The sequence below is a fragment of the Paraburkholderia sp. BGA-UO-ETr-F12 genome, assembly GCF_059567945.1.
On record NZ_JCAQOZ010000012.1, the window covers coordinates 230,687 to 287,020 of the forward strand.

Sequence of the window (56,334 nt, forward strand, 5' to 3'; positions counted from 1 at the left end):
ACATCGTGTGGGGGATTCTGGTGATCCTCCTGACGGTATATGTCGTTTATCGCGTGGTGGCGTATGTGCGCACCGGCGTGACGCTCGACGAAGTGGGGCACGTGCTGGTGCTGGGGCTCATCACGCTGCTGCGGGTGGCGCTGCTGATCGCGCTCTCGTCGGTGATCTGGGTGCCGCTCGGCGTGCTGATCGGGCTGCGTCCGGCGCTCGCCGAGAAGATCCAGCCGCTTGCGCAGTTTCTGGCCGCGTTCCCGGCGAACCTGCTGTTCCCGGTCTTCGTGATCGTGATCGTGCGTTTTCACCTGAATCCTGACATCTGGCTGTCGCCGCTGATCGTGCTCGGCACCCAGTGGTATATCCTCTTTAACGTGATTGCGGGGGCCAGCTCCTACCCGAACGATTATCGCGAGGCGGCCACCAACTTCGGTATTCGCGGCTGGCAGTGGTGGCGCAAGGTGATGCTGCCCGGTATCTTCCCGTACTACGTGACGGGGGCGATTACCGCATCCGGTGGCGCGTGGAACGCGAGTATCGTCTCCGAGTTCGTTCAGTGGGGCGACACCAAACTCGCCGCGCACGGTCTGGGTGCGTACATCGCGCAGAACACCGCGTTGGGCGACTTCCCGAAAATCATTCTCGGTATTGCCGTGATGTCCCTCTTTGTGACCTTGTTTAACCGCCTGCTGTGGCGTCCAATGTACGCCTATGCCGAGTCCAAGCTTCGGCTCGATTGACAGTAAATTTAAGGCAAACCGCGATGCAAAATCCTAAAGCTGCCGTAACCGCCGCGCCGGTCCAGATGCCGCCGAAGCCTCCGCGCCTGGGTGAGGAAATTCTGTGCGTCAAGGACGTGTGCCGCGGGTTCAACAAGACCCAAGGCGAGCTGCTTGTCCTCGACGATGTGAACCTGTCGCTGCGCGAAGGTGAGATCGTCGGCATGCTGGGCCGTTCGGGCTCGGGCAAGTCGACCCTGCTGCGTATCATTGCCGGCCTGATCGAACCGACCGACGGCGAAGTGACGTACCTCGGCAAACCGCTCGAAGGTCCGGCCAAGGGTGTCGCGATGGTGTTCCAGACCTTCGCGCTGTTCCCGTGGTTGACCGTGCTGCAGAACGTGGAAGCGGGCCTCGAAGCGCAAGGCGTGGGCGCGCGCGAGCGGCGCGAGCGCGCGCTGGCCGCGATCGACCTGATCGGTCTCGACGGTTTCGAAAACGCGTATCCGCGCGAATTGTCGGGCGGCATGCGCCAGCGCGTTGGTTTTGCGCGCGCGCTGGTGGTCGATCCGACGCTGCTGCTGATGGACGAGCCGTTTTCCGCCCTCGACGTGCTAACCGCCGAAACCTTGCGTACCGACCTGCTCGATCTGTGGACGCAAGGCCGTATGCCGATCAAATCGGTGCTGATCGTCACGCACAACATCGAGGAAGCGGTGTTCATGTGCGACCGCATTCTGGTGCTGTCGTCGAACCCGGGCCGCGTGATCGCCGAGATCAAGGTGCCGTTCAAGCATCCGCGTAACCGGCTGGATCCGGCGTTCCGCCGTCTGGTCGACGACATCTACGCCAAGATGACCGCGCGCCAGACCGACGAAGCGACGAGGAAGGGGCTCGAACTCGGCAGCTGGCTGCCGCATGTGTCGACCAACCTGATGGCCGGTCTGATCGAAACGCTGGCGGCCGCGCCGTACCACGGCCGCGCCGACATGCCGGAAATCGCCCGCTCGCTGCATCTGGAGGTGGACGATCTGTTCCCGGTTGCCGAAGTGCTGCAACACCTGGGCTTCGCCGATGTGCGTGAAGGCGATATTTTCCTGACGCCGCCGGCGCGTGTGTTCGCGGAATTCGGCACGCAGGAACGCAAAATGATGTTCGCCGAACACCTGCTGCGCCACGTGCCGCTCGCCGCGCGGATCAAGAAGGTGTTGAACGAACGGCCGGGGCATCGCGCGCCGCGTGTGCGCTTCGAGCAGGAGCTGGAGGATTTTCTGTCGGACAGCGCCGCGGAAGAGACGCTCGACGCAGTGATCAACTGGGGCCGTTATGGCGAGATCTTCTCGTATAACGACCAGACGGAAATTTTCAGTCTGGAAGACGTGGAGTCTTAAATCCAGTCGGGTTGATTAAGACGCCCAAGACAAAAAAAAAGCGGCGGGGGAGACCCCGCCGCTTTTTTTATTGCAGATTGCCCCAGCGCTCGACGGCCGGTTCCGCCGATGCCCACTTCCAGCCCTTGTCCTGGCGGCACGCGCTGGCCGTATACCAGTCTTCGTGCGCGTTCGGGCCGTCGCCGTCCTGCACCGAGAACACGAACTCCTTGCACAGCGCGAGCGCCGAGCTGAACGCCCGCGTCACGCGCACCTGGCCATGTCCGTTCTCGATCGGCAGCGAGTGCTTGACTGCCCAAAGCCGCGTCTCGCCGACCGGCATCGCCCCCGCCAACGCGGCAATCATGTTCTGCTGATCGGTGTGCATGGTGCGCATGTAGCGATTGACGGCCTCATCCGTCGCGGCCTGCACGGCAATACCGACGCCGATGCCGACTGCCGGGTTGGCGGTCACGAGACCTGACGCCACACCGGCCGCGGCGCCGCTCGCCGCGCCAACCGACGAGCAGCCGCTCGTCAGCAGACTCGCGCCGACGCAGATGGCTCCCGCGAGCGCGAGCCGCAGCCGGTTGCCGGAAAGCGCCACCGTACGCGTGCGCGGAGCCAGGGCATCGCGCTTGGCGTGGCTGGAACGTCGTTCAGGTAGCGCGCGCCCATTGCGGGGAGATTGAAGCCACAGCGCCCTCATTGCAGCGCGCCCCAGCGTTCGGTGGCGGGTTCGGCCGACGCCCATTTCCAGTTGTCGCCGTCGCGGCAGATCGAGGCGACGTAGAACGCGCTGCTAGCCGGCACATTCTGGGTAGCGATCTGATCGACCGAGAAGACGATTTCCTTGCAGTCGAGCGCACCGGCGCTGATTATTCGGCTTACGGTGACGCGACCGTGTTCGTCGTCTTCGATCGGCATCGAATGCGTCACGCTCCAAGGCGCAATCGCGCCGACTTCGAGCGGTCCGGCGATTTTGGCGATACCGTCCTGCGTATTCTTGTGGACCACGCGCTCCGAGTACTGCACGCCGGCGCGCGCCGCGGCCACCGCGCCGAGACCGATGCCGGTAGCGACCGCCGCGTTGTTGGTGACTTTGGCCGCGAGCGCGGCGCCTGCAACACCTGCGCCGGCGGTGGCGCCTTCCGTATAGAGCGAACTGCACCCGCTCAACGCCGACGTAATCGCCACCGCTAATGCGACGAGCGCCGTTGCATTCGGACGTCCGCATTTAGCGGCTTTAGACGCCGTAGTTGTTTGTTTTGCCCCTTCGGCCCACACCATACTTTTTTGCATTTCCCTGTCTCTGCTCCTGCAAGTGCCTTCGCTCACGCATGGTTTATTTGCGTGCTTCACATTTGTGAACGGTGTGTGAGCGAAAGGCACGCCTTTCTCATCGTTGCACTATGCGCTGCCGCATTTTGCAGGATGCCATTTGTAATTGGCAGTGGGAAAGTGCAAGCAATTGCAAAAGATAGTGCGAGTCGAATCGGTTTCTGGTGGGCGGAAGCCGATTTTGATTGGTGGTGCGAAGGGATTAATTACGAGATGAGCGATACGCAAAAAATGGCCGTTTCAGCGAAGGTGGCCTGCGCAACGCGCGTAGCAGGTGACTGAAAAAGCCGGCGGTCGGTATGCAGAAAATACCTGCCCACGCGAACGAATCGCGTGAGCGCCTGGTACGGCTTAGGTTTCGCTTTCTTCTTCCGCGCCTTCGTCGCCGCCATATACGCTCAAGCGGTTGTACAGCGTTTTCAGGCTGACGCCGAGTGCTTTGGCCGCGCGCCGCTTGTCGCCACCGCAGTATTTGAGCGTGCCGAGAATGATCTGCTTTTGCGCATCGGCGAGCGGAGTGCCGATCCACACGCTCATCGCGTCGCCCTGGGTCACGGGTTTTTTCACGCGCGATGCGAGATGCGGATGCGGCAGTTCAACCGTTTTCTCCGCGAGAATGAACGCGCGATACACCGCGTTCTTCAACTCGCGCACGTTGCCCGGCCACGACCAGGTCCGCAGTGTTTCGATCGACCGTTTGCTGAAGCTCTTGCTCGCGTTTTCCTGCTGATTCAGCAAGGCGAGAAAGTGTTGGGCGAGCAGTTCGCGATCACCCTCGCGCTCGCGCAACGGTGGCGCGCGCAACGGAAAAACCGCAAGCCGGTACATCAGGTCTTCGCGCAGACCGTGTTCCTTCACGGCGATCGCGGGGTCGCGATTGGTCGCGGCGATCACGCGCACGTCGCCATGAATCAGCTCGTTGCCGCCCACCCTGAAGAAGGTGCCGGTCTCGAGCGCGCGCAAAAGTTTGACCTGGCGCACTGGCGCCATTTCAGTGATTTCGTCGAGGAACAGCGTGCCGCCGTTCGCATGTTCGAAGTAGCCGATGCGGCCTTGCACGGCACCCGTGAAGCTGCCTTTTTCGTGGCCGAACAATTCGGCTTCGATGAGTTCGTCGGGAATTGCGCCGCAGTTCACGGCGATAAACGGGGCATCCTTGCGGCTGCTGTGATCGTGAATCGTGCGGGCAATCAGTTCCTTGCCGGTGCCAGATTCGCCGATGATCAGCGCGGTCGCGTCGGTGCCGGCGACGCGTTCGATCTGCTCATACAAATCGAGCATCACCGGCGACGAGCCGTACAGTAGCCCGTACGATTTCAGTCCCGCGATGCCGTCCGCGACGCGCTGCTTCGTCTGTGCGGCGGAGACGGCGGGCGGGTCCAGGTCGATTGACGCCATAAACGGGGGAGTCCTGTGCAAATGGGGTTTGGTGTTGCGGCGCGCAGGCCTTCAAGTCCTCGGAGCAAGATGGACCAGTTCACTCACTATCTCACAAGAATTCGATTTAACCACTTTGAAGCTGCTTCCGGCAATCCATGTGACGGGTGGAGAAATAGTCCGCCGCGCGTCCGGTCGAAAGTGCCTGAACCGGTGTTGCTATCGAACAAGCGTGGCAAATTTACCGGGCACGGCGTTTGCGGCATGAATTCGGCATGCGTGCGCTTTTGGGCGGCTTGAGGCTGCGCTGGGCGCGCCGACGTCCGCTGCGATTCCTGCGGTTCCTTCGGTTCCTCGATCTGTCGCCACGCGCAGCAATGAGGACGGAAGTGGGACGCAGACGCCGGATTCAGACATAGGAGCAAATAATGAGTGACACCACGCAACAGCTCGCACTCGGCGGCCAGAAGATTGTCGAAGATCTGAGAGTGTTGCTGACGGATTCGGAAGAGATGCTGCGGCTTGCCGCAAATGTACCGGGCGAGGGCGTCGATGCGCTGCGCGAACGCCTGACGGCGCATGTCGAGACGCTGCAGGCGGCGCTCGGTGATGCGCAGCGGAACGCCCGGCACCGCTACCGTGCCGCAGCCGTCAGTGCCGAGCGATACGTGCGGCACAACCCATGGCGCTCGCTTGGCATGGCCGCGGGCGCGGGTTTTTTGCTTGGCGTCCTCGCCGCGCGCTGACGCGCCGCGTTCGATGCGGATCCCCTAGACGATAACCAGGAGTTCACGATGGGACGACCCAAAATTGGCATCTTCGGCGCGCTGATGGCCCTCGGCGGGTTGCTGGCTCTGCGCTACGTGCAGCGAAACCGTGCCACACAAATTCCGACGGCGCGTGATCTGAGCCGCTGGGAGGGCGAGGGCGGCGCGGTGACGACCGGCGGCGTGAGCGCGGCAAGCGCTGGCCCGTCCGCGCCAGACACGGCGCACGGCGCAAATGGCTCGCAGCATGCGAATGGCCAAGGCAGTGCATGGCCGTTTCCGCGTAGCGAAGGGCCACAGTGACACCCTTGCGTACGCGGTGATGCCGCAGCGGCCCGCTTCGCCGGGCGGCGTCGGGCGCACATTACAAACGTGTCCCGATAAAACCGTATAATAGGTAAATAGACAACAATGCCGCATCGCGACGGGCGATTCCCTCGTTGATTGTTGCGGTATTGAGTCAAGTCAGGGGTTCGGCGCTATCGCAGAAAGTTAGCGTGTGCTCACATTACGACGCACGCGCAGCATAAGGCGAGCGGCCGGCCGGCACTTCAGCATGCGTTTTGCATGTTTCCCCATTCACGCTTTCGGGCTTTCGAGACGCGATGCCACACGTACTGATTGTCGATGACGATGCCGGTACCCGCGAGGCGCTTGCCGCCATCATCGGGGAAGACGGTCTGACTACCGCCACGGCGGGCGATTTGCGCGAAGCGCGCATTCAACTGGTCCGGCAGATGCCGGATGTCGTTTTTACGGATCTGAAGCTGCCTGACGGCAGTGGAGTCGATCTGTTTGAAGATCTCGATCCGCGCTCCGGCGTGGAAGTGATTGTGATTACGGGTCACGCCACGGTGGAGTCGGCGGTCAATGCGCTGAAGATGGGCGCCACCGACTACCTGGTTAAGCCGATCAATATGCAGCGGGTGAAGGCGATTCTGTCGCGCCTGCCGCGAGCTGGCGACCTGAAGGCGGAAATCGGCACGTTGCGTGGCGAGTTGCGCCGCATGGGCCGGTTTGGGCTGATGCTCGGCAACTCGCCGGCCATGCAGGAGGTTTACGACCAGATTAGCCGGGTTGCGCCGACGGCCGCCTCGGTCATGCTGGTGGGCGAGTCGGGCACCGGCAAGGAAGTGGCCGCCCAGACGCTGCACCAGCTCAGTTTGCGCCGCAAGCATGCGTTTCTGGCGGTGAATTGCGGCGCGATTTCGCCGAACCTGATCGAGTCGGAAATGTTCGGCCACGAGCGTGGTTCGTTCACCGGCGCGGACCGTCAGCACAAAGGCTATTTCGAACGCGCGAACGGCGGCACGCTGTTCCTCGACGAAATCACCGAGATGCCGATCGAGTTGCAGGTGAAACTGCTGCGCGTGCTGGAAACCGGCATGTTCATGCGGGTCGGCACGACCAAAGAAATCGAAACGGACGTGCGCCTGATTGCGGCCACCAATCGCGATCCTGAGCAGGCGGTGCTGGAAGGCAAGTTGCGGCTCGACCTGTACCACCGCTTGAACGTGTTTCCGATCAGCTTGCCGCCGCTGCGCGACCGGGGCAAGGACGTGGAATTGCTGGGGCAGGCGTTTCTCGACGAACTCAACGAGCGTCACGGCACGAAGAAGCATTTCCCCGCCGCGGTGAAGGAAATGTTGATGTCGTATCCGTGGCCGGGCAATGTGCGCGAGTTGAAGAACTATGTGCAGCGCGCGCACATCATGTCGGGTACGGATTCCGACAGTACGGCGACGGTGCCGTTGCAGATCACGTTGTCGAAGCCTGCGGCTGGCACGGCGATTACGATTCCGTTTGGGACTTCGCTTGCGGAAGCGGATCGTCAGTTGATTCTGGCTACGCTCGAGCAATGTGGTGGGGTGAAGACGCGGGCTGCTGAGATTCTTGGGATTAGTTTGAAGACGCTGTACAACCGGCTGGTTGAGTATGGGAATGATGCGAGGGATGAGGGGGATGCGGCTGATGAGTCGCCGCGGGCGGATGTGGACGTCTGAAAGATCTAGGGTTGGGCCTGCTCGGCGGGTTGCTTTTGGCGTTGCCTTGTTGTGGTTTGTTGGCGGTGCGCCTTTGGTCTTTCCTTGCTGAGGTGGTTGTCTCTGTTCTGTTGTTGGTCTTTTGGCCTTTCCTTGCTGTGTTAGTGGTTTATTAGCGTTGCCCCTGTGCGGGGCGGCACCTACTTTTCTTTGCCGGCCGCAAAGAAAAGTAGGCAAAAGAAAGCGGCTCAAACCGCTAACTCTTAAGCGGGTCCCCCGCACAGCCACGGTAGTGGTACATCTGGAATCTGTGTCCTCGCACATTCGGCGCTGGTGACAAGGGCGTCATACCTCCCGCGGCGCTGCGCGCGCCGATACCCGGTTCATAAAACCGCCCGCCGGATTTTTGCTTTCGCGGTTTGGTCCTTTCCCCGACTCGTCGTTGTATCGCTGCCACCGGGCTGCGGTCTCACTCTCCCGTTTGTCCCCGTCCCAGACTCGCCGTTGCCTCGCTGCTGGAAGCACAACCGCGGGAGCAATCGCGATCGCGAAATCGATGCACCGACATTCATTTGAAATGGGATTGGCCAACCAGAGCGGGGGCGCCTCGCCGAGGCGAAGCCGACGGCTCCCGCTGCGCGGAGCAAACCCGCAGGTTTCCCTGGCAGACCCGTCCGCGACGCACGTAGTGCGGAGTGGGAGCTGATGAGCGCCTTGTCGCTGACGCGGAGTGCGCGGGAACACGGATTCCAGATGCACCACTACCCCCTCCAAGCCAGGGGACCCGCTTAAGAATTAGCGGTTTGAGCCGCTTTCTTTTGCCTACTTTTCTTTGCGGCAGGCAAAGAAAAGTAGGTGCCGCCCCGCACAGGGGCAACGCTAATAAACCACTAACACAGCAAGGAAAGGCCAAGAAGGCAAACGCACAGACACAGCAAGAAAAGACCAAGAAGCGGCCAACGGCCACAAGCAAACCAAGGCAAGCGGGCAAGCAAAACAAAAAGCGCCGCGAAGGCCCCCACCTGCCGGGCAGGCAACCCCTCCCGGCATAACCCTTGCTGCCACCACAACAACCACAAAGCCAAGGACAACGAACATGCCGGACTACGCCGCCGCGACCGCCCTCCCGAAACACGCCCACCGTCCCGAGCCGATCGAACCGCCATCACCATCGCCATCACCGTCACCAAATCCTGGCGAACCCGACACGATTCCAGGCCCTAGCCCGACTCCAGACCCGATCGAACCGGTTGCGCCGCCGATCGGCGACCCACCCCCGCAACCCACGCAAACGCCACAAGCCAATCGGCGCCCGCTGCCTCAACCCGCACCCGTGCAACTCTGACACGCTCAGTGCGCCGCACCATCGTCCGTCACAGCGATTTTATGTACTTGTTACAAAGTCGACGCATCTTTTACCGGCAATTTGCCGTCGCGACCCCTACACTGAATTGATGCCGTCTCGTTGACGGCGGGCTTCCCCCGGAGGCATCGATCATGAGACATCCAGCATTGCGTCGTTCCGCGCGCCACTCAAAACGCGATTCCCGGCCGGGCAGCAGCCAGAGTAGCTCGCCTGAGTCGCCAGACCCGGCCGCGCAGAACCGCATCGCGCCCAATGCGCCGCCAGACGGGGAGCACAACCAGGGTGGCGTGCGCCCGGAAGGGCTGGAGTATCAGCGCGATCTCGGCTCGGAACAGGACGCCTGACCCCGTCTGACAGGCGGTAAGAACGGTTTCGGTTTCGTCATACAAAGCAGAAAAAATTTCTTCGTAATACTTCGGTATTGCGCGTTTTTGCTCGTCCGATACATTTGTAACCATTTTTATTTCCAACATCTCAAAAAACGGCACGCGACTTGCATGCACCGTTAACGCACATATCCGTATGCAACGAAACAACTGACGAGGTGGAGCACCAATGAGCAGACTGATCGTGGTATCGAATCGTGTGGCGCCAATCCAGGAAGGCCGCCCCGCGGCAGGTGGCCTCGCGATCGGCGTGCTGGACGCGTTGAAGGAAACCGGCGGAGTCTGGTTCGGCTGGAGCGGCGAGACGGTGAGCGAGCCGTCATCCCCGGTGATCGAGAAGCAGGGCAATGTGACATACGCGACGGTGGGTCTCACCAAGCGCGACTATGACCAGTACTACCGCGGTTTTTCGAACGCGACGCTGTGGCCGACGTTCCACTATCGCAACGACCTGTCACGCTACGACCGGCAGGAATATGCGGGCTATCAGCGCGTCAACGCGACGCTCGCCAGGCAGCTCAAGGAGCTGCTCAAGCCCGACGACATCATCTGGGTGCACGACTATCATCTGCTCCCGTTCGCGCGCTGTCTGCGCGAGCTCGGCGTGAAGAATCCAATCGGTTTCTTCCTGCATATTCCGTTTCCAGTTCCGGAAGTACTCCGTACGATTCCGCCTCACGAGGAGTTGGTCAAAGCAATGTGCAGCTACGACGTGGTCGGTTTCCAGACTGAGGCGGATCGCCAGTCGTTCGTCGACTTTATCGAGCGCGGCCAGCACGGCACCTCGAGCGAAGACGGCATGGTGCACGCGTACAACCGCTTCCTTAAAGTGGCCGCATACCCGATCGGCATCTATCCGGATGCGATCGCCAAGGCCGCCGAACAGTTCACCGATCGCAAGCCGGTACGCAGCCTGCGTGACGGCATGCGCGGGCGCAAGCTGATCATGAGCGTCGACCGGCTCGATTATTCGAAGGGATTGGTAGAGCGCTTCCAGGCATTCGAACGGCTACTGCTGAATGCACCGGGTTGGCACGGACGCGTATCGCTGGTGCAGATCGCGCCGCCGACGCGCGCGGACGTGCAGACGTATCAGCGTATTCGTCAGACATTGGAAGGCGAAGCGGGCCGCATCAACGGTCGTTTCGCGCAACTCGACTGGACGCCGATCCAGTACCTGAACCGCAAGTACGAACGCAATCTGCTGATGGCGCTGTTCCGTCAATCGCAGGTCGGTTATGTGACGCCGCTGCGCGACGGCATGAACCTGGTCGCGAAGGAGTACGTTGCATCGCAGGATCCGGCCGATCCAGGCGTGCTGGTGTTGTCGCAATTTGCCGGCGCCGCCGAGCAATTGCCGGGTGCGCTGGTTGTCAATCCGTTCGATCTGTCGCAGATGGCCGAGGCGCTGGAGCGCGCACTGTCGATGCCGCTCGCCGAGCGCCAGGCGCGTCACGCGGACATGATGGCGCCGATGCGCGAGAACAATCTGTCGGTCTGGCGCGACACCTTCCTCGACGACCTGCGCAACATCGCGACCGCCTCTTCGGTGACGGCCAAAGCGGTAAAGCTCGCTGACGTGACGGCATCTTCAAGCTGATTCAATGGCGGCGCGGTTCCTACGGGAATCGCGCGTGCCGGTCACGTCGAAGCAGAGTCGAAGCACAAAAACAACAAGAGAAAGAGCAGGCGAAAGGACATGAAAAAGGGCGCGGATCGAGGCATGCGATTCGCGCCCTTGTTGCATCGGAGAGCCGGCTCGCGATGAGGTTCGTAGTAAGGTCGCAATGAGGGCCGCAATAAGGCTCGCCATGCACTGACGTCGCTCGAACCGGCGTGCCCCGTTTGCCCATTCAGGCTCGCTGCATCACGCGCAACGTGCTGACCACGGCGGCAACCGCTGAAAAGCACGCGGCCACATACAGCACGATGACCGGCCCGTTGTGCGGCGCGATGCCAAAGATCAGCGCGACCAGCGCGGCACCGAGCGTCTGTCCGGTCAGGCGCGCGGTGCCGAGCATGCCGCTCGCGCCGCCGCTGCGCTCACGCGGCGCGGCGGACAGCATGGTTCGATTGTTCGGCGACTGAAAGATCCCGAAGCCCGCACCGCACAGCGCCATGCGCCAGGCGATCTGCATCGGCTCCGGATGCGCGCCGAGGGTGGCGAGCAGCAGCAGGCCCACCGTCATCGCAGCGAGTCCGACGCCGCCTAGCCAGCCCGACGACACCTTGTCCGACAGTACGCCGGCAATCGGCGCCGCGATGATGATGACTGCCGGCCACGGCGTCATCAGCAAGCCGGTATCGACCTGTGAGAAGCCGAGCGTGTCCTGCAACAGAAACGGCAACGACACGAACGCCAGCATCTGAGCGCAGAACGAACAGACCGACGTGCCGATCGATAAGGCGAACACCGGAATCTTCAGTAAATCGATCGGCAGCAGGGGCGCGGGCTGAGTCAACTGACGGCGCACGAAGAAGTAGCCGATCACGAGCGCGCCGAGTGCTTCCGCGGCGACCCAGCCGACGGATTCGCCGTGACCGAGACCGTCGACGGCGAAAATCAGCAGGCCGAACACAAACGCGTTCATCAGCGCGCTCAGATAATCGTACGGCGACTCGTGGCCGGGGTTCATCGGCAGGGCTTTGAAGCCGCCGACAATCGCCGCGATCCCGATCGGCACGTTGATCGCGAACAGCCACGGCCACGAGGCGATGGCGAGCACCCCGGAGGCGATGGTCGGCCCGACCGCCGACGACACCGCCACGACCATTGCGTTGATTGCAACACCGCGCCCTAGCTGTGCGGGAGGATAAATCATCCGCACGAGCGCGGTGTTCACGCTCATCACGCCGGCCGCGCCGAAGCCCTGGACCACGCGGGCGAGCGCGAGCGTCGGCAGCGAAGTGGATAGCGCGCAACCGAACGACGCCACCGTGAACAGGATCAGCCCGGCCAGATAGATGCGCCGGTAGCCGATACGATCGCCGAGCGAGGCGAGCGGCAACAGTGAAATGGTGATGGCGAGCTGGTAGGCATTGACGACCCAGATCGAGCCCGCTGCGCTCGCATGCAGATTGCGTGCGATGGTCGGCAGCGCCACGTTGGCGATCGCGCTGTCGAGCACCGCTAGTGTGAGGGCGAGGGCGATGACGAGCATGGCCCAGTAACGCTGCGGAATCGGCAAGCCTTGTTCGGTGCTATCCGCGAGCGTTGGGCCGGCGGCGGGTGAGGTAGCTGACGCGGCATCGGCCGTCATCGAACTATCCTTGCGCGATGGTTGTGCGTGCATCGTTCTTCTGGATTTGGAGTAGGGCGATTCATCGGCGAGGCGTCCCGGCGACGAACCGCGCGCGCTGCGTGCGGCCCCGGAAAGACAAGACGGCGCGCTGCCACGATGCCGTTGCATTGCAGCAGCGCAGCGGCATCGCGTCTCGTGCGTTATTTGAGTTCGTACAGGCCGGTATGAGTGGTTGAGTCGAGCTCGTTCAGATGCGTCATGAAACGCGCGACCGCATTGGTGGTCTCCGCGTTGATCGGCAGGTGCGGCACCTTCAGCGCATGCAGGCGGAAGATGTAGCGATGCGTCCTGTCGCCGCGCGGCGGCGCGGCGCCGCCGTAGCCGACCGTGCCGTAGTCGTTGCGCACCTGCAGCGCGCCTTGTGGCAGCAGCGAACCGTCGGCCTTGCCGGCATTGCGCGGCAGCGAGCGGACATCGGCCGGAATATTGACGACGACCCAGTGCCAGAAGCCGCTGCCGGTCGGTGCGTCGGGATCGTGAACGGTCAGCGCGAAGCTTTGTGTGTCGGCCGGCGGTGCGTCCCACTGCAGCGCGGGCGAGATGTTCTCGCCGTCCACGCCGAAGGCCTTGTCGTGATACTCGTGGGCTTTCGGCATAAAGCCGTTGGTGGGGAAATCGTCGGACCAGAGACGGAAATCAGCCATGGTGTGCCTCCCTTGTTGAGTGGTTCTGGGATGGGCGGAGCGTGTTTTTTGCCGCCGGCCCGCTGCCCGATTTCTGCAAGTCCGGTACACAAAAAAGCCCCAAGCTAGCCAATCGAGTGTATCACCAGCGGCTTGGGGAATCGTTCGAACCGGGCAGGCTACAAGCAGCTTTCAGCCGCGTTCTTCGAAGTGCGGCGCGTCGCTTTTCAACCATGCGACAAGCCGCTGCAACACGCCTTCGATATCCCGATTGGCCCCGCGCAAAGCGCATTCCCACACCACCCCGACGCGCCAGCCGCTCGCAAGCAACGCTGCCTGAACCTTGTCGTCGTTGCTGCGATTGCGGCCGATCTTGTCGCGCCAGAACTCCGGCCGGGTTTGGGGCCATTTGAAGAGATGACAGTCGTGGCCGTGCCAGAAGCAGCCGTGTACCAGCACGACCGCACGGTAGCGCGGCAGTACGATGTCCGGACGGCCCGGCAGATCGCGCGCGTCCAGACGGAAGCGGAAACCCTGGCCGTGCAGCAGGCTGCGGATCAGAATTTCCGGTTTGGTATTGCGGCCGCGAATGCCGGACATCATCCGGCTGCGCGTTGCACTGTCGACGATATCGACCATCGCTAGGACCGGGATAACGGATCGGGCCGCTCAGGAATAGAGCGAAAGGGTTTGCTTCGAGCCATGGCGTGTTTGCGCGGCAAGCAGGTTTTGCACGTGCGGCAGCATGATGCGCGCCACTTCCCGCATCACCGGCATGACGACGCTGTTGCCGAACTGCCGGTAGGCCTGTGTGTCGCTGACGGGAATCCTGAAGGTATCGGGAAAACCCATTAGCCGCGCGCATTCACGCGGCGTGAGGCGCCGCGGCCGCAACTGTTCGCCCTGGTACACGAGAATTTCCGAACCGTCCTTGTGATAACGCGCGGAGAGCGTGCGCGTGACGCTGTCGGGATACGCCATGCCGAAGCCAAAGCCGTTGCCCGCCGCGCGATGCTTCGCCGCGTAGTTTTGCAGATAGGTCCAGAGCTTGGGTGTGAGCGTGTACTTCGGCTGCACGCGTTTGGCGGCGTGGTCGAAGAAGCGATCGTGGTCCCACGGCAGCACGGGTTCGCTGCCGTCGGTGCGATGCAGGATCGAGCCCAGGCGTGGACCGCTTTGCGGCAGGCGCAGATCGTCCCAGGAGAACGAGGTCTTGCCGCGAAAGCCAACGATGATGATGCGCTCCCGATGCTGCGGGGTGAAATGCTGGCCGTCGACCACGCGGTAGTGCACTTCGTAGCCGAGTTCGTCGCGCAGGGTCTGCAGGATCACGTCGAAGGTGCGCCCCTTGTCATGCGAGAGCAGATTCTTCACGTTCTCCAGCAGGAACGCGGCGGGGCGCTTGGCCGCGATGATCCGCGCGACGTCGAAGAACAGCGTGCCTTGCGTCGTGCACTCGAATCCGTGCGGACGGCCCAGCGCGTTCTTCTTGCTCACGCCGGCAATCGAGAACGGCTGGCACGGAAAGCCGCCGAGCAGGACATCGTGGCTCGGCACCTCTTCGGCGGGAAACGACACGATGTCGCCGATCAACGCGTGTTCGCCGTCGGCCGGATAGTTTTCGCGGTAGGTCTTGGTGGAGAAATCGTTCCACTCGCTCGTGAATACACAGTCGCCGCCGTGCGCCTCGAAACCCATGCGAATGCCGCCGATGCCGGCAAACAGATCGATAAAGCGGAACTGGGCGCCGCCCGCCACTGCGCCAGACTGCGTCCGGCCGCTGCTATGCAGCAGATCGCGCAGGGCCGGTTCGAGCATGGACGGGCACGGCGTTTCGCCCTTTTCCCAGCGCCGCACCGTCTTGATGTCCTTGCCTACGTGCGCTGCGATTTCGCGTTGAGTGAAGCGGGCGCGTGCCTGTTTGAGCAGGTCGAGCGGGGCGGCGACGGTCACGGAGGTCCTTGCTGGGAATTTTTGCGGACATTATGACCTAAGGTCGTCCCTTTTTCCTATTTTTGCTGACGAAGACCGGAAATCTTCCGCAACGCAACAACGCGTTTCGCCTAAACGTGACTGTCACAGTTGAACGTGTAGGCTTGTGGTGTGACGCGAATTCCCCGCGTTGCGACGTGTTCAGGCCGCGACAGGATTCGCGGCCTTTTTTTAACAGGGGAAAATGGGCTCGGCCGGCGCAGAAGGCCGGCCATCAAGGCTTGCAGCGGGTCAGATATGGGGGTAGGCCGTCACTGCGTGTACTGGCCGGAGCGGCATGGCCGTTGTCGGCGGCAACTCGTCCAACGCCGGCTGGGCGCTGGCCTCGAATTGATCGAGTTGCAGCAGCAGGCTGTCCACGCCGCACAGTTGCGCATGGGACAGCTGGCCGGTGTCGAGCAACTGGTGCAGACGCTTGCGCCAATAGGCGGCGGGCAGAATCGGGCCGCCCAGATCGCCGAGTAAAGACGGTCGCATGACACGCCCAATATGCGCGATGTCCTGATCGATCAGCGTCGCCTGAGTTGACCCCGTCAGCGTAATGAGTGTGCGTTCCATAGCCCCTCCATGGCACCTTTACGGCAAGCTGTGGCGGGACTTTAGGGGTTTTTGAAAATATTTTTGCGGCCGGCCCGGCCCGGCAAAACCGACCGACGGCGGCTACGGGCACACCCGTTGCTGTATCGGGATACTGGCGCAACGTCGTGCCGGCATTTCAGATACTGGAGCTGATTATGAACAAGGATCAAGTCAAGGGCGTCGGCGAGCAGATCAAGGGCAAGGTCAACGAAACCGTCGGCAAGGCCACCGATAACCCGGGCAAGGAGCTTAAGGGCGATCTTCAACAAGCCGCCGGCAAGGTGCAAAAGGCCTACGGTGACGCCAAGGAAGACAGTAAGGACAAGGCAAAGCACAACGCGCCGTAATTCGGCTCGTGGTGTTGCTTGACGGGAAAGGCGCTTCGGCGCCTTTCTTGTTTTCGCCTGGGAGTAACCCGGGTTTGCCTGCGTGAACGCCCCGCGCACCGTGCGGCGCCTTTAGACTTGGCGCATCCAACCCGGAGGAGACGCGCCAATGACACCCGAAAAAGTGCTTTCGATGTTCGAGCGGCAGTACCTGCAGGGCAAAGCGCCCGTCGACCTCGAAACCACCTGTGCAAGTTTTGCCACCTGGCTGGCGGCGATGTGGGAGCAACTTGGCGACGAGCAGAAAACCATGCTGCTGACCGTCGGCGCGGTGCTGTGGCGCGAGGGCTATAACCTGAGCGCCGGCACGGCGACCAAGGATTTGTGGTGAGTTGCTTTGAGTCGCGTTGAGTTGCAGTGACGCCTGGCGCCGTCTTGTGGCTCGACGGTGGGAGTGCGCGGTGAACGGTCGCGTCGCGATGTGCCGAGTCGGTCTTGTACGCGTTGTGCCGAGTCGGTTTATATTTGGCGATCGCGCGTTCGGGTCTTTCCTGGCGGCCTGCCGGCCGAGCGCGGATTCCCGATTCCGATTTTCAGCCGAAGCTCTCACACAAGGGTTACATCATCACCATGACCGATCTCTCCGCCTTCCCGATCACGAAGAAATGGCCTGCCGAGCATCCGGACCGGATTCAGCTCTATTCGCTGCCGACGCCTAACGGCGTGAAGGTTTCGATCATGCTCGAAGAGACCGGCCTGCCCTATGAGCCGCACCTCGTTCGCTTCGATACGAACGATCAGATGTCGGCCGAGTTTATGTCGCTGAATCCGAATAACAAGATTCCGGCGATTATCGATCCGAATGGCCCTGGCGGTAAGCCGCTGCCGCTGTTCGAATCCGGCGCGATTCTGATCTACCTCGCGGACAAAGCCGGCAAATTTGTTCCGCAAGATGCCGCTGGCCGCTATGAAGCGATCCAGTGGGTGATGTTCCAGATGGGCGGCATTGGCCCGATGTTCGGTCAGTTGGGTTTCTTCCATAAGTTCGCGGGCAAGGAGTACGAAGACAAACGCCCGCGTGACCGCTACGTCGCCGAGTCAAAACGTTTGCTCGGGGTGCTGGATCGGCAGCTCCAAGGACGTGACTGGATTCTGGGCGATCAGTATTCGATCGCCGATATCGCGACCTTTCCGTGGGTGCGCAATCTGATCGGCTTCTACGAAGCAGGGGATCTGGTCGGGATCGAAGAATTTTCGAACGTGAAGCGGGTGCTGGCGGCGTTCGTCGCGCGTGGGGCAGTGGCGCGGGGATTGGAGATTCCGAAGCGGCCGGCTTGATGGATTCGGGCGAGCGGGGGGCGTAAGCGGCGACGTCGCCCGCTTGGCGCATGCACATCGAGCAATAGACCGGACGCCGCCACGATCAGCAACCGAGTGCGGACGCCTTGGTTTTTCGGGTGTGCTTGCCTGACCATGCTTAACACCACGTCGCCCCCGATCGTCTTATGCTTGCCGGATAACGAATCGGGGATCCCATGACTTACCCATACGACTTGATCTCAGGCGGGTTGTGCCTGGCTATGGCCGTTGCATGTCTTGTTGCGCTGCTTGTCGCCTGACCCTGTCGCAAAACAGGTGGCTATGCTCATCGATACGCCCAGCAAATCTGGTTTGGATTGTGCAACTGTGGGCGATGATGGCAGCAAAAAGCCCCGCAGCGGGAGGCTTTCGGGGCTTTTGTGGGCAAACTTGGGAGACGCTGGGAAGCTACTTGGTCCCCCCGACAGGAATCACATGCTCAGTATGACAGTGATCTAAAGGATGTTCTTCCTATTTTGTACCCCCATGTGTACCCTCAAGGCTTTTGGGGGTATTTCTGGCGCTCCGGACTCGTCGTCGATGGCCAAGGGCGTCTCTCATCAGCGTATTGGGCAGGAGGACTCTTACCGCGCGACAAGGAGCATCGCGACGCGGCTTTGAGCGTGATTTGGCCGCGCCATCGCACATGAAAAAAAGGGGCCGTAGCCCCTTTTTCTCTTTGCTCCAAATTGTCAATCTTCGAACTGCTTTTTCGGTAACTCCGTAGAGCCGAGCATGCCGTCACGGTACATGGCGACTACCGTCTTAAAACCAAATGCGCTTCGACTGAGATCTACCGCAGGCAGGGCTTTGCTATCTGCGGGGTCAAGACTTATCTTGAATTCTGCGGGGTCGATTTCGTCGTGGCGACCGAAATTCGGCTGAGTTTTGCCCGACGATGCAGTATTTTCGTCAGCGGATCGGGGCATGTCGGAGCCAATATTGAACCCAAATTTCCAGTTCATATGTTTTTCTCCTTACAATAAGATTCTAGCGCAGCAACGGATGCCCTGATGGGAGAGCAGTCAAAATCCATGAACCAGCCGTTGCCACAAATCTTCCACCATTCTTTCCCATGCTTTGCTTGTAGCACATCCTGTACCGTCCGGCAATTCGCCAAATCCACAGGCCGACACGGGAAAAACGGGGCCAAATCTGAGGCGCAAGTAAATGGCTCTGGATTGCCGTAGTCGTCTTCCATCGCCTTCGACAGATCCATGTCGAAGCCATATCGCGCCCACGCATAGTAGCCAAGCCAACGCTCATCTGGCCAGAAGCGACCGCCGGCCGCAAGGAGTTGAATTCGCCTGATTTTTCGACGCATGCAGAAACGAGCTATCTTCGCCGTAAGGATTGCCCCCATGTTCGGTGGCGCAGCATCATTAAAAGCGACGTCCTTTATATAGATCGCGTACCCACCGTTGTCATTGACAATCCCGATGATGTTTTGCCCTGTAATCCATGTGGGGTGACTCACGAAAAAATAAAGCCCCGGCGGCGGTTTGTCCGCGCCTTGATAGCCCCAGTTTCTCATTAGCTGCGCGTCAACAGTGCTTCCGGTCGGCGCGCCCGCGAGGTCCAGCACGTCGCTGACAGTGGGGAAGATACCCGGGTTCCCCAGCATAGCAGCTTTGGCGTTTGGCGTTAGAGCCGGAGACGTATCGAAGTTGGTCTGTTCGAATTGTGACTTCGCGGCGTTGGACGGAATTACGACCGGCATAGCGTCTTTGGTTTTTGTTGAATGTCGGGGCGTAATAATAATCCAAAAGGCTCAGCCTCCAACACCGTAACGGCGAACATACTGTACGGAAGCCCACAAATTTTTGAGGAAGCGCCAACTAGCTCGCAATGCCGACTCGCTTTTGTAGCTGGACCGTTTTATATCCACCGCCTGGCCATCCTTAACACATCGCTATCCCCGTCCGTCTTATGCTTGCCGGATAACGAATCGGGGATCTCGTGAAACGTCACTATCACCTTCTTGCCGGCGGCCTGTTTATGGCTCTGGCGTTCGCATGCTTGGCGGTGCTGCTGGCCGGATGACGAGCTGCCCGCCACCAGGTTGCAGAGCAGTGCGGCGCGCATGCTGTCGACAGGAGTCACGTCGTGCTAGATCTCATCGATTGGGACTTCGTAGCGCGTGCCACAGGCCTTGCAAACGACCGGCTCGACAGTTCCCTGTGCATCGAGTGGTACAAGCGGCTGCTCCTCGCCGTTAAGGAAACAGACCGGGCAGGGGAGATGCCCGTGCGGCCCTAGCTGGGACCAACGGTCGACAAAGTGTTGGATCTCCATGGGCGGCGCGTCGATCGCCTCAAGGTGATCTAGCAAGACGTGGAAAAGTGGAGCGTTCTGCATGTCGTCTCCATAGGCGGTATGTTTCATGTTACCCGGACGTACACGAGAACGTCAGTTCCGCCTCTTGCGGCGTCCAACCGCGCACGCCGTGCGTCTGCATGTCGACCTGATGCATCTGCTTGCCCTGACTGCTGCAGTATTCATCCGCACGCTTCAGACTGGTCGCTTTGATCTCGCCCCATGGCGTCATGCCGCCGCGGACCTGCGTGGTGACGGTGTAGCGCCCATCACCGGCTGGCGTTACCTCGGAGATAGATGTGCATGCAGCGAGCACGGTCAGCGCTGCCAGAGCTAGTTTCGTTTTCATTGTTTCCGCGAATTGTGGATATAGTTTGAACCGCTATTAAAGCCGCTGCAACGCGAGCATAGGCCGTGCCGGTGTCGGCGGATCACCTCTAGGACAATTGCGTTAAGAGGGCGGCTGCCTTTAGCATTCGCGCATGAAAAATTACCGAAACGATACATTCTTTTCGCGCTTGATTGCACCTATGCTTGGCCAACTTCGGAGCATTGCCTTGGGCACCCGTGGAGAGCAGTCCGTCGACGATTTGAAGAATGAAGCTTGGATCGCGGCGCAAGATATTCGCAGCGAGATCGGCGATGCAGTCGAACCGGAAGACGAGCGCTTACAGATGGCCGTGCTATCGAAACTGAGGAAAGCCTTCGGTAAGTTCGTGAATCGAAAAATGCGGTTCGCTGTGCAACTCGATCATGAGCGAGTCGGCGACGACGGGGAGTTTCTGTTGAACAGTGTTGCAGCCAGCCTGACGGGCCCGGAAAACTATGAGCCAGAAATTGCACTCACGTTAAGAGAAGACCTTGCCGCTCTCGAGCTCGGTTTAGCCGAGCGATTTTCTGAGGCGGTGGCCTATTTGCGTACACTGAGCCATTTCGATCACGACAAACAAGTCATCGCGAACTACCTAGCGATTCCAACGAGTACACTCGAAACTAGGCTCCGGCGGGCGGAAACAGTTGCGGCAACACAGCCGTCGGTGTTTGATGGCGTCGAATCCGTGCCTCTTGCCTTTGTGCCTCTGCCGGGCAAAGTTAGGTTAATGCCGCGGCGAAGCAAGCGCGATCGTTGGTTCATATGCCTTAATCAACGATCATCACAGTTGCGCCTGCTTTCTGCGTTCCCGGCGCTATTTCGCGGGCGCGCCTAAGACTTAGGGCGCTACGCATCAACTATCGTGGGGCACGATGGACATTGCAAAAGGAAAGCGCGTAAGCGCCGCCGAGGCAGCAGAGATCCTCGGCGTGCCGCGTTACGCGATCAGTCGGCTTGACTGTGCCCGCGAGCTCATCAAGCGGTACAAGCTCGGGCACAAGACGCACGTGTATGACCTCGATTCGCTGTACGCATTCCTTGAGGTGTCGCTAGTGAAGCCAATCCCAAAACCCTCCGTGACATCGTCTGCGTCGGCTCGAGATCCCTTGCATGACTGGAGTCCGGAAAAGAAGCCATTCAGCCTCCGTGAATTCATTGATCCACCAGGCGCTTCAAACAAGAAACGGTAGGCTTTTACGTATCAGCACCAAGGGCAGACTGCAGACTCGTTGGCAGCGCGCCGATCGCTTCCAGCTGATCCAGTAACACGTCAAACAAGGCGGGATTTAGCATTGCTGCTCAGCAGGACAGGTTCGCGTATCCTAGCACTCGTCGGCGCGATAGATCGACCGCTAGATGCGAATCTTGGCGCGCGGTAGAGCATGGGTATGCCCGGAGGTGAAATGCCAGTCGCACACTTTTATAGTCGATCACTTTTTGGCGTTTTGGGCTTTGACGTTCCAAAACAATTGGTTCATTTGGGTGAATTCGTTGGTTCTCGTTCGCCAAACATACTCGACGCAAATGCTCGTTTTTATCTTGTTCATTGCGAGAACATTGCAACAAGACTAGCCGATGTATGCTATTTCCAGCTGAGCATCGAAGGGCTGCTGGCGGCCAAAGATCACAAATACAAGTTGTCCTTACTGGTGAGGACGAACTTGGTGGCATATTTGGGCGCGGTCAAATCCTATTTGGATGCGATTGCGACTTGCATTGACGCAATCTATGGCCTCGCTCTGAAGCGGATGAACCTCGATCTTTGTCGCGATCAACTGCACGTCAAATTGGGCGAAATAGATCCGGAAGCATCTGCAAACTACGCGGCGCACTCAGAATTTTATAACCGCGTAGGACTGTGGCGAAATGCAGCTTTGCACGAAGTGTCCCCGTTAGTGATGGAGTGCGGTCCTTCATGGGCTCGACCGGGTTCGCCCGCATACGGTCAATATGGCGATCATTCGGAGGTAAGGATGGTGAACATTCCCGGATTCAGCCCGGGAGATATGGCGAGCGCTCCTGCAACCGCTATCTGGGTTAAGCCAAACTCGTTCTTTGCGGCTTGGAATCAGTCAATTGATCAACTTCTGACATTGATATGCAATGACATCATGAAGCACTGTCCCGCAGCCTAATCTGGGCGCAACATAGCCGCCGCCCGCGGCGCAATACAGCCCCGAGCTAGATGCAGCGCCCGCGCCAGCTCAGAGTTCGAACAACGACTAAGGACGTCAATGAAGCTTTCGACTTATATCGCTCAGCTTGAATCGATACTCAATGCGTATGGAGATTTGGACGTGTTCATCTCAAACCACGCCAACGGGTTGAGCGGTCAGGGACTGGTCGATCTGTTGGAGCCACCTGTACCGCAACTCACCCCTCTCGTTTTGCGTCAAGGCGATGTAGAGCGGATGTATGTGAATGAGGGGGGAAAAAAGCCGTCTCCTGAGTTGGTGTCGATCCTCGTGCCTGCTGGCTCAGGCGTGAAGTTGCTTTAACTTCGCGGTAAGCGCGCAGCAAACCTACCTTGACGGGTGGCGCTAGTTGACTATCACAGGCGGACGCCGGCGATGCGGCAGCAATGCAGAGATGTCGCTGGCCTTGTGGGTCGGCAGCCGCGTGAGGATGTCCTTCAGATAGGCGTGCGGGTCGTGGCCGTTGAGTTGGGCCGAGCGTATCAGGCTCATGATGGCGGCAGCACGTTGGCCTGCCCGTAGCGAGCCGGCGAACGACCAGTTGGCCCTTCCGATGGCCCATGGGCGGATCTGGTTTTCGACCCAATTGTTGTCTATGGGCACGTGCCCGTCGTCGAGATAGCGCGTGAGCGCTTCCCAACCTTTGAGGCTGTAGTCCAGCGCTTTCGCAATCGCTGAACCTTCCGAAACCAGCTTACACTGCGCCACCATCCATTCATAAAGTGCGTCACACACCGTTTTGGCCCGACTCTGCCGGAGTTTGCGCCGCTCTTCGGCATCCAGCACTGCAGCGTCGCGCTCGATATCATAAAGCGCAGCGAAGTACGGCATGGCCCGTCCAGCGGCGTGGCTGCTGTGATTGGCATGCAGGTCGAAGAACTTGCGCCGTGCGTGCGCAGTACATCCGATTTCAGTGATGCCCTGCTGGAATCCAGCCTTGTATCCGCCGTAGTCGTCGCACACCAGCTTGCCCTGCCAGCCGGCAAGGAAGGTGCGGGCGTGTTCGCCTGCACGGCTGTCGGCGAAGTCGTAGACCACGGCGCGCAGCTCACTGAAGTGCGTTGGCGTATACACCCACAAGTACGCCCGGTGTGTCTTCCCTTTACCTGGACCAAGCATCTGTACCGGTGTCTCATCCGCATGCACCACACCCTGCTGCAGGATTTCCTGATGGAGGGCATCAACCAGTGGCTGCAACTGTGCGCCGCACATGCCGACCCAGGCACCCAATGTCGATCGCGGTATTGCCAGACCCGCCCGCGCAAAGATCTGTTCCTGACGATACAGGGGAAGGTGGTCAGCGCATTTGGCAACCAGCACTGAGGCCAGCAGCCCGTGGTCGGGATGGCCCTTGTCGATAACGTGTGCGGGCACTGGCGCCTGAATCAGCGTTTCGCAGTTCTTGCATACCCACTTGCCACGGATATGCCGCTCAACCGTGAACACGCCCGGCGTGTAGTCCAGCTTCTCGCTGATGTCCTCACCGATGCGCACGCGCTCGCAGCCACACTGGCATACGGAGCTATCCGGCTCGTGGTGGATCTCTGTGCGCGGCAGTTGCGCTGGCAGTGATGCGCGTTTCGGTTGCTGGAGTGACTGGCCGGCTGTGGCTTGTGGCTGAAGCTGCTCGAGCTCCAGTTCAATGGCGGCCAGATCCGCGTCGATCGCTTCTTCCAGTAGGCTCATCTGCTCGCTGCTGAACTGTTCGTTGCGCCGACCGTACTGCTGGCGCTTGAGGATGGAGATCTTGTGGCTCAGCTGCTCGATAAGCGTCTGTCGATAATGCAGCTCGCATTCGTCGTCCTCGACCTCCCGCGTCTTCTCAATCTCCCGCTCTCTGTCCTGCACCTGGGCAATCAGTTGCGCGGCGAGCGTGCGCAACTGTTCCGGGCTGAGGGCGTTGAGGTCGGCGGGCAGGTTGATGTAAACCAGTCTGCCAGAACCCCGGCACCATGGAAGCGCAACAGTTAACGTCCCTGTAGGCCTCATACGACGCGAATCACACCGTTCGGGCCGATGCGCTGCCACGGCAGACCCACCACCAGACCTCCGAGCTGCTCCTGCGTGAGTGCGTGTTGCTTTGGTTCGCTACCAGCGTGAGGCCAGACGAACTGTCTCTCGTCCAGTCGTCGCTCTGCCAGCCAGATCCCGATTCCGTCGTGAACAAGCACCTTCAGGCGATTGGCCCGCCGGTTGGCAAAGAGGTAAGCATGGTGCGGACGCGCCGCGCCAAACACCGTAATCAACCGCGCCAGTGCCGTATCGAAGCCCGCACGCATGTCCAGTGGTTCGACTGCCAGCCATGCTTCATCAATGCGGATTACGCGAGCCACTCTCGCAGCCAGGTGGCGCATTGTGCTGCCTCTGATGTCGGCCAGCTAACCGTTATCGACTGGTCCGCGCGGCGCACTTCGACGCGGATCTCAGCCGGGCGCACGTTCTTCGTTTCGAGCGGGAGCGGCACGAATGCCGGCGCCACTGCCGACTGCACAGTCACATCGCCACGCGAGACGAGAAAGCGTTCGTTCCCTTCGGCCCGTTTTACCCAACGCCGGAGCAGATTTGCGTTCAGCTTGTGGTGCAACGCGATGGCCGCGAGCGATACCCCAGGCCCCTGGCAGGCTGCCACCACCTGGGCTTTGAACTCGACGCTATAGCGCCGGCGTCGGCGGCGGCCAACTGGCGCTTCTTCTTCGCTAGTGTTCACGTGTCCACCTATTTAAGTGGATACGATGCTCCCAAGACCTTCCGTGCAACTCAAGATGGGATGGCTAGGCGCTTACGTCCGCTGAGCGCGCGCGAGCTTCGGGTGCGAAGCAGTCAGCTGATGCTCGAGAAGGAGAGTTTTCTTTGTTACAGATTTGCTACGGCAATGGTAACAATCTGTAGCCGCGAAGATGAAATAGCTCCGGCAAGCCCTGAACTGTTTCCCAAGGAACGGTGCTTTGAGTCAGCCAACGCCGAGCAAATGTTTTGCTGCTGCCACGCCAGCAGGCAGCTGAGGCAATCCTATGACAACGGTAACGAGATTTGCGGACGCCGCCAGGGCGGTTACGAGTCGTTCTCCTAGGGACGATGACGTCAAAAAGTCTTTGTACTTCGGGTCGACGGCAGTGTGTCCGACGGCGGCATCCACCGCGTCCAAAATAGGCAGGGCGCCCGTTATCTTGTATTCCTCGGTACTTGTGATCAGAATGCGGAGGTATCTGGAAATGTAGATTATCAACGAGGGGTCCAGGTCCGACTTAAATACCTCTGTCAGCATTGCTTGCAATTCAAGCCGTAACTCCTCAGCTTGGTCCTGCGGAATTGTTTTGGCCTGATCTCAATTTGCGAGCAGGTCAGCTGACATACTGAGATATGTCATGGAATGTGCGTCGATAGGTCCAATAAACGAATTCCACTGCCCATTCAAATTTTGCTGCATCAAACCAGAGTTTACCTGCGAATGCCAATGCTGCCAGCTCGCAGCACGACCGGGGTAGTGCCCTTGCAATAGAGCGATTATCTGGTGCGGCAATTCCATGACCTTGCCGAGCCTCGACATGAGCAGGGCCTCTTCTTCAACGCCTAATAACTGCTGCCATGCCCGACGGCATGGCTTGTCAACCGGGATATTCTTCCCAGCGACCAAGATGTTGAGCAACCAGGATGCGGGGTTGTCGTAGGTTAAATCCACGAGTGAGGAGCTGACACGAAGGCTAAGTTGATTGCGGCGGGCGTAAGCTTTGGCGTAGGTCGTTCGCTGAAGCCTCATGCGCGCTGGCGAAAGCGCTGGTGCATCAAGTGTATTACCAGAAGCCCGGGACGTACCCTTGACGCATCACGATGAAAGACGTCGGATCGGTCATGAAAACGCTGACGCTGCCAGCTTTCCACGCAACATGTCCCTTTCTGGGGCTTGACAATGGTTGCCCGAACATCTCGGTGAAGCGATCGCGGAAGAGCGAATCAGAGATTTTTACAGGGTACGAAGCGTTGAACAAAATGTGCGTGATCCGGCGCTTTTTGTCCGTCTCGTCAAAGTAGTAGACGATGTGGTTAAAGAGCGGATCTTGGTTCTTGAGGACGACGTAATCGTTTCCGTCTTCGATGGCAGTCTTGTCGACCGCGCCTCCTGGATATGCGTCGCTAAGTGAATCGATCGAATCTCCCACCTTAACTTTTCCGAGTCCAAGCGGATAGGGTGAACGATCCGTTAGGAGATGCGCTTGCTCGTAATCGCGCAGCTTTGCATTCGCATCGTCAGTCGCCTTTTGCGCGGCGCGTACCTCGCTTGCCGCTTTGTCCGCACTCCCGCGGATTGCACGGGCCGCGGCCTCCGATGCAGCTTGAACTTCCGAAGCTGCTTGGTCTGCCATAGCTTGCAATTGCTGCGCTACGCCGGCCTTCGCCTCTTGAGCCACCCGTTCGGGTAGCACCAATTTCTCGTAGACTCCGCCGGTGACGACGACCGTTGCCACGATCACACTGGACAAAATCCAAAGTGGACTGTCTTTTAATTCTTTCCACGAACTCATTGCGATTCCCCGGCGGATATCGGAGTTGCTTTTAGTTTTTCGCGCTTGCTTTGGCGTAACTACGCCAAAATTACGCCAAATATTTGTTAATCGCCCGTCCTGTAAGGCTTGGCAGCCGATTGTTGGTCCCCCCGACAGGAATCGAACCTGTATCTAGCGCTTAGGAGGCACTTGTTCTATCCATTGAACTACGGGGAGATGGATATTGGCAATGGGTGGGCTGAAGCCTTTCTTCTATTGGCTCCCGCCATACCTTTTGGGCGTGTCCGGCATTTCTGCTTCTTCCTAAACGAAGCGCCGCGACAGCTTGTGAGCCCTAGTACGCCAGCGAGCGCAAGAGTATAGCAAAAACACTCAAAACGAAAGGCGCTACCGAAGCTTCGGCGCAGCTTGGGGAAGTCGGGGTCGAGAACATCCAGGATGCAAAGCTTACGATCCAACCCTTCGACCGCGCGCATTTCCTGGCGCACAACGGCAGTTCTTCGAGGTCAAGCGGTTATCTGAGTACGTCGACCGAAATGTGCGACGGCACGGCATGCGGTTCGCACTCACACGCCGTGCCGCGTTCCCTATTTCCACTTCGAGCCAAGCGCTTCGAGTCCGGCTTTCCTGAGGTCGTCTGCCACCATCACCACGCGAAACTCGCAGTCGGCATTGAACGAAAGAAACCAGGGTTCCGCGAATTTCGGAATCTGCGACGGCTCCTCGAGGTTCACGATGAGGATTGCTCCGCGTGTTCCGTTCTCCGAGGTGAAGTAGGCGGCTTCCGGTTTCATCTCCGCGAGAATCCTCTCCATCAACTCTCCGATAGTGCCATCGCGCACAAACGTGTTAAACGGCTCGTGAGGTATTCGTATGTTGAGAAGCATGCGCATGGTCTCCTCCTTGATTGGGTCCGAATGGACTCTTCAAGAATAGGAGCTTTGCGAGCTGGCCGTGGCTGTTCAACAAACCGGCAAAGAGCAAGTGGAGGGACGCCGCGACCGTCAAGGTGGGCGAACTCGCGAGGAAATACCATGAGGCCGTGCGGAATCCGGACTCCAGGCATATCGCCTTGCTTGAATGTCGACCGCCCCTATCTAGTCCGCCCCGACGTCGTCAGGATGCCTGACCAGAAAATCGTCGTAGTTTCGGTTCCGGATCCAGGACGGCGCGCGTCCACGGCCGCTCCAGGTCGCGCCGGTGATCGGGTCCTGATACTTCATCTGCACCGGCTTGGTGTTGTACGTGCCTCGCCGGTCGACGCGTAACTGATTAGGCACCAGGTTGAAGAAGTTCATCACCTGGCGGACGTGGTCGATAGCCGCTTTCTGCTCCTGCTGCCACGCCACTAATAACCGCTCATCGAGTTGCGCGAGTTGCTGCTTCAAGATCTTTACCCTGCTGCTCATGTTCTCTTTCCGTAGTACATGACCAGGTTGTTGGATTGCGCTCCCGGTCTTGGCGGTTGGCTCCCGCACTGACTTCGCACGCACGTCCTCGTCCTGTTCCGTACGGCTCTCAAAGGACTCAGATCGTGCCTTGCACTTTCGCATATCAAGTGAGATATGAAATTCAATCGTAATAATAGTCAGTTGAATTTTAAATATCAACTGATATCCTTCCGGCCATGAATACGGCGACCAAATCCCCGCGACTGAGCCGCGAAGAAAGTCGATTGCAGACCCGGGCACATTTGCTGGCGGCGGCGAAGCGGCTGTTTGTCGAGAGAGGTTTCGGGGCCACCTCTCTCAGAGATATTGCGGCCGAGGCCGGTTATACGCAGGGTGCTTTCTATTCGAATTTCGCGAGCAAGGAAGAATTGTTCGTGGAGTTGATGCAAGAGCGTTCCAGGACGCAAGTGACCGACATTGCCCGCATACTGAGCGACCCGTCCTCGTCCGCGGACGACATACTGAATGCGTTGGAGCTCTGGGCGCAGACGCTCGATGCCGAGCCTGAGTGGTCTGTGCTGGGCGTTGAGTTCAAGCTTCAGGGGCGCCGCAACCCTGTTTTTGCAGCAGCCTCACAGGCGTTGCTCGACACCCACCGTGACGGCCTTGCTTATTGCATCGCGCAGATTTTTGCCAGGCTGGAAAGAGTGCCGCCAGAATCGCCGACTATCCTGGCTGCGTCCTTCATGGGACTCTCACAAGGCCTCGCATTACAGCGATCGATGCTGTCCGAGGTCCCCATTGGCCATATGATCATGGTCTTCCTGCGCAGCTTGCTCGCCGCGGCGCCGCCTGCGCGCTGATCCGCGAATGCTGTGGAGAACGAGGTGGGCAGAACGCCGCCGAGGCCGTGGAGATCACGGCCGGCGAGTGGGTGAAGAAGTTATAACAGCAGGGTTTTGGTTAGGCGTCGCGCAAGCCAAGCATGGCGAGCGCCGCTGTACGAGTTTCGTCGTTTTCATAAAGCAGAACTACCACGTCGTCCCGTTTCGCGTGGGTAAATGGCTCGCTTATGTGATCCGCCATTTTTTGTACGTTATCGATCGAGACGGTAAGCACGCTTTGGCTTCGACGGGCGCCTATATTGCCCAAAGCGAGCGTTTCAACCGAAGCGTGTAAATGGATGAAAATCCGCTTACCGTCCACGACGGAAACGACTTTCCCTTCGTGAATACCGCGTCCCCATTTGCTTTTAATCCTCATATTCCCTCGGGCCTTTTTCGTATTTTTTTAGAAAGGAGCGGTGAATGCCGCATCCCGGCAGCATCGCTTGCCAGGCAGCACAATCCACGGATTTAACCGCTCTGTCTCTATTATTTCAGCCACTCCCGGACGTACTTGACCATCCGTCTCAATCAAGCTAACCCTCGTTGAAGGCTTTGCCCTACCGGCGGGTAATCGCGTTAATGTTGGTTGGGCCAAGGATGCGGCTAAAAGAATCGGCGTATCGCGTTTCGTATGTTGCACATGTATTTGCTATGGCAGGGGAAGCGCGCCCCTTGTGACAAGCTTTGCGCCTGCCATTCCATTTACCCAAAACAAACGGCCCAGTGGGCATCACCCACTGGGCCGCGGAAACCATCCGGTGCACTGCCGTGCTGCCGTTGCCGCACTAAATCAGGCAGCGCACCCCGGTTCGGTTGAGCGCACTCAGAATTCCACCACCGCGAACTCCGCCTTGCTGACATCGCACAGCGGGCAGCGCCAGTCGTCCGGAATCGCGGCGAAGCGCGTGCCCGGGGCGATACCTTCTTCGGGAAGGCCTTCTTCTTCGTTATAGATCCAGCCGCAAATCAGGCAGACCCAGCTCTTATATTCAGTCACTTCAATTACTTCGCTCACGACGTACTCTTCTTTGGTTCAATGCAGTGATCCGCCCAGTCTGCCCCTTTTTTGGGCACGGCGGCGACCCGCAATATTACCGGAATTTGTCAAATGAGCCGCTTTTTACCCATGCGGCATCGCCGCAAAGCGCCTGAGACATGTCCGGGCCCGCGTGACGAACCTCGTCATACACAGCGTGTATGCTTCGATCCGCAGCTCATTTTTTGGACAGGCGCAGTGGGCGCACCGCATCCATTGCGACGATCGGCCTCAGGTAAGCGAAGCCGCAACCGGAGTCGCAATCGACGCCCGCATGGCCCGCGCATGACTTTCGTTTCCCAAAAAGGAGAAAAATGATGTTTAAAAACAAATGGTTGATCGGTGCCACACTGGCCGGCTTGCTGACCGTATCGGGCGCGGCGCAAGCTGCAAGCGTGTCGTTCGTGCAACCGGCGGACGGCGCGACCGTCAGCAATCCGGTGCATGTGGTGTTCGCTGTCGAAGGCATGAGCGTCGCGCCGGCCGGCACGATGACGGATGGCACCGGCCACCATCATTTGCTGATCGACGGCAAACCGCTTACCAAAGGCGAAGTGATCCCCGCAACCGATAAGTCGCTTCACTTCGGCAAAGGGCAGACCGAAACCGATGTGACGCTGCCGCCGGGCGACCATACGCTGACGCTGCAATTCGGCGACGGCATGCACCGCTCCTACGGTCCGGAGATGAGTAAGACCATCACGGTGCACGTGAAGTAAGCGTGTCGGGCCTGTGAACGGCTGGCCGGGCGTTCGCAGGTGCCGTCCGGTCGAGCTTCCCCGCTCAAGGTCCGGCGGGGATTCCTCCAGAACCCGTTTTTCAAGCCGGCCAATCAGCCTATCTCTTCCGGCATGCAGGCACCCGAGCGCGCGCCCGGTACAATGAGCAGTTCCGACTCATCGCTGTCTTCTCCAATTCTCCATGTCGCTTTACACCATTACCGGGGCCCAACTGGCGTTCGGTCACGTCGCGTTGCTCGATCACGCGGATTTCTCCCTCGAAGCGGGCGAGCGCGTTGGGCTGATCGGCCGTAACGGCGCGGGCAAGTCGTCGCTGCTGAAGATCGTCGCCGATCTGGCCAAGCCGGACGACGGCCTTGTGACGCGCCAGCAGGGTCTGACATCGGTCTATGTGCCACAAGAGCCGGAGTTCGATACCGACGACACCGTCTTCGAAGCGGTTGCCGCCGGTCTGACTCATGCCCGTGCGCTGCTGGACGAATACGATGTAGTCGCCAATCAGCTTGCCGACGAGCCGGAAGGCCCGGTGCACGACGAACTGATGTCGCGCATGAACACGCTGCAATCGGCGCTCGACCATTCGGATGCCTGGAACTGGAGCACGCGCGTGGCCACCACGCTGCAGCAGATCGGTCTGAATGGCGAGGCGCGGGTCGGTTCGCTGTCGGGCGGCATGCAAAAGCGCGTGGCGCTGGCGCGCGCGCTGGTCGTGCAGCCGGACGTGCTGCTGCTCGACGAGCCAACCAACCACCTCGATTTCGACGGCATCCGCTGGCTCGAGGAACTGCTGGTCTCGCTGCGCGCGGGGCTGCTCTTCATTACCCACGATCGCGCGTTTCTCGACCGTGTCGCTACGCGCATCGTCGAACTGGATCGCGGGCGGTTGCTGTCGTATCCGGGCAATTTCAGTGCTTACCAGACCCGGAAGGCGCAGCAGCTTGAAATCGAGCAGGTGGAAGCAGCCAAGTTCGACAAACTGCTCGCCCAGGAAGAAGTGTGGATTCGCAAGGGCGTGGAAGCGCGCCGCACGCGTAGCGTCGGCCGGATTGCACGGCTCGTGGAGATGCGCAATGAGCGCGCCGAACGCCGCAACGTGCAGGGCAACGTGAAGCTCGACGTGGGGCAGGGCGAGAAGTCCGGCAAGATCGTCGCCGAACTGACCGACGTCACCAAGCGCTACGGTTCGCGCACGGTGGTCGACAACTTCACGGCCACGGTCATGCGCGGCGACAAGATCGGTTTTGTCGGTCCGAACGGCGCGGGCAAGACCACGCTGCTCAAGATGATCCTCGGTGAGTTGCCGCCGGACGAAGGCACCGTGCGGATCGGCACCAATCTGCAGGTCGCATACTTCGACCAGATGCGCGCGCAACTCGATCTGGAGAAGAGTCTCGCCGATACGATCAGCCCCGGCAGCGAGTGGGTCGAGGTCAACGGCCAGAAGAAGCACGTGATGAGCTATCTCGGCGACTTCCTGTTCGCGCCGGAACGCGCGCGTTCGCCGGTCAAGTCGTTGTCGGGCGGCGAGCGCAATCGTCTGCTGCTGGCACGTCTGTTCGCGCGCCCGGCCAACGTGCTGGTGCTCGACGAACCGACCAACGACCTCGACATTCCCACGCTCGAACTGCTCGAAGAACTGCTCACCGAATACGACGGCACCGTGCTGCTGGTGAGCCACGATCGCGCGTTTCTGGATAACGTCGCGACTTCGGTGATCGCTTCGGAAGGCGGGGGTAAGTGGCGCGAGTACGTCGGCGGCTTTACCGACTGGCAGATTCAGCGAGACCGCTCGCAGCAGATGGCGCAGGACGCGCAGAAAGAAGCGGCCAAAGAAGCGGCAAAAGAAACGGCGGCCCCGAAAGATGCCGGCGCAGCAAGCCGCAATACGCAGCGCGCCGCCAAGCTGTCGTTCAAGGATCAACGCGAACTCGAATCATTGCCGGCGAAAATTGCCGCGCTCGAAGCCGAGCAGAAAACCATCGGCGCACAGCTCGAAGACGGGTCAATCTTCGCGAAAGATGCCAAGGAAGGTACGCGTTTAACCGAGCGCTATGCCGCGATCGACGAGGAGTTGCTGATCGCGCTGGAACGCTGGGACGAGCTGGAAAACAAACGCAAGTGATGCATGGGAGCGGCGTGATCTGCATGCCACTCCTTGTCCAAACGGCCACGCTCGCCGGTCGTGAATTGCCGCCTGGTTCGAAATCAGTAAAATACCCCGCGAACAGGCTTCCTTCGGCGTTCGCACCGGCAGGCCTTTGCCGCGCTATGGAGCCCGGCGTCGAGCCGCCGTCGAGCGCGCCTACAGGAAGCCAGGCGATAAAACAGCTTGCCCGCGCTGCGGGCACCCCACCTAACCCCGTTGTTTCGTTTCGCTTTTTTTGAAAACTCAACGCATTGTCCACGGACCTGTCCACAGGACCTGTGGACAACGATGAACCGACGCACCCGAGTCAACCATGTCTACGAAAAAGCCAAACGCCGCGTATAGCGAAGCGTCGATCAAGGTGTTGAAGGGCCTGGAGCCGGTCAAGCAACGGCCCGGGATGTACACCCGCACCGAAAATCCGCTGCACATCATTCAGGAAGTTATCGACAACGCATCGGACGAAGCCCTTGGCGGCTACGGTCGGCAAATCACGGTCACGCTGCACGCGGACCATTCGGTTTCGGTCGAAGACGACGGCCGCGGTATTCCCTTCGGCATCCATCCGGAAGAAGGCGTGCCGGTTGTCGAGATCGTTTTCACGCGCCTGCACGCGGGCGGCAAGTTCGATAAAGCCGCCGGCGGCGCCTACACGTTCTCGGGCGGCCTGCACGGCGTCGGCGTGTCGGTCACCAATGCGCTGTCCACGCGCCTCGACGTCACCGTGTGGCGCGACGGCAAGGTCGCCGAGTTGAGCTTTGCCAACGGCGACGTCGCGAAGCAGCTCGAAGTTCGGCCTGCCACAAAGGCCGACAAGAAATCCGGCACGCGCGTCACTGCGTGGGCCAACCCGAAATATTTCGATTCACCGAACCTGCCGCTCGGCGAACTGCAACGCCTGCTGCGTTCGAAAGCGGTGCTGTTGCCGGGCGTCGAAGTTACGCTCATCAACGAGAAAACCGGCGAGCAGCAAAGCTGGAAGTACGAAGACGGTTTGCGCGGTTACCTGCTCGAAGGCATGAACGGCAGCGATCTGCTGATTCCGCTATTCGAAGGCGAGCGCTACGTCGAAAATTCGCGCGCGAGCGAAGAGACGTTTGCCGAAGGCGAAGGCGCTTCATGGGTCGTCGCATGGAGCGAAGAAGGCACGCTTATGCGCGAGTCTTACGTCAATCTGATTCCGACACCCGCGGGCGGCACGCACGAATCCGGTTTGCGCGACGGTCTCTACCAGGCGGTGAAGAGCTTTGTCGAGTTGCACAACCTGCAGCCGAAGGGCGTGAAGCTGCTGGCTGAAGACGTGTTCGCGCGCGTGTCGTTCGTGTTGTCGGCGAAGGTGCTCGATCCGCAATTCCAGGGGCAAATCAAGGAGCGCCTGAATAGCCGCGATGCGGTGAAGCTGGTGTCGTCGTTCTCGCGTCCGGCTTTGGAGCTGTGGCTGAACCAGCATGTCGAGCACGGCAAGAAACTCGCGGACCTCGTCATCAAGCAGGCGCAGGCGCGCACGCGTGCCGGCCAGAAGGTCGAGAAGCGCAAGAGTTCGGGCGTGGCGGTGTTGCCGGGCAAGCTGACCGATTGCGAATCGACGGAAATCGGCCGCAACGAATTGTTCCTCGTCGAGGGTGACTCGGCGGGCGGCTCGGCGAAGATGGGCCGGGACAAGGAATACCAGGCGATCCTGCCGCTGCGCGGCAAGGTGCTGAATACGTGGGAAACCGAGCGCGACCGCCTGTTCGCCAACAACGAAGTGCATGACATTTCGGTGGCGATCGGCGTCGATCCGCATAGCCCGGACGACAAGGTCGATCTGTCGAATCTGCGCTACGGCAAGATCTGCATTCTGTCGGATGCCGACGTGGACGGTTCGCATATTCAGGTGCTGTTGCTCACGCTGTTCTTCAAGCATTTCCCGCAGTTGATCGAACGTGGCCATGTGTGCGTGGCGCGTCCGCCGCTGTTCCGGGTCGACGCGCCCGCGCGCGGCAAGAAGCCGGCGCAGAAGCTTTATGCGCTGGACGAAGGCGAACTCGAAGCAATCCTCGACAAGCTGCGCAAAGACGGTGTGCGTGAGACGCAATGGTCGATCAGCCGCTTCAAGGGCCTCGGCGAAATGAGTGCGGAGCAGTTGTGGGACACCACGATGAACCCCGACACGCGGCGTCTGACGCCGGTGGCGCTCGGCGAACTCGACTACGACGCCACGGTGGCGCGCATGACGATGCTGATGGGCAAGGGCGAAGCGGCGTCGCGGCGCAGCTGGCTGGAAGAAAAGGGTAACGAAGTGGAAGCGGACATCTGAGCTTCGTTAAGAGCGCTCATGGTCTGCACGAAACTTCACGCCAAATACGGATACGGAATCTAGATGGACGACGATAACACTCTCGACCTTTTCACCGAGCCGCCGCCGCCCGAGGGCGACATTCTGACGCTCGGCAATTACGCGGAACGCGCCTACCTCGACTATGCGGTGAGCGTGGTCAAAGGTCGTGCGCTGCCGGATGTGTGCGACGGCCAGAAGCCGGTGCAACGCCGCATCCTCTTCGCCATGAACGAGATGGGGCTTGGCGACAATGCCAAGCCGGTCAAGTCGGCCCGCGTGGTCGGCGACGTGCTCGGCAAGTATCACCCGCACGGCGACCAGTCGGCGTACGACGCGTTGGTGCGACTGGCGCAAGACTTCTCGATGCGCTATCCGCTGATCGACGGCCAGGGCAATTTCGGTTCGCGCGACGGCGATGGCGCAGCGGCGATGCGCTACACCGAAGCACGCCTCACGCCGATCGCGAAGCTGCTGCTCGACGAGATCGATCAGGGCACGGTCGATTTCATGCCGAACTACGACGGCTCGTCGCAAGAACCGAGGCTGTTGCCGGGGCGCTTGCCATTCGTATTGCTGAATGGCGCGTCCGGCATTGCCGTGGGTCTCGCCACGGAAATTCCGTCGCACAATTTGCGTGAGGTGGCGGCCGCCGCGGTGGCGATGATCCGCAATCCAAAGATCGCGCATGCTGAGTTGATGCAGCACATCGCCGGGCCGGACTTTCCGGGCGGCGGCCAGATCATTTCGAGCGACGCCGAGATCTCCGCCGCGTACGAAAGCGGCCGCGGCAGCCTGAAGGTGCGCGCGCGCTGGAAAATCGAAGAACTCGCGCGTGGTCAATGGCAACTCGTGATCACCGAACTGCCGCCGAACACCGCCGCGCAAAAGGTGCTCGAAGAAATCGAAGAGCAGACCAACCCCAAGATCAAGCTCGGCAAGAAGGCGCTCACGCCTGAACAGTTGCAGACCAAGCAGACCATGCTCGCACTACTCGACGCGGTGCGCGACGAGTCGGGCCGGGATGCGCCGGTGCGCCTCGTGTTCGAGCCGAAGTCGAGCCGCATCGATCAAACCGAATTCGTCAATTCGCTGCTCGCGCATACGAGCCTCGAATCGAACGCATCGCTCAATATGGTGATGGTGGGCGGCGATGGCCGGCCCCGCCAGAAAGGCTTGAGCGAAATCCTGCAAGAGTGGATCAGTTTCCGTTTCGCGACGGTCACGCGGCGCACGCGCCATCGTTTGCAAAAGGTCGACGACCGGATTCACATCCTCGAAGGCCGGATGATCGTCTTTTTGAATATCGACGAAGTCATCCGTATCATCCGCGAATCGGACGAGCCCAAGGTCGCCTTGATGGCCGCGTTCGGCTTGTCCGATCGTCAGGCCGAAGACATTCTCGAAATCCGTCTGCGTCAGTTGGCGCGGCTCGAGAAGATCAAGATCGAGAAGGAACTGTCCGAACTGCGCGACGAAAAGGCCAAGCTCGAAGAACTGCTGGGTAGTGAATCGGCAATGAAGCGCCTGCTCATCAAGGAAATCGAAGGCGACGCCAAGCAATACGGCGACGAACGCCGCACGCTGATCCAGCAGGAAAAGCGCGCCGTTTTCGAAGCACGCGTGGTCGACGAACCGGTGACGGTGGTGGTGTCGCAGAAGGGCTGGGTACGTGCACTGAAGGGCCACGGCCTGGATGTGGCCGGCTTCACGTTCAAGGCCGGCGACGGTCTCTACGCCGCGTTCCAGTGCCGTACGCCGGATACGCTGGTCGCGTGGGGCAGCAATGGCCGCGTCTATTCGGTGGCGGTTGCGATGCTGCCGGGCGGCCGGGGCGATGGCGTGCCGGTGACCTCGCTGATCGAACTCGAATCGGGCAGCCACCTGATGCACTACTACGCGGCGTCCGCGGATCAGGCATTGCTGCTCGCGTCGAGCAACGGCTTCGGCTTCGTCGCCAAGGTCGGCGACATGGTGAGCCGCGTGAAGGCCGGCAAGTCGTTCATGACGATCGACGCGGGCGCCGCGCCGCTCGCGCCGATGCCGATGTTGCCGGACGCGACACACATCGCGTGTCTGTCTTCAGGCGGACGCCTGCTGGTGTTCGGGCTCGACGAAATGAAGACGCTTTCGGGCGGCGGCCGCGGCGTCACGCTGATGGCGCTCGACGACAACGAAACGCTGCTGCAGGCGCTGTCTATCAACAAGGCGGGTGTGGTGTTGATCGGCACGCGCCGCGGCGGCCGTGTCGACGAAGAGAAGCTGAGCGGCGCTACGCTCACGCCGCATATCGGCAAGCGGGCGCGCAAGGGGCGTGCGCCTGAGAGCAAGATGAAGCTCGACGGTCTGCGTCCGGTGCTGGCTGCGTAACAAGCACTGGAAGTCGATAAGAGCGGGGTAGGGCGAGGCATCAACGCGGCGTACGCTTTAAGAGCGTACGCCGCGCGTAGCAAAAATCCGGGGTGCAGCGCCGTCGCGGTATCGGACGCGTTGCAATAAAAACTACAAAGAACGTTAAGACGTAGCCGGCGCAAGGAACTGCGCGCATGGTGCGCGGTCGAATGCGCTCAATAGCCGCTGCTAATATCACTCGTCATAAGCGGTGTGGCGTCGTCGGGAGAGGAAAACAACATGAACAAAGCAGTCGAACTCGCACTCTTTTTGCATCTGCTCGCCGTCGCGGTCTGGGTAGGCGGAATGGTGTTCGCTCATTTCTGTCTGCGCCCGGCCATTGCCGATCTTTCGCCGCAATTGCGCCTGCCGTTGTGGGAATCGGTGTTCGGCCGCTTCTTCAACTGGGTTGCCGCGGCGGTGCTGGTGATTCTCCTCACCGGCGGTTTCCTGCTGATGCAATTCGGCGGTGGTCATGCCACGTGGCCGCTGCACGCCATGGCCGGCCTCGGCATCGTGATGATGCTGATTTTCGGACACATCCGCTTCGCCGTGTTCCCGCGCATTCGCCGCGCAGTGCAGGCTCAGAAGTGGCCGGATGGCGCTCAGGCTGTCGGTACGATCCGGCGTCTGGTGCTGGTGAATATCGTGCTGGGCGTGGTGACGATCGGCGTGGCTGTGTTATCGCGCGGGTTCTGAAACCGGCGCCTGAATCCAGGGTGTGCTTGCCTAAGGCGTGGCGCCGTAGGCAAGCCATAGCCCGCACGCAATCGCCACTGTTCCGTACACCACGTACACCGGCACCTTGAGTTTCGCGAAGCACATGCCGGAAAACACCGCCGTCAACAGATACATGGGTTTGAACGGCACATGCCCCGCGATGCGCAGCACGGCTACCGCCAGAAACGCAGTAGTGACCGCGCGCAAGATCCGCATGCCGTGCTCGAAACGCGGATTGGCCTTCAACTGATGCAGGTGCCGCTGCGCGAGCACCACCAGGCAGCCCGACGGCACAAACAGCGCGAGCGTGGCAATCAGCGCGCCCAACCAGCCGTCCACCAGATAGCCGAAAAACGGCACCACGTTCAGCAGCGGCCCCGGCGATAACGGAGACAGCGAAAATGCCAGCGTAAAGTCGTTATCCGACACACCGATCGCCGGCGTGACAAACAGCGTCTTGAGTACCGGCAACGCCGAGAAACCGCCGCCGAATAGCGTCATACCCGCACCGGCCAGCCGCGGCCATAGCAGCGCCAGTTCATAGCGACGTGGCAGCGGCAGCGCGAATATCGCCAGCAGTACGCACAACGCGGCCAGCATCTGCCAATCGCCTCGTTCGATCGACAGCTCGATACGTGTGTTGCGAGCCGGGCTGACCAGCCAGCCGGAGCCGAAAGCCGCGCCGAGCATCACCACGTAGGCGGCGGGACTGCGTGCATAAAACAGGCCCACACACCCGAGCACCGCCGCGACCCATTCAAGCTTGCCGCGCACCAGCGCACGCGTCTGTTTGTACCAGGTGATCGCGATCAGCGTGGCCAGCACCACGCTGAAATGATTGAGCAGAGTTTGAGAGGCCGCGGCACGCACGAGCGGCGTGCGGTAGAAGATCGCGAACAGCGTCATCAGCATGAAAAAAGGCAGCACGCTGGCCACGCCCGCCACCCAGGCGCCGGCGCGGCCGCGCAGCGCATGCCCGAGTTGCACGGCGACATTGCAGCCTACTGGTCCCGGCACCATCCACGCGAGCGCGATCAGATCGGAAAAGGCCACGCGCGAGAGCCGTCCCTCGCGTTCCACGTAATGGTTTTCAAGTTGCGCCATCAGCGCGAGGCCGCCCCACGACAGCGCCGACAGGCCGCACACGACCCGGAACAGCGTCCATAGCGGTTCCCGTTCCCCTCGTCTGGCTGCATCCTGGTTCGTGATCGTCTGCATGGTGCCGCGGGCGCCGGCACGCGGGCGGCCCGCCCTCTGGGATCATTGTTGTGCGTGTTGGCGCGCCGGCAGCCGGTCTCGCGCCAGTACGCATTACAGCGTGAATGTAGCCGGTTTTGCGAGGCTGCGGTTGGATGAGACGGGGCGCCGTTCATACGCTGATGGACCGCATGCGGAAGGCCCGCGCATACACGTAAGTGCGACCAGCACCGCGCAGCCCGCGCACTCAGCTACTAGCGCTCGTGCTGGACAAGCTGTTGGTGCTGTCCGTCTCATGTGTGGGGCGCTGGCCTTTCATGCCGCAGACGCCGAAGCGTTCGAGCAGTGCCGGAATGGCGTCGACCGGCACCGGCCGCGAGAACAGGAAGCCCTGCGCCTCGATATGGCCTAGTGCGGCGAGCCACGCAATCTGCTCTTCGGTCTCGGTGCCTTCGACCACCACCGTGAGCCCGAGCGAACGCGCGAGATTGACGATCGCGGTGACCATCACGCAGACACTGCGGTCGCCAGGAATCGCCTGGACGAACGAACGGTCCACCTTCAGCGTGTCGACCGAGAAGCGGTTCAGGTAGGAGAGCGACGAATAGCCGGTGCCGAAGTCGTCGAGCGCGATGCGCACGCCGAGGCGCTTCAACGCGAAGATCTTTTCCGAGACGAGCTCGGGATATTCCATCATTGCGGTCTCGGTGATTTCGAGTTCGAGGCGGCGCGCGGAGATGCCGCTTTCCTCGATCGCATGCGAGACGGTTTCGTATAGATCGCCGCGCCAGAATTGCACCGCGGAGATGTTCACCGCGAGCGACAGCGTGTCGTAGCCCTGTTGCTGCCACACCGCCAGTTGGCGGCATGCGGTCTCGATCACGAAGTCGCCGATCGGCACGATCAGGCCGGTCGATTCGGCGACCGGAATGAATTCGTTGGCCGGAATCAGGCCGTGCTGCGGATGGTTCCAGCGCACCAGCGCTTCAAAACCGGTGATGCAGCGGCGCGTCAGATCGATCTTCGGCTGGTAGGCGAGAAACAGTTGACCTTCGGCGAGCGCGACGCGCAACTGCTGTTCCCATTTCATCAAATGGTCCGCGCGGTGCGACAGTTGCGGCGAATAGAACTGGTAGCAGTTTTTGCCTGCGTCCTTGGCGCTGTACATCGCGAGATCGGCCTTTTTCAGCAGGTCGATTTCGCTCTCGTTGGTGACCGAGTAGAGCGCGATGCCGATGCTCGCATGCAGAACGAACGAACTGCCGCGCACTTCGAAAGGCTTGGCGAAGGCTTCGGCCGCCGCTTCGGCGAGCGTGACCGCGCGCTTCTCGACGTCGTCGCCCTTGATCACGACGACGAACTCGTCGCCGCCGATGCGGCTCAACGATCCGCCATCGCCGACCGCGGTAGCGAGACGCGAGGCTGTCATTTGCAGCACGATGTCGCCGGCGTTGTGGCCGAGCGTGTCGTTGACGGTCTTGAAGTTGTCGAGATCGATGAAGAGAATCGCGAGGCGGCCGAGATTGGACGGCTGCGCCACGTCGTGCCGCAAGGTTTGCAACGTTGCATAGCGATTGCGCAAACCGGTCAGCAGGTCGTACTCGACCAGATGCGTCATCTCGCGTTCACGCCCGAGCAGCTTGCCGATCAGACCGGTGGCCACCGCGAAGAAGCTCAGCATCGCGAGCGAGATAAAGCCCGCCATCAGCAGATAGACGTTGCGCGTGTGATTGTAGTCGGCGAATTCTTCGGCTTGCGACAGGCCCACCAGCACGCCGAGCGGATAGCCGTCGATATGCCGGTACGAGACGATGCGCGTGACGTTGTCGATCGAGTCCACATAGGTGCCCGACACGTGTTCCGAGGTCGGATACGATCCGCTCGCCGAGAACGCGCCGTTGGCGCTGTCGGGGCTGCCCGTGCGGCGCGCCAATACCGTGCCGCTGTCGGAAATCACCGCGATCACGCCTTCACGGCCAATGGCCGCGTTGTTGTAGAAGTCGCTGGTGAAATAGCTTGGGTCTTCGGAGACCACCACGACGCCTGCGAACGAGCCGTCGGGATGATTCAGACGCCGCGTCATCTGCAAGGTCCAGTGGCCGGATATGCGGCCAAGCACCGGTTTGCTGATATAGAGCTGGTCGTCGTTTTCGTGTTCGTGGACCTTGAAGTGTTCGCGGTCCGACAGATCGATATGCTTGGGATTGAGTTCGGCCGTATTGGCGATCAGCGTGCCGTGCTCGTTGATCAGCGACACCTGCACCAGCGTATCGCTTTGCACCACGCCTTTTTCGACCGTGTTGGTCAGATCGAAACGATTCGGCGATTTCTCGAACTCGTATTTGACGAAGCGGGTGATCTGGTCGACCTGGTGAATCGCCTTGACCGTGTGCTGCTCCAGCGCCGCTGAGAGAATTGCGGCAGAGGCCATGGCTTCGCGATTCGTGGCTTCTCTCTCAACCGACAGGCGCGCGAAGATCACGGCCCAGAGCAGGATCAGCACCAGCACGCCGAGCGCGGGAATCGCAAGCAAGGCTCGGCGGCGCGACACGGCGGGGTCGCGCCGGGGTTTGGCTTCGCGCTGGTCGGAGAAGCGGAACTGGCTCATCGGGTAGCCCGTTCCCTGGTGCCGGCCAGTTGCAACTGCGCGAGCATTGACTGCGCTAATTTCATGGGTGGCTGCATGGTGACCAAGGTGCCGGAACTGCTGCGCAGGGGAAGGGAGCGTGGCGTCGTGCCTGACCGTCCGGAGGTCATCGGGTACGTTTCGATATTACTTAATGCCACTGGATTAAGGAAGCGTCCGCACATCGGGTATACGCGGGCGCGACAGGCCGTCCCGGCGGGCCGAATTCGCAGCCGGCACGGCCAGCCTTGGGACCGCGGTATGGCATTTGTTTTCGAGTATCTCATCGGGATCTGGAATTCAGGTGTGCCAGGTCTGGCGTTATGCGCGACGCATTAACTGCGTAAACGGTACGGCTTTTATGGCCAGGCGTGGCTGAAAATGGTGAGACACCGGCTGCAATCAGCGGCAGGCCAGTGCCCGCAAGCCTGCAACCGGTGCAGCGCCGTTCATGGCAAACGGAACGTGCCGTCGACGATCGTGACCGATCTCCCGCCGATCCACGTTTTGCCGGCTGCGTCGTCGTAATGCACCGAAATGTTGCCGGCGCGGCCTAGTGCTGTGCCCTGGCGGGCCGTGTAGTGCGAACCCGGGCGCCGTTGCTGGGCGCTCAGAAGGCCCGCGAGTGCCGCGTTAGCGCTACCCGTAACCGGATCTTCGCCGACGCCGAAGCTCCCGCCCGCCATCAGGCAGCGCACCTCGAAGGTGGCCGGGCCGTCGGCGTCGTGCGGCCCATAGACGGCGAGACCGTGGGTGTTCACCGTATGCACGATGTCGGCGAGCGCCGCGGCGTCGGGCTCGAGCGCGAGGCAGTCGCGCGCGGAATTGACCCGCACCACGAGCCATGGCGCGCCATTGTCGACCGCGCAGGGCGTTGCACTGAAATCGATCGCGTCGCTACGTAAAGCCGTAGTCAGTGCCGCGTAGCGGTCCTGCGCAAGCGGCGTGACGCGCGCGGGCGGTGCGGCGAAAGCCCATTCGCCTGGCGTCTGGCCGGTCGATCCCGTTCCCGATCCCGATTCAGTCAGCGCTTGCAGCTCGACGAGCCCCACGCCGCATTGCTGCACCAGCTTGCCGGCCTGTCTGGGCTGGTAACCGCTTTCGAGCAACGCATGCGCGGTGCCGAGTGTCGGATGACCGGCGAACGGCAGTTCGCCATGCGTCGTGAAGATACGCACGCGATAGTCGGCGGCCGGGTCGGTTGGTTTTAGCAGGAAGGTGGTTTCGGACAGATTGGTCCAGTGCGCGATTGCCTGCATCTGATTCGCATCGAGCCCATCGGCGTCGAACACGACCGCAAGCGGATTGCCTTTGAACGGCACCGACGTAAACACGTCGACCTGTTTAAAACGAGCGGTGTTGGCGGGCATCGGGCGCAATCCGGCGAATCCAGCAGATTGATAGGGTTCGGGGATTCTACCTGGTGACAAAGGAACGATCTACCTTGCGATAAATGCAAAACGCGCCGCAGGTGCTGGACACCTTGCGACGCGTTCAGTGCATTGACGGCCACTCGCGGGACGGCCCACTGGGCGAACCAGTGGCCGAACCTGTTGGCATGCGTTATTCGACTTCGGCGATCATCTCGATCTCGACGCAAGCGCCGAGCGGAATCTGTGCCACGCCGAATGCCGAACGTGCATGCTTGCCGCGCTCGCCGAACACATCCGCGATCAGCTCGGATGCGCCGTTGGTCACCAGATGCTGCTCAGTGAACTCAAGCGTGGAATTGACCAGACTCATCAGCTTGACGATGCGCGTGACGCGGTTCAGGTCGCCCACATGCGTGTGCAGCGTGGCGAGCAGGTCGATCGCGATCGAGCGTGCGGCGGCCTTGCCTTCTTCGGTGGTGAGCGTCGCGCCGAGCTTGCCGGCCCACACCTTGCCGTCCTTCTTGGCGATGTGACCGGACAGGTACACCGTGTTGCCGCTTTGCGCGCTCATCACATAGGCGGCGGCCGGAGCGCCCGCGCTCGGCAGTTCGATGCCCAGTTCCTTAAGCTTGTCGTACACATTCGTTTGAGCCATGGTGTGTTCCTGGTCGGTAGTGGAAGTCGGTTAACCCGGCGCGGCGGCCGGGGGTGTTCAGACCTTTGCGCGAATCAGTTCCGCGAGACGCGCCACGCCTTCGTCGATTTTCGCCGGCGGCACCGTGACGAACGACAGGCGCAGCGTATTGTGCTGGGCTTCGCTCGCGAAGAACGGACCGCCCGGCACGAACGCGACATTCTGCGCGACGGCTTCTTCGAGTAGCTTCATGCTGTCGATCTGCGCGGGCAGATTCACCCACACGAACATGCCGCCTTCCGGACGGTTCCAGCTTACGCCTTCAGGCATATAGCGTTCGAGCGCGGCGAGCATTGCCGCGCATTGATCGCGATACAGCTCGCGAATGGTCGGCACGTGCGTGTCGAGGAAGCCGTCCTTGACCACTTCGTACACGATGCGTTGCGTGAAACTCGGCGTGTGCAGATCGGTGGCTTGCTTGGCCTGCACGAGCTTGAAGATCAACTCTTCTGGCGCAATGATGTAGCCGACCCGCAGGCCCGGCGCGAGCACTTTCGAGAACGAACCGAGATGGACGATGTGGTCCGGCGCCATCGACAGCATGGTGGGCAGCGGTTCACCGGCGTAGTCGAGCGCGCCGTACGGATCGTCTTCGATCACCGGGAACGGTGCGGTCTTTGCAAACGCGGCCAGCGCACGGCGGCGTTCTACCGGCAGGCGGCGGCCCGTCGGATTCTGGAAGTTCGGTTGTGCGTACAACAGGCGCGCGCCCGCCGTCAGTTCGGGCGTCAGCGCCTCGGGAATCAGGCCTTGCTCGTCCGTCGGCACCTGCACGTAGCGGGGTTCGTACATCGAGAACGATTGCAGCGCGCCGAGGTAGGTCGGCGTTTCGACCAGTACGGGGCTGTTCGGGCACACCAGCACTTTACCGAGCAGATCGAGCGCCTGTTGCGAGCCGGTGGTGATCAGGACCTGCGACGGGCGAATCTGCGCGCCGTTCACCGAATAGCGTTGCGCGATCCATTCACGCAGCGGCAGATAGCCTTCGGTCGCGCTGTATTGCAAGGCCGCGGCGGGTGCGTCGCGCAGAATGCGATCGGATGCTTCGCGCATGCGTTCGGCCGGGAAGGTTGCCGGCGAGGGCAGGCCGCCCGCGAACGAAATGACTTCGGGCCGTTCCGTGACCTTCAGGATCTCGCGGATCGCCGAGCTCGTGAGCTTGCGTGCGCGTTCGGACAGTTGCCACGTGGGGGCTTTCAAGTCGCTTTGGTCCATGGTCTCCTCTGCTGGTATGTCTGGAACCGGTCAAAACTTCAATTATCGCGCGAGTCGACGACCTGCGCGCGCTGCTTATTTAAGGGTCCGTAGACCCTCGGGTGTTTCAAACTCGGCGATGAGCGCCGCTGCGCCTTCCGTGGGTTCGAGCGCGATCAGGTGCGCCGCGCCCAGCCAGCGCAATTGCGAGGCAATCGCGTCGGTTTGCGGATGGCTTGCTTTCAAAGCTTTCAGGGCGATGCCTGTTTCCGGCAGCACCGCCGACGGATGCCGCAGCGTGTCCCACTGGATCAGCGACGGCAGCACACCGTCGCCAGCACCCTCCCACGCGGGGAACGCGCCGTCGTCAGGCACCGACAGCCCCCAGCTGAAGTCGCCGCGCGTCATCGGCACGATCGGCGCAATGCGCTGCGGATACTGTACCTGCCATGCGGTGAGCCGCTTCGGGCGGTCGACTCGGGCCACCCAGTGCGACAGGTACGGCCCTTTTTCGAGCCGCGCCTGCGTGGCCGGGTCGTCGAGCGCGAACAGGCGGGCTCGGGGCGCGCCGGCGTCCGCGGGTTCCGCGGCCTGCGGGTCGATCGCGATCACTTCCAGATACACGCCGCCCCACAGGTTCAACAGGCGATTGTGGGTGCGCATCAACGGATGCGCACCGCCGCCGGACGGTGCGACGCCGAGCGTGTCGGCGACGTACTGCGTGCCCTCGTCGAGGGTACGGGCGGAAATCACGAGGTGATCGAGACGGAGCGGATGGGCAGTCATGGCGGATCAGGAAAACGGTTTCTGCGGTAAGCCGGAACGTGCGCCGGATGCGGCAGCAGCGGGGCCGGGGTCGTAAGCATAACCGTTTGCCGGGTCGGCGGGCCAGACGGATGGCGTTTGGGCTGGTCTTGCTCAAGGCCGCTCGGGTGCGCTGCATGACGCCCCGAGCCGCTTCATCATCCGTTGCTTGTCTTGAATTCAGCCTTGAATGTAGCGGTGGCGACCGGCACAGTAACGGTACAATCGACTCGATACCATTCGGTACAGTTGGAGTCAGCCATGTCCGTCCCCCTTACCCAGATTCCCACTCCGCACGACACGGCGTCGATGACGCTGGTCGAGCAGCTTGTCCAGTGGGCGAGCCGCCGCATCGAGGAACGGGTGTTCCGTCCCGGCATGCGCATGCCGTCGATTCGCAAGCTGGCGCAGGACAAAGGCGTGTCGCGCTTCACCGTGGTCGAGGCGTACGAGCGGCTGGTGGCGCAGGGCTATCTGGAGTCGCGGCGCGGTTCCGGTTTCTATGTGCGTGAACGCCTGGGCGGCGCGCCGACGGCGGAGATCCGCACAATTTCCGCAGCGGCCCCCGCGCCGGCCACGATCGACGTCGTCTGGCTGCTGCGCAATATGCTGCATACGGGCGCGCGCCCCGAGCGGAGTCCTGGCCTCGGCTATTTGCCGGGCCGCTGGCTCGACGGCGATCTGATTACCAACGCGCTGCGCACGCTCGGCAGGCAAAGCGGCGCGCAGATGCTCGGCATCGGTACGCCGCAGGGTTTTTTGCCGCTACGCCAACAGTTGCAGACGCGGCTGGAGGAACTGGAAATCGGCGCGTCGCCGGATCAGATCGTGATGGTTTCCGGCATTACCCAGGCCATCGACCTGATTTCGCGGATTTACGTGAAGCCGGGCGATGCGGTGATCGTCGGCGATCCCGCCTGGTTTCAGATGTTCGGGCGCTTCGCTTCGCAGGGCGCGCGGCTGGTCGGCATGCCGTACACGCCGGATGGGCCGGACCTCGACGCGCTCGAGTCGCTGATCGAGACCTGGCGGCCGAAAATGCTGGTGATCAATTCGGTGCTGCAGAATCCCACCGGCACCTCGCTTACGGCCGCGCAGGCGTTCCGCATTTTGCGTCTCGCCGAGGCGCACGACTTCATCGTCGTCGAAGACGATATTTACGGCGATCTGTGCCCGCCGAGCCATCCCGGCACGCGTCTCGCGAGCCTCGACCAGTTAAAGCGCGTGATCTATCTCGGCAGCTTTTCGAAGACGCTCGCGCCCAATCTGCGCGTGGGCTTTATCGCCAGTGCACCGGAGGTGGCGAGGGCCGTCAGCGACCAGAAAATGCTGGTTGGCATGACGAGCCCCGAGTTGAACGAGCGCGTGCTCTACAAGATTCTCACCGAGGGGCATTACCGCCGGCACGTCGAACGCTTGCGGGCGCGCCTTGACGGCGTGCGCGAAAAATCCGTGCGGATGCTCGAAAAGACCGGCATGAAACTGTTTCTGACGCCGTCGGCAGGGATGTTTTTGTGGGCCGACACCGGGGTCGATGCGGGTGCGCTCGCCGCCGCCGGCCACGAAGAGGGCTTTCTGCTGACGCCGGGGAGTCTGTTTTCTCCCCAGCAGTCCACAACTACGTGGATGCGCTTCAATATCGCCAACTGCGGCGATCCGGAACTGTCGACGTTCCTCTGCCGTTATCTGGACAGCGTCGCCCGGCGCGCCTCTTGAAACCGTGCCGGCGTGCCCCCATTTACGCGGGCATTGTTTGGCCCCCCTATTTTCGTATTCGTAACAGAGAGGAAGTCCGACCATGGCACAAGAAACCATGAGCTTTCAGGCAGAAGTTAAACAACTTCTGCACCTGATGATCCATTCGCTGTACAGCAACAAGGAAATCTTTCTGCGCGAGCTGATTTCGAACGCGTCCGACGCGGCCGACAAGCTGCGTTTCGAAGCGATCGAAAACAGCGCGCTGTACGAAAACGATCCGAATCTGCGGATTCGCGTGTCGTACGACAAGGCCGCGCGCACCATCACGCTCGACGACAACGGCATCGGCATGAGCCGCGACGAAGCGATCGCCAACCTCGGCACGATCGCCCGTTCGGGCACCAAGGAATTCTTCGGCAAGCTCTCCGGCGACCAGCAGAAAGACGCGGCGCTGATCGGCCAGTTCGGCGTGGGCTTTTACTCGGGCTTTATCGTCGCGGACAAGATCACGGTCGAAACGCGCCGCGCCGGCTTGCCGGCCTCGGAAGGCGTGCGCTGGGAAAGCGCCGGCGAGGGCGATTTCGCGGTGGAGCAGATCGAGCGCGCCGCGCGCGGCACGACTATCACGCTGCACCTGCGTGCGGATGAAGACGAGCTGCTGTCGTCGCACCGTCTGAAGTCGATCATCCAGAAGTATTCGGACCACGTCGCGCTGCCGATTTTGATGGCGAAGGAAGAGTGGGACGCCGAAAAGAGCGCGATGGTCACGAAGGACGAGGAAGAGACCGTCAATCAGGCGAGCGCGCTGTGGACCCGCTCGAAGAACGACATCACCGAAGAGCAGTACAAGCAGTTCTATCAGCACCTCTCGCACGATCATCAAGACCCGCTGACGTGGACGCATAACCGTGTCGAAGGCCGCAGCGAATACACGCAACTGCTGTACGTGCCGACGCGTGCGCCGTTCGATCTGTTCAACCGCGATCATCGCGCCGGGCTGAAGCTGTATGTGAAGCGCGTGTTCATCATGGACGACGCCGAGCAACTTTTGCCGGGCTATCTGCGTTTCGTGAAGGGCGTGGTCGATTCGGCCGATCTGCCGCTGAACGTGTCGCGCGAAATCTTGCAGGAAAGCCGCGACGTCAAGGCGATCCGCGAGGGCGTGACCAAGCGTTCGCTGTCGATGCTCGAAGAATTGGCCAATTCGGAAAACGAAACCGACAAGGAAAAGTACGCCGGCTTCTGGAAGGAGTTCGGTCAGGTGCTGAAGGAGGGCATCGGCGAAGACTTTGCCAATCGCGAGCGGATTGCGAAGCTGGTGCGTTTCGCGTCGACCCATACGGAATCGCCGGAGCAGAATGTCTCGCTCGCCGATTACGTCGCGCGAATGAAGCCCGAGCAGACCAAAATCTACTACGTCACCGCCGACACCTGGCAGGCCGCGACCCACAGCCCGCATCTCGAAGTGTTCCGCAAGAAGGGCGTGGAAGTGCTGCTGCTGACCGATCGCGTCGACGAATGGATGCTGTCGTTCCTGAACGAATTCGACGGCAAGCCGCTGCAAAGCGTCGCGCGCGGCGATCTCGATCTGGGCGCGTTGAATGACGAGGAGAAGCAGGCGCAGGAGAAGATCGGCGAAGAGCTCAAGCCGCTCGTCGAGAAGATGAAAGAAGCGCTGAAGGACAAGGCCAAGGACGTGCGCCTGACGTTCCGTCTCACCGATTCGCCATCCTGCCTCGTGGCCGACGACGGCGAAATGAGCGGTTATCTGCAACGTATGCTGAAGGCAGCGGGTCAGGACGCACCGTCGTTCCATCCGATTCTTGAAGTGAATCCGGAGCATGCGCTGGTGAAGGGCTTGCATGCGGACAGCGCGAATTTCGATGACTGGTGCCATCTGTTGTTCGATCAGGCATTGCTGGCCGAAGGTGGCGCGCTGGAAGATCCGGCGAGCTTCGTGAAGCGCACCAACGCGTTGTTGCTGGCGCGTGCGAGCTGAATTTCGGATTGAGTTTCGACTGGCGTCGCTCTGACGCTGGTGATTGAAAAATGCGCTGCTTCGGCAGCGCATTTTTTTGACCTGTGCTTTATGTGCTTTATGTGCCTTATCGCCCGATTGTCAGGCGAGGACGCTACGCAGTGGGCTTAGTGCGCAGATGCTTGCCCGTGCAAATGACGCACTTGCGATAGCACGGAGCCGGCTAGTTCCTTGGCTTCGATACAGGAGTGCGGGTCAGCCAGCACTTTGGCCGCGAGACTGCCGATCGCCGTGCTGGTTTGCTTGGACGTATGGTGCTGCGCGAGCGCGGAACCAGCAAGTTCCTTTTCCGCATACAAGACGCTCGGCCGCCGCAAAACGACTGCCGCCAGATGGGCAATGCGGTCGGAAGTTTCTTTTGAGTTCGTAGTATTCAACTGTTACTCCATGTTGTTTGTTGTTGATCCGGACGCACTGGAAAGCTATTAAAAAAATGTCCGGAAAATAATTATGGTTAACTAATCAAATACATTCAACAGCACTATTTCGAGATTGGTTTATGAGATGAAAAAACACGTATTTGTCTTATGCTCGCGCGATCGAAATTCGGATGCATAAAGGATTATTTGCAATCTTTAAGCCCTTTATGCGCCGAATCTTATTTCTGCGATTACGCGTTGCTGCGTGCAATAACCTCTTTGTCTTTTTATGTCCGATTCCATTCTGGTGAAGCCTACGGATCCTGTGTATCTGCTGTGGTCGATCTTGCGCGAGCAAGGTTTCGATGCCGCTGAGCGGCGTGCTCTAGAACTGGTCGCGCAAGGGGCCACGCCGCAGTTGCACGCCGACCTTTGTGCAAGCGCCGGACGTTTTGAAGCTGCGTACCACAGCGCATCGCAAGCGCAGGCTACGGACAATGGTGTGCGTCACGCCCGCGTGGCGCTCTTCGCCGATGCGCTTGGCCGCGCGGGAACCGCGCAGCGCAATAGTGAACTCGCGGTCGCCGTGCAGCCGCCGGCGGCGACGATCGAATGGACCCGTTGGTTGATCGAGCGCTGCGGTGCGCCTTCAGCCGCGGCGCACATGTTGCGCGCGTATGAGCAACACGCGCCACAAGACGCCCGGGCATCCTGGTGGCTGGCGATTGCGCTTGCAACGTTGCCGGACGCGAGCGCGCGAGCCGAGCGCCGAGCGGCGCTGCTGCGTGCCTATGCGCTCGATCCGGCAATCCACCCCGCGTTGCCGTTGCAACTGGTGTTGGCTTTCCGCGAGATTCGTGATTGGGCAACGGTCGAACGTATTTGTCGCGAGGTGCTGACGCGCGATCCCGCCGACGCCGAAATCGCGTGGCAACTGAGCCATGCGCAATGGCAGGGCAACGATGCCGCCGCGGCGGAGGCGACCATGCGCGCGGCCAATGCCGCCGCACCGGGCAATCCCCATGTGCTGGCCGCGATCGGTATGTATCTCGCCGAGCAGGCGCGTTTTGCCGACAGCGAGGCAGCACTGCATGCAGCGCTCGCTAGCGACCCATCCGCGTCGCAAGCGGCGGTCGATCTCGCCGACCTCAAATTGCGGCACGGCGACTGGCCTGGCGCGTGGCCGCATTTCGAAGCGCGTCTGACGCGCGACGACCGCGAGCCGAACAACGTCGTGAGCGTGATGGAGCGGCTGTGTCCGCGCTGGCAGGGTGAATCGCTGGCCGGCAAGACCTTGCTCGTGCACAGCGAACAGGGCAACGGCGACGATATCCAGATGGTGCGCTTCGTACCCGAGTTGGCGGCGCGCGTACGCGACGAGGGCGGCCGGCTGGTGCTCGCGGTGCGTCGGGCGTTGCAACCGCTGCTGGCGCGCTTCTACGCGAATTGCGTGTCTATCGAGGACGGACCGCTTGGCGAACCCGACTTTGGACTGCCGATCATGAGCGTGCCGTCAACGCTTGGTTTGCGGCCTGAAAACGTGCGCGGCGGCGCCTATCTGTCTGGCGAGGCAAACCGTGTCGCTGCGTGGCGCGAGCGGATTCACGCATCGAGCGGGGAGCCGGCGCGCATGCATGTCGGCCTCGTCTGGTCGGGAAGCCCGACGCACCGTCGTGACGCGAAGCGGTCGATACCGCTCGCAGCGTTGGCTCCGGTGCTCGCGTTACCGAACGTGGTGTTCTATCCGCTGACGCCGGGCCGGGACGCCGATGTGGCCGCGTTGATCGCGCAGGGCTATCGCATCCGCGATCTGACGGCGCACTATCAAGCCGGTTTCGACGATGTGGCTGCACACGTGAGCGCGCTCGACGTGGTGGTGACCATCGACAGCGCACCGTTGCATCTGGGTGGCGCGCTGGGACGCCCCGTGCTGGCCATGCTCGATCACGTCTCGCATTGGGCGTGGGGCAATGAGGAGACGCAGCCGTGGTACGACTCGGTAGAGCTATTCCGGCAGCCGCAGCCAGGCGATTGGGCACCGGTGGTCGAGCGAGTGGCTGACAGATTGCGGGCGATGCCGCTCTCGCATGAGCATGGCCTGGAGAAAGTACCGGCGCGATTGGACAGCGTGGACAGCGCACTGGTGCCCGCCCGGCTGCCTGCACATCTGGCTGCCGAATCCGCAGCACCCGCGCAAGCTGCCTTTGAACTGAACAGTGCGCACCGCTTCCGGGACGCCGCCAGGTTCGCCGCTCAGATGCTGGCTATCGACTCGCAGAACGCCGGGCTGCATCACAACGCATCGTATGCATACAACATGCTGGGCGAGTTCGATCAGATGCGGTTGCATGCCGCCGAGGCTGCCAGGCTGCTGCCCGATAACGCGCCTATTCAGTTCAATCTCGCGGCCGCACAGTTGCGTTTCGGCGACTTCGAACAGGGTTGGAAACAGTATCGCTGGCATGAAGCACTGCCGGAAAACCACGATCTGGTTCGCCCCGACTTTCCTGAGTGGCAAGGCGAGCCGGTGGCGGGGCGCAGGTTTCTGCTCGTCGGCGAGCAAGGGCTTGGCGATCAGATCCAGTTTCTCCGGCTGGCTGCGTGGTTGAATCGACAGGGTGCGCTCGTCGATGTGTGGGTTGCCGCGCCGCTGGCGGAGTTGGCACGCTGCGCAAGCGGCGTCCGCACCGTATGGGTCGAGTCACCGCCGGGACCGTATGACTTCTGGTGCCGAATGCTCAGGATGCCGGAGCATATGAAGCTGACATTGCCGATGCTTCCTTTGGCGATGCCGTATCTGAGCGCGGAGCCGGCGTTGGTGCACCGCTGGCGGCAGCAAATCGACGCCGCCGATGCCACCGATGCCACCGGTAATGCCGACCCGCTTCCCGCGCGAAAGAAGCGTGTGGGGCTGGTATGGGCGGGCAATCCCGACTACGGACTCGATCGTTATCGGTCGATCGCATTGAACCGCTGGTTGCCCATCCTCGAACAATCCGGCGTGACGTGGGTTTCGTTGCAAATCGGGCCGGCGCAGGACGAGGCGGCGGCGTTGCCGTCGGACTTCGACGTACTTCTGCCTGACCCGGAGATCGGCAATTTTTCCGATACCTTGGCTATTCTTCAATCGCTCGATCTGGTCATTACTGTCGATACATCCGTCGCTCACCTGGCCGGTGCCGCCGGGCGTCCGGTCTGGGTCCTGTTGCCCACCTGCACGGATTGGCGCTGGATGGCCGATCGCGACGACAGCCCGTGGTATCCGTCGGCGCGCCTGTTCCGGCAGCGCGAACTGGGTCGATGGGACACGGTGCTCGAGGATGTACGGACTGCGCTGCGGGAGTTCGTGACGGTCTGAACGCTGCGCGGCTCGGCAAACGTCTGACGGCGCCGCCGTTATAATCCGACACCATGTCTATCCGTTTCGATGCCGCCGACGCCCACTGGCGCGTCGCGCCCCTAGCCGGCTTTAGCGCCGCCCAGAAAGACTGGCTGACCCGCGGCGGATCGCTGACCGCGCATCTGCGCACGCTTGGCGAAGTCGCGGTGCGCGTGACGCGCGAAGCGGTCGCGTTGCCGTGGGCCGACGAACACGCCGCGCTCGGGATAACGCCGCGCGCGCCCGTGTGGGTCAGGGAAGTGGTTCTGTCGGTGAGTGGCGTGCCGTTTGTCGCCGCACACAGTGTTGTGCCGCTGGCGGCAAGCATCGGCATATGGCAGGCCATGCGCCGGCTGCGTACCCGGCCGCTCGCCGAGTTGTTGTACAGCGATAGTAGTGTCGCGCGTTCGTCGCTGGTGAACCGGAGGCTGACGGCGCGCCATCCGCTGTATCGCCTGGCTGCGCGCCAGATCGACGAAGCGCCGCCGCCGCATGCGCTGGTTGCGCGCCGTTCGGTGTTCGAGCGTCACGGCGCACCGCTGATGGTCACCGAATGCATGTTGCCCGCGCTGTGGAAGCAGCTTGCGCACCTGGCGAGTCTTGCGAATACGGCAAGTCTATCGTTTGAGCGTCATGCGGGCGCACCCGCGCCGCAGCGGACTCACGTGCGGGAGCATGGCCGGCCGCTCGAACATACGGCGTCGCGCGCTCACTGTGCGGCGCGAGGAGAGCACGGACATCTCGCCGAACGCGATGCGCACGAATCCGAACGCGCACCGGCATCAGACAGTAAGGTGAAGCGCTGATGCTGCGCGGCTTCCCTCCGGTCGTCGCGGCGGATACGCATACGCTGATTCTCGGCAGCTTTCCCGGCGAGGCGTCGCTCGCGGCGACGCAGTATTACGCGCATCCGCGTAACCAGTTCTGGCGGCTGCTCGGCTCGGTGCTCGACGAGCCGCTTACCGAGTGCGCTTATGAAGAGCGCCTCAGGCGGTTGCTGTCGCACGGCATCGGCGTATGGGATGTGCTTGCCGCCTGCGAGCGTGAAGGCAGTCTCGACGCCGCGATCCGCAACGCCAATCCCAACGATTTCGCAACGCTGCGTGCTCACGCGCCGAAGCTCGCTAAAGTCTGCTTCAACGGCAAGACGGCGGGCCGTTTTGCGCCGGTGATCGGCGAGGCCGGCTACGCCACCCTCGTATTGCCTTCGTCGAGTCCGGCGAATGCTATGCTCTCGTTCGACCAAAAATTGCGTCTCTGGCGCGACATCCTTACATGACGAAACTGATCAAGCGCGCCTCGGCTGAAGCCCGTGCTTTCCGCAACAAAGCCGCTGACGGCGACGACCACACGCCGAACAAACAGAAAGTAGTGCGCAACAAAAAGCGCGCGCTGCACGACGACGACCTGCACGACGCGCCGCAAATCGAAGCGCCGCGCAAGCCGCGCTTCGCGCCGGTCACGTTCTCGGAAGAGGGTGGCGTGCGCTTTCTGCACTTCGGTACGGAATGGGTGCAAGGCGCGATGCGTCTGCGCAAGCCGGACCACATCGAACTCGAATACGCGCAACAGATGATGGCCTGGCTGCTGTTCATCGAAACGCCCAGGCGGATCGTCCAGCTCGGTCTCGGCGCAGCCGCGCTGACCAAGTTTGCCCATCGCTTCCTGAAGCGTGCGAAGGTCGAAGCGGTCGAAGTGAACCCCGCCGTGGTGGTGGCCGCGCGCACGATGTTCGAACTGCCGCACGACGACGCACGTCTCACCGTGCACGAAATGGATGCATGGGACTTCGTCAACGACCGCGCCAACCATGGCACGATCGGCGCGCTGCAGATCGACGTCTACGATGCGACCGCGCGTGGCCCGGTGCTCGACAGCGTCGGTTTTTACCGTGCGGTACGCGCCTGTCTGACCGACGCGGGCGTGGTGACTGTCAACCTGTTCGGCGATCATCCGAGCTTCGTGCGCAACATGAAGCGCCTGAACGAGGCGTTCGATGGCCGCGTGGTCGCGCTGCCGGAAGTGCACGATGGCAACCGTATCGCGGTCGCCTTCTCCGGCCCGGCGCTCGACGTGCCGTTCGCGGCGTTGCAAACGCGCGCGAAGCTGATCGAAGCGGAGCTCGGCTTGCCGGCGCGCAAGTGGATCAAGGGTCTGCAGGAGTCGACCGGACAGAACGGCAGCTCGTTCTCGATCTGATGTGAAATTGGGGCGGGCCGGCCCGCCCCCCCCCCGCCCAACTCTGCTAAACCGCCGCCCCGCCCGCCCCAGCAGCGCATTCGCGCCTCGGGTCCTCCCTGCTTGACCTGACGTTCTCGGCTCCTATACTCTTTCGAAGCTTTCGGGGTACCCGTGGCCTACCTGCGACGGGACATCCACTACCCGTCCATACACGGGCCAACATTTCAATAATAGGGAAGAGGAGACGTCATGGCTCACGACGCCGACGCGAACAAGGCCAGCAAGCACTGGCTC

At 61.1% G+C, this 56,334-nt stretch carries 56 protein-coding genes and 1 tRNA gene (2 of these 57 only partly in view); 29 read left to right on the forward strand and 28 right to left on the reverse strand.

Features of this window, described 5'->3' with window-relative positions:
• Window positions 1-734: the 3' portion of an ABC transporter permease gene (locus AC57B6_RS04580; protein WP_216750273.1), read on the forward strand. It extends 1,018 nt beyond the left edge of the window; 734 of the gene's 1,752 nt are visible here — the last part of the coding sequence; its start codon lies off the left edge, out of view; its stop codon occupies window positions 732-734.
• 23 nt (window positions 735-757) lie between these two features.
• Window positions 758-2,104 carry an ABC transporter ATP-binding protein gene (locus AC57B6_RS04585; protein ID WP_028196806.1) on the forward strand — a complete coding sequence of 449 codons (1,347 nt, stop codon included), beginning with the start codon at window positions 758-760 and terminating at the stop codon, window positions 2,102-2,104.
• 67 nt (window positions 2,105-2,171) lie between these two features.
• On the opposite strand, the gene AC57B6_RS04590 is transcribed toward AC57B6_RS04585, so the two are convergent.
• Entirely contained in the window at window positions 2,172-2,792 is a 621-nt protein-coding gene (locus AC57B6_RS04590; RefSeq protein WP_496420764.1) for a hypothetical protein, read from the reverse strand.
• The gene (locus tag AC57B6_RS04595) at window positions 2,789-3,385 is read right to left on the reverse strand and encodes a hypothetical protein (RefSeq protein WP_028196808.1); all 597 of its coding nucleotides are present in this window, start codon (window positions 3,383-3,385) and stop codon (window positions 2,789-2,791) included. Before AC57B6_RS04595 ends, AC57B6_RS04590 begins: the two co-directional genes overlap by 4 nt.
• Before the next feature lie 132 nt (window positions 3,386-3,517).
• On the opposite strand from AC57B6_RS04595, the gene AC57B6_RS04600 reads away from it, so the two are divergent.
• Window positions 3,518-3,706 (forward strand): hypothetical protein, encoded by a 189-nt coding sequence (locus AC57B6_RS04600; protein ID WP_146153259.1) that lies wholly within the window; start codon window positions 3,518-3,520, stop codon window positions 3,704-3,706.
• Window positions 3,707-3,775: 69 nt separating this feature from the next.
• On the opposite strand, the gene AC57B6_RS04605 is transcribed toward AC57B6_RS04600, so the two are convergent.
• Window positions 3,776-4,822: a sigma-54 interaction domain-containing protein gene (locus AC57B6_RS04605; protein WP_028196809.1), complete on the reverse strand. Its 1,047-nt coding sequence runs from the start codon at window positions 4,820-4,822 to the stop codon at window positions 3,776-3,778.
• Between the two features lie 407 nt (window positions 4,823-5,229).
• Between AC57B6_RS04605 and AC57B6_RS04610 the strand changes: the two genes are divergently transcribed.
• From AC57B6_RS04610 to otsA, 6 genes are all read left to right on the forward strand, one after another.
• A complete protein-coding gene (locus AC57B6_RS04610; protein WP_046566377.1) occupies window positions 5,230-5,547 on the forward strand; it encodes an ElaB/YgaM/YqjD family protein in 318 nt (105 codons plus the stop codon).
• A 48-nt stretch (window positions 5,548-5,595) separates the two neighbouring features.
• The gene (locus tag AC57B6_RS04615; RefSeq protein ID WP_496420765.1) at window positions 5,596-5,871 is read left to right on the forward strand and encodes a hypothetical protein; all 276 of its coding nucleotides are present in this window, start codon (window positions 5,596-5,598) and stop codon (window positions 5,869-5,871) included.
• Window positions 5,872-6,173: 302 nt separating this feature from the next.
• Window positions 6,174-7,571 carry a sigma-54-dependent transcriptional regulator gene (locus AC57B6_RS04620; RefSeq protein WP_028359528.1) on the forward strand — a complete coding sequence of 466 codons (1,398 nt, stop codon included), beginning with the start codon at window positions 6,174-6,176 and terminating at the stop codon, window positions 7,569-7,571.
• A gap of 1,075 nt (window positions 7,572-8,646) precedes the next feature.
• Window positions 8,647-8,895 carry a hypothetical protein gene (locus AC57B6_RS04625; RefSeq protein ID WP_106352794.1) on the forward strand — a complete coding sequence of 83 codons (249 nt, stop codon included), beginning with the start codon at window positions 8,647-8,649 and terminating at the stop codon, window positions 8,893-8,895.
• A 152-nt stretch (window positions 8,896-9,047) separates the two neighbouring features.
• The gene (locus AC57B6_RS04630; RefSeq protein WP_279229283.1) at window positions 9,048-9,260 is read left to right on the forward strand and encodes a hypothetical protein; all 213 of its coding nucleotides are present in this window, start codon (window positions 9,048-9,050) and stop codon (window positions 9,258-9,260) included.
• 211 nt (window positions 9,261-9,471) lie between these two features.
• Window positions 9,472-10,902, forward strand: a complete 1,431-nt coding sequence (otsA, locus tag AC57B6_RS04635; RefSeq protein WP_028196813.1) for an alpha,alpha-trehalose-phosphate synthase (UDP-forming) — start codon at window positions 9,472-9,474, stop codon at window positions 10,900-10,902.
• A gap of 253 nt (window positions 10,903-11,155) precedes the next feature.
• On the opposite strand, the gene AC57B6_RS04640 is transcribed toward otsA, so the two are convergent.
• The 5 genes from AC57B6_RS04640 to AC57B6_RS04660 form a co-directional block, all read right to left on the reverse strand.
• Window positions 11,156-12,562: an MFS transporter gene (locus AC57B6_RS04640; RefSeq protein ID WP_496420766.1), complete on the reverse strand. Its 1,407-nt coding sequence runs from the start codon at window positions 12,560-12,562 to the stop codon at window positions 11,156-11,158.
• Window positions 12,563-12,744: 182 nt separating this feature from the next.
• Complete coding sequence (locus tag AC57B6_RS04645; protein WP_028196815.1) at window positions 12,745-13,248, reverse strand: YbhB/YbcL family Raf kinase inhibitor-like protein; 504 nt, start codon at window positions 13,246-13,248, stop codon at window positions 12,745-12,747.
• Between the two features lie 171 nt (window positions 13,249-13,419).
• On the reverse strand, window positions 13,420-13,866 hold the full coding sequence (locus tag AC57B6_RS04650; protein ID WP_281663470.1) for a very short patch repair endonuclease: 447 nt from the start codon (window positions 13,864-13,866) through the stop codon (window positions 13,420-13,422).
• A gap of 30 nt (window positions 13,867-13,896) precedes the next feature.
• Window positions 13,897-15,180, reverse strand: a complete 1,284-nt coding sequence (dcm, locus tag AC57B6_RS04655) for a DNA (cytosine-5-)-methyltransferase (protein ID WP_178368848.1) — start codon at window positions 15,178-15,180, stop codon at window positions 13,897-13,899.
• A gap of 270 nt (window positions 15,181-15,450) precedes the next feature.
• A complete protein-coding gene (locus AC57B6_RS04660) occupies window positions 15,451-15,777 on the reverse strand; it encodes a hypothetical protein (RefSeq protein WP_030103177.1) in 327 nt (108 codons plus the stop codon).
• 176 nt (window positions 15,778-15,953) lie between these two features.
• Here AC57B6_RS04660 and AC57B6_RS04665 point away from each other — a divergent pair, with 176 nt between their 5' ends.
• From AC57B6_RS04665 to AC57B6_RS04675, 3 genes are all read left to right on the forward strand, one after another.
• Window positions 15,954-16,145: a CsbD family protein gene (locus AC57B6_RS04665; RefSeq protein WP_028196819.1), complete on the forward strand. Its 192-nt coding sequence runs from the start codon at window positions 15,954-15,956 to the stop codon at window positions 16,143-16,145.
• Window positions 16,146-16,293: 148 nt separating this feature from the next.
• A complete protein-coding gene (locus AC57B6_RS04670; RefSeq protein ID WP_030103176.1) occupies window positions 16,294-16,515 on the forward strand; it encodes a hypothetical protein in 222 nt (73 codons plus the stop codon).
• Window positions 16,516-16,754: 239 nt separating this feature from the next.
• Entirely contained in the window at window positions 16,755-17,462 is a 708-nt protein-coding gene (locus AC57B6_RS04675; protein ID WP_144194692.1) for a glutathione S-transferase N-terminal domain-containing protein, read from the forward strand.
• 713 nt (window positions 17,463-18,175) lie between these two features.
• On the opposite strand, the gene AC57B6_RS04680 is transcribed toward AC57B6_RS04675, so the two are convergent.
• The 3 genes from AC57B6_RS04680 to AC57B6_RS04690 all read right to left on the reverse strand — a co-directional run bounded on the left by AC57B6_RS04680 (window position 18,176) and on the right by AC57B6_RS04690 (window position 20,148).
• Window positions 18,176-18,448, reverse strand: coding sequence for a hypothetical protein (locus AC57B6_RS04680; protein WP_496420767.1), 273 nt, complete (start codon window positions 18,446-18,448; stop codon window positions 18,176-18,178).
• Complete coding sequence (locus AC57B6_RS04685; protein ID WP_496420768.1) at window positions 18,445-19,203, reverse strand: hypothetical protein; 759 nt, start codon at window positions 19,201-19,203, stop codon at window positions 18,445-18,447. Before AC57B6_RS04685 ends, AC57B6_RS04680 begins: the two co-directional genes overlap by 4 nt.
• Before the next feature lie 666 nt (window positions 19,204-19,869).
• Complete coding sequence (locus AC57B6_RS04690) at window positions 19,870-20,148, reverse strand: hypothetical protein (protein ID WP_028196826.1); 279 nt, start codon at window positions 20,146-20,148, stop codon at window positions 19,870-19,872.
• Between the two features lie 133 nt (window positions 20,149-20,281).
• Between AC57B6_RS04690 and AC57B6_RS04695 the strand changes: the two genes are divergently transcribed.
• The 4 genes from AC57B6_RS04695 (at window position 20,282) to AC57B6_RS04710 (ending at window position 22,670) form a co-directional block, all read left to right on the forward strand.
• Window positions 20,282-21,007 carry a hypothetical protein gene (locus AC57B6_RS04695; RefSeq protein ID WP_042275043.1) on the forward strand — a complete coding sequence of 242 codons (726 nt, stop codon included), beginning with the start codon at window positions 20,282-20,284 and terminating at the stop codon, window positions 21,005-21,007.
• Between the two features lie 37 nt (window positions 21,008-21,044).
• Window positions 21,045-21,362 carry a hypothetical protein gene (locus AC57B6_RS04700; RefSeq protein WP_496420769.1) on the forward strand — a complete coding sequence of 106 codons (318 nt, stop codon included), beginning with the start codon at window positions 21,045-21,047 and terminating at the stop codon, window positions 21,360-21,362.
• 213 nt (window positions 21,363-21,575) lie between these two features.
• The gene (locus AC57B6_RS04705; protein ID WP_102857315.1) at window positions 21,576-22,307 is read left to right on the forward strand and encodes a hypothetical protein; all 732 of its coding nucleotides are present in this window, start codon (window positions 21,576-21,578) and stop codon (window positions 22,305-22,307) included.
• Between the two features lie 99 nt (window positions 22,308-22,406).
• Entirely contained in the window at window positions 22,407-22,670 is a 264-nt protein-coding gene (locus AC57B6_RS04710) for a hypothetical protein (protein WP_028196828.1), read from the forward strand.
• A gap of 42 nt (window positions 22,671-22,712) precedes the next feature.
• On the opposite strand, the gene tnpC is transcribed toward AC57B6_RS04710, so the two are convergent.
• From tnpC to AC57B6_RS04750, 8 genes are all read right to left on the reverse strand, one after another.
• On the reverse strand, window positions 22,713-24,290 hold the full coding sequence (gene tnpC, locus AC57B6_RS04715; protein ID WP_028196829.1) for an IS66 family transposase: 1,578 nt from the start codon (window positions 24,288-24,290) through the stop codon (window positions 22,713-22,715).
• Window positions 24,291-24,352: 62 nt separating this feature from the next.
• On the reverse strand, window positions 24,353-24,700 hold the full coding sequence (gene tnpB / locus AC57B6_RS04720) for an IS66 family insertion sequence element accessory protein TnpB (protein WP_162181292.1): 348 nt from the start codon (window positions 24,698-24,700) through the stop codon (window positions 24,353-24,355).
• Window positions 24,688-25,074 (reverse strand): IS66-like element accessory protein TnpA, encoded by a 387-nt coding sequence (gene tnpA / locus AC57B6_RS04725; RefSeq protein WP_028196831.1) that lies wholly within the window; start codon window positions 25,072-25,074, stop codon window positions 24,688-24,690. The genes tnpB and tnpA overlap by 13 nt, the downstream gene beginning before the upstream one ends.
• A 618-nt stretch (window positions 25,075-25,692) precedes the next feature.
• The gene (locus AC57B6_RS04730) at window positions 25,693-26,046 is read right to left on the reverse strand and encodes a hypothetical protein (RefSeq protein ID WP_127837900.1); all 354 of its coding nucleotides are present in this window, start codon (window positions 26,044-26,046) and stop codon (window positions 25,693-25,695) included.
• A 112-nt stretch (window positions 26,047-26,158) separates the two neighbouring features.
• On the reverse strand, window positions 26,159-26,887 hold the full coding sequence (locus tag AC57B6_RS04735) for a hypothetical protein (RefSeq protein WP_127837901.1): 729 nt from the start codon (window positions 26,885-26,887) through the stop codon (window positions 26,159-26,161).
• Window positions 26,888-27,010: 123 nt separating this feature from the next.
• A tRNA-Arg gene (locus tag AC57B6_RS04740) sits at window positions 27,011-27,085 on the reverse strand.
• Between the two features lie 371 nt (window positions 27,086-27,456).
• The gene (locus AC57B6_RS04745) at window positions 27,457-27,762 is read right to left on the reverse strand and encodes a panthothenate synthetase (RefSeq protein WP_454805207.1); all 306 of its coding nucleotides are present in this window, start codon (window positions 27,760-27,762) and stop codon (window positions 27,457-27,459) included.
• A 204-nt stretch (window positions 27,763-27,966) separates the two neighbouring features.
• On the reverse strand, window positions 27,967-28,278 hold the full coding sequence (locus tag AC57B6_RS04750; RefSeq protein WP_028196836.1) for an H-NS histone family protein: 312 nt from the start codon (window positions 28,276-28,278) through the stop codon (window positions 27,967-27,969).
• A 218-nt stretch (window positions 28,279-28,496) separates the two neighbouring features.
• Here AC57B6_RS04750 and AC57B6_RS04755 point away from each other — a divergent pair, with 218 nt between their 5' ends.
• Complete coding sequence (locus tag AC57B6_RS04755) at window positions 28,497-29,123, forward strand: TetR/AcrR family transcriptional regulator (protein ID WP_252888846.1); 627 nt, start codon at window positions 28,497-28,499, stop codon at window positions 29,121-29,123.
• A 100-nt stretch (window positions 29,124-29,223) separates the two neighbouring features.
• Here the strand turns inward: AC57B6_RS04755 and AC57B6_RS04760 are convergent, their stop codons facing one another.
• Window positions 29,224-29,523, reverse strand: coding sequence for a hypothetical protein (locus AC57B6_RS04760; protein ID WP_028196838.1), 300 nt, complete (start codon window positions 29,521-29,523; stop codon window positions 29,224-29,226).
• 447 nt (window positions 29,524-29,970) lie between these two features.
• Window positions 29,971-30,162, reverse strand: coding sequence for a rubredoxin (locus AC57B6_RS04765; protein WP_028196839.1), 192 nt, complete (start codon window positions 30,160-30,162; stop codon window positions 29,971-29,973).
• Between the two features lie 338 nt (window positions 30,163-30,500).
• Here AC57B6_RS04765 and AC57B6_RS04770 point away from each other — a divergent pair, with 338 nt between their 5' ends.
• The 5 genes from AC57B6_RS04770 to AC57B6_RS04790 all read left to right on the forward strand — a co-directional run bounded on the left by AC57B6_RS04770 (window position 30,501) and on the right by AC57B6_RS04790 (window position 38,476).
• Window positions 30,501-30,902, forward strand: coding sequence for a DUF4399 domain-containing protein (locus AC57B6_RS04770; protein ID WP_030103172.1), 402 nt, complete (start codon window positions 30,501-30,503; stop codon window positions 30,900-30,902).
• Window positions 30,903-31,104: 202 nt separating this feature from the next.
• Window positions 31,105-33,045, forward strand: coding sequence for an ATP-binding cassette domain-containing protein (locus tag AC57B6_RS04775; protein ID WP_028196841.1), 1,941 nt, complete (start codon window positions 31,105-31,107; stop codon window positions 33,043-33,045).
• 337 nt (window positions 33,046-33,382) lie between these two features.
• Window positions 33,383-35,368 (forward strand): DNA topoisomerase IV subunit B, encoded by a 1,986-nt coding sequence (locus tag AC57B6_RS04780; protein WP_046566266.1) that lies wholly within the window; start codon window positions 33,383-33,385, stop codon window positions 35,366-35,368.
• Window positions 35,369-35,431: 63 nt separating this feature from the next.
• A complete protein-coding gene (gene parC / locus AC57B6_RS04785; RefSeq protein ID WP_406868154.1) occupies window positions 35,432-37,756 on the forward strand; it encodes a DNA topoisomerase IV subunit A in 2,325 nt (774 codons plus the stop codon).
• A gap of 261 nt (window positions 37,757-38,017) precedes the next feature.
• The gene (locus AC57B6_RS04790; protein ID WP_028196844.1) at window positions 38,018-38,476 is read left to right on the forward strand and encodes a CopD family protein; all 459 of its coding nucleotides are present in this window, start codon (window positions 38,018-38,020) and stop codon (window positions 38,474-38,476) included.
• A 30-nt stretch (window positions 38,477-38,506) separates the two neighbouring features.
• On the opposite strand, the gene AC57B6_RS04795 is transcribed toward AC57B6_RS04790, so the two are convergent.
• From AC57B6_RS04795 to AC57B6_RS04820, 6 genes are all read right to left on the reverse strand, one after another.
• The gene (locus AC57B6_RS04795) at window positions 38,507-39,715 is read right to left on the reverse strand and encodes a chromate transporter (RefSeq protein WP_028196845.1); all 1,209 of its coding nucleotides are present in this window, start codon (window positions 39,713-39,715) and stop codon (window positions 38,507-38,509) included.
• Window positions 39,716-39,941: 226 nt separating this feature from the next.
• Window positions 39,942-42,302, reverse strand: coding sequence for a bifunctional diguanylate cyclase/phosphodiesterase (locus AC57B6_RS04800; protein WP_106352801.1), 2,361 nt, complete (start codon window positions 42,300-42,302; stop codon window positions 39,942-39,944).
• A gap of 467 nt (window positions 42,303-42,769) precedes the next feature.
• Entirely contained in the window at window positions 42,770-43,690 is a 921-nt protein-coding gene (locus tag AC57B6_RS04805) for a PhzF family phenazine biosynthesis protein (RefSeq protein WP_496420770.1), read from the reverse strand.
• A 193-nt stretch (window positions 43,691-43,883) separates the two neighbouring features.
• On the reverse strand, window positions 43,884-44,348 hold the full coding sequence (locus tag AC57B6_RS04810) for a RidA family protein (protein ID WP_028196847.1): 465 nt from the start codon (window positions 44,346-44,348) through the stop codon (window positions 43,884-43,886).
• 57 nt (window positions 44,349-44,405) lie between these two features.
• A complete protein-coding gene (locus AC57B6_RS04815; protein WP_030103169.1) occupies window positions 44,406-45,602 on the reverse strand; it encodes an aminotransferase-like domain-containing protein in 1,197 nt (398 codons plus the stop codon).
• 75 nt (window positions 45,603-45,677) lie between these two features.
• Entirely contained in the window at window positions 45,678-46,367 is a 690-nt protein-coding gene (locus tag AC57B6_RS04820) for a VOC family protein (RefSeq protein ID WP_496420771.1), read from the reverse strand.
• A 279-nt stretch (window positions 46,368-46,646) separates the two neighbouring features.
• Between AC57B6_RS04820 and AC57B6_RS04825 the strand changes: the two genes are divergently transcribed.
• Window positions 46,647-48,101 carry an aminotransferase-like domain-containing protein gene (locus AC57B6_RS04825; RefSeq protein WP_281663475.1) on the forward strand — a complete coding sequence of 485 codons (1,455 nt, stop codon included), beginning with the start codon at window positions 46,647-46,649 and terminating at the stop codon, window positions 48,099-48,101.
• 82 nt (window positions 48,102-48,183) lie between these two features.
• Window positions 48,184-50,082, forward strand: a complete 1,899-nt coding sequence (htpG, locus tag AC57B6_RS04830) for a molecular chaperone HtpG (protein ID WP_496420772.1) — start codon at window positions 48,184-48,186, stop codon at window positions 50,080-50,082.
• 146 nt (window positions 50,083-50,228) lie between these two features.
• On the opposite strand, the gene AC57B6_RS04835 is transcribed toward htpG, so the two are convergent.
• Entirely contained in the window at window positions 50,229-50,498 is a 270-nt protein-coding gene (locus AC57B6_RS04835) for an FHA domain-containing protein (RefSeq protein WP_028196852.1), read from the reverse strand.
• 271 nt (window positions 50,499-50,769) lie between these two features.
• Here AC57B6_RS04835 and AC57B6_RS04840 point away from each other — a divergent pair, with 271 nt between their 5' ends.
• The 5 genes from AC57B6_RS04840 to AC57B6_RS04860 all read left to right on the forward strand — a co-directional run.
• Window positions 50,770-53,838, forward strand: a complete 3,069-nt coding sequence (locus AC57B6_RS04840; RefSeq protein WP_496420773.1) for a glycosyltransferase family 9 protein — start codon at window positions 50,770-50,772, stop codon at window positions 53,836-53,838.
• A gap of 53 nt (window positions 53,839-53,891) precedes the next feature.
• A complete protein-coding gene (locus AC57B6_RS04845) occupies window positions 53,892-54,665 on the forward strand; it encodes a chorismate--pyruvate lyase family protein (protein WP_496420774.1) in 774 nt (257 codons plus the stop codon).
• A complete protein-coding gene (locus tag AC57B6_RS04850) occupies window positions 54,665-55,138 on the forward strand; it encodes a DNA-deoxyinosine glycosylase (RefSeq protein ID WP_028196853.1) in 474 nt (157 codons plus the stop codon). Before AC57B6_RS04845 ends, AC57B6_RS04850 begins: the two co-directional genes overlap by 1 nt.
• Window positions 55,135-56,058 (forward strand): class I SAM-dependent methyltransferase, encoded by a 924-nt coding sequence (locus tag AC57B6_RS04855; RefSeq protein ID WP_028196854.1) that lies wholly within the window; start codon window positions 55,135-55,137, stop codon window positions 56,056-56,058. The genes AC57B6_RS04850 and AC57B6_RS04855 overlap by 4 nt, the downstream gene beginning before the upstream one ends.
• A 231-nt stretch (window positions 56,059-56,289) precedes the next feature.
• Window positions 56,290-56,334, forward strand: the 5' portion of a protein-coding gene (locus AC57B6_RS04860) for a DUF3311 domain-containing protein (protein WP_028196855.1). It continues 204 nt past the right edge of the window; the window shows 45 of its 249 coding nt (coding positions 1-45); its start codon is at window positions 56,290-56,292; its stop codon lies off the right edge, out of view.

Bases quoted from the DNA above. Each gene is read 5' to 3' on its own strand.
- AC57B6_RS04660 (WP_030103177.1), bottom strand. From the start codon at position 15,777: ATGGAACGCACACTCATTACGCTGACGGGGTCAACTCAGGCGACGCTG.
- AC57B6_RS04700 (WP_496420769.1), top strand. From the start codon at position 21,045: ATGGACATTGCAAAAGGAAAGCGCGTAAGCGCCGCCGAGGCAGCAGAG.
- AC57B6_RS04850 (WP_028196853.1), top strand. From the start codon at position 54,665: ATGCTGCGCGGCTTCCCTCCGGTCGTCGCGGCGGATACGCATACGCTG.
- otsA (WP_028196813.1), top strand. From the start codon at position 9,472: ATGAGCAGACTGATCGTGGTATCGAATCGTGTGGCGCCAATCCAGGAA.
- AC57B6_RS04695 (WP_042275043.1), top strand. From the start codon at position 20,282: ATGAAAAATTACCGAAACGATACATTCTTTTCGCGCTTGATTGCACCT.
- AC57B6_RS04585 (WP_028196806.1), top strand. From the start codon at position 758: ATGCAAAATCCTAAAGCTGCCGTAACCGCCGCGCCGGTCCAGATGCCG.
- AC57B6_RS04810 (WP_028196847.1), bottom strand. From the start codon at position 44,348: ATGGCTCAAACGAATGTGTACGACAAGCTTAAGGAACTGGGCATCGAA.
- AC57B6_RS04705 (WP_102857315.1), top strand. From the start codon at position 21,576: ATGCCAGTCGCACACTTTTATAGTCGATCACTTTTTGGCGTTTTGGGC.
- AC57B6_RS04760 (WP_028196838.1), bottom strand. From the start codon at position 29,523: ATGAGGATTAAAAGCAAATGGGGACGCGGTATTCACGAAGGGAAAGTC.
- AC57B6_RS04820 (WP_496420771.1), bottom strand. From the start codon at position 46,367: ATGACTGCCCATCCGCTCCGTCTCGATCACCTCGTGATTTCCGCCCGT.
- AC57B6_RS04650 (WP_281663470.1), bottom strand. From the start codon at position 13,866: ATGGTCGATATCGTCGACAGTGCAACGCGCAGCCGGATGATGTCCGGC.
- AC57B6_RS04685 (WP_496420768.1), bottom strand. From the start codon at position 19,203: ATGCCGGTCGTAATTCCGTCCAACGCCGCGAAGTCACAATTCGAACAG.
- AC57B6_RS04690 (WP_028196826.1), bottom strand. From the start codon at position 20,148: ATGAAAACGAAACTAGCTCTGGCAGCGCTGACCGTGCTCGCTGCATGC.
- AC57B6_RS04855 (WP_028196854.1), top strand. From the start codon at position 55,135: ATGACGAAACTGATCAAGCGCGCCTCGGCTGAAGCCCGTGCTTTCCGC.
- AC57B6_RS04605 (WP_028196809.1), bottom strand. From the start codon at position 4,822: ATGGCGTCAATCGACCTGGACCCGCCCGCCGTCTCCGCCGCACAGACG.
- AC57B6_RS04665 (WP_028196819.1), top strand. From the start codon at position 15,954: ATGAACAAGGATCAAGTCAAGGGCGTCGGCGAGCAGATCAAGGGCAAG.
- AC57B6_RS04805 (WP_496420770.1), bottom strand. From the start codon at position 43,690: ATGCCCGCCAACACCGCTCGTTTTAAACAGGTCGACGTGTTTACGTCG.
- AC57B6_RS04825 (WP_281663475.1), top strand. From the start codon at position 46,647: ATGTCCGTCCCCCTTACCCAGATTCCCACTCCGCACGACACGGCGTCG.
- AC57B6_RS04625 (WP_106352794.1), top strand. From the start codon at position 8,647: ATGCCGGACTACGCCGCCGCGACCGCCCTCCCGAAACACGCCCACCGT.
- AC57B6_RS04615 (WP_496420765.1), top strand. From the start codon at position 5,596: ATGGGACGACCCAAAATTGGCATCTTCGGCGCGCTGATGGCCCTCGGC.
- AC57B6_RS04780 (WP_046566266.1), top strand. From the start codon at position 33,383: ATGTCTACGAAAAAGCCAAACGCCGCGTATAGCGAAGCGTCGATCAAG.
- AC57B6_RS04790 (WP_028196844.1), top strand. From the start codon at position 38,018: ATGAACAAAGCAGTCGAACTCGCACTCTTTTTGCATCTGCTCGCCGTC.
- AC57B6_RS04640 (WP_496420766.1), bottom strand. From the start codon at position 12,562: ATGACGGCCGATGCCGCGTCAGCTACCTCACCCGCCGCCGGCCCAACG.
- AC57B6_RS04710 (WP_028196828.1), top strand. From the start codon at position 22,407: ATGAAGCTTTCGACTTATATCGCTCAGCTTGAATCGATACTCAATGCG.
- AC57B6_RS04775 (WP_028196841.1), top strand. From the start codon at position 31,105: ATGTCGCTTTACACCATTACCGGGGCCCAACTGGCGTTCGGTCACGTC.
- AC57B6_RS04680 (WP_496420767.1), bottom strand. From the start codon at position 18,448: ATGAACTGGAAATTTGGGTTCAATATTGGCTCCGACATGCCCCGATCC.
- AC57B6_RS04630 (WP_279229283.1), top strand. From the start codon at position 9,048: ATGAGACATCCAGCATTGCGTCGTTCCGCGCGCCACTCAAAACGCGAT.
- AC57B6_RS04750 (WP_028196836.1), bottom strand. From the start codon at position 28,278: ATGAGCAGCAGGGTAAAGATCTTGAAGCAGCAACTCGCGCAACTCGAT.
- AC57B6_RS04795 (WP_028196845.1), bottom strand. From the start codon at position 39,715: ATGCAGACGATCACGAACCAGGATGCAGCCAGACGAGGGGAACGGGAA.
- AC57B6_RS04840 (WP_496420773.1), top strand. From the start codon at position 50,770: ATGTCCGATTCCATTCTGGTGAAGCCTACGGATCCTGTGTATCTGCTG.
- AC57B6_RS04735 (WP_127837901.1), bottom strand. From the start codon at position 26,887: ATGAGTTCGTGGAAAGAATTAAAAGACAGTCCACTTTGGATTTTGTCC.
- AC57B6_RS04845 (WP_496420774.1), top strand. From the start codon at position 53,892: ATGTCTATCCGTTTCGATGCCGCCGACGCCCACTGGCGCGTCGCGCCC.
- AC57B6_RS04670 (WP_030103176.1), top strand. From the start codon at position 16,294: ATGACACCCGAAAAAGTGCTTTCGATGTTCGAGCGGCAGTACCTGCAG.
- AC57B6_RS04815 (WP_030103169.1), bottom strand. From the start codon at position 45,602: ATGGACCAAAGCGACTTGAAAGCCCCCACGTGGCAACTGTCCGAACGC.
- AC57B6_RS04770 (WP_030103172.1), top strand. From the start codon at position 30,501: ATGTTTAAAAACAAATGGTTGATCGGTGCCACACTGGCCGGCTTGCTG.
- AC57B6_RS04590 (WP_496420764.1), bottom strand. From the start codon at position 2,792: ATGAGGGCGCTGTGGCTTCAATCTCCCCGCAATGGGCGCGCGCTACCT.
- AC57B6_RS04610 (WP_046566377.1), top strand. From the start codon at position 5,230: ATGAGTGACACCACGCAACAGCTCGCACTCGGCGGCCAGAAGATTGTC.
- AC57B6_RS04745 (WP_454805207.1), bottom strand. From the start codon at position 27,762: ATGCGCATGCTTCTCAACATACGAATACCTCACGAGCCGTTTAACACG.
- AC57B6_RS04645 (WP_028196815.1), bottom strand. From the start codon at position 13,248: ATGGCTGATTTCCGTCTCTGGTCCGACGATTTCCCCACCAACGGCTTT.
- AC57B6_RS04755 (WP_252888846.1), top strand. From the start codon at position 28,497: ATGAATACGGCGACCAAATCCCCGCGACTGAGCCGCGAAGAAAGTCGA.
- htpG (WP_496420772.1), top strand. From the start codon at position 48,184: ATGGCACAAGAAACCATGAGCTTTCAGGCAGAAGTTAAACAACTTCTG.
- AC57B6_RS04600 (WP_146153259.1), top strand. From the start codon at position 3,518: ATGCCATTTGTAATTGGCAGTGGGAAAGTGCAAGCAATTGCAAAAGAT.
- AC57B6_RS04620 (WP_028359528.1), top strand. From the start codon at position 6,174: ATGCCACACGTACTGATTGTCGATGACGATGCCGGTACCCGCGAGGCG.
- AC57B6_RS04800 (WP_106352801.1), bottom strand. From the start codon at position 42,302: ATGAGCCAGTTCCGCTTCTCCGACCAGCGCGAAGCCAAACCCCGGCGC.
- AC57B6_RS04675 (WP_144194692.1), top strand. From the start codon at position 16,755: ATGACCGATCTCTCCGCCTTCCCGATCACGAAGAAATGGCCTGCCGAG.
- AC57B6_RS04595 (WP_028196808.1), bottom strand. From the start codon at position 3,385: ATGCAAAAAAGTATGGTGTGGGCCGAAGGGGCAAAACAAACAACTACG.
- parC (WP_406868154.1), top strand. From the start codon at position 35,432: ATGGACGACGATAACACTCTCGACCTTTTCACCGAGCCGCCGCCGCCC.